General features: G+C 69.8%; 46 protein-coding genes and 1 pseudogene (1 of these 47 running past the window's edge). 20 read left to right on the forward strand and 27 right to left on the reverse strand.

Annotated elements, in window-relative coordinates:
- Positions 1 to 288 precede the first annotated feature (288 nt).
- Complete coding sequence (locus IG62_RS0100005; RefSeq protein ID WP_051797309.1) at positions 289 to 3225, forward strand: protein NO VEIN domain-containing protein; 2937 nt, start codon at positions 289 to 291, stop codon at positions 3223 to 3225.
- 834 nt (positions 3226 to 4059) lie between these two features.
- On the forward strand, positions 4060 to 5436 hold the full coding sequence (locus IG62_RS0100010; RefSeq protein ID WP_030795935.1) for an IS1380 family transposase: 1377 nt from the start codon (positions 4060 to 4062) through the stop codon (positions 5434 to 5436).
- Between the two features lie 701 nt (positions 5437 to 6137).
- Here the strand turns inward: IG62_RS0100010 and IG62_RS46930 are convergent.
- Positions 6138 to 6344, reverse strand: coding sequence for a hypothetical protein (locus IG62_RS46930; RefSeq protein ID WP_030795937.1), 207 nt, complete (start codon positions 6342 to 6344; stop codon positions 6138 to 6140).
- Here IG62_RS46930 and IG62_RS49985 point away from each other — a divergent pair.
- Complete coding sequence (locus tag IG62_RS49985; RefSeq protein WP_107052871.1) at positions 6287 to 6547, forward strand: biotin/lipoyl-binding protein; 261 nt, start codon at positions 6287 to 6289, stop codon at positions 6545 to 6547. The two genes, IG62_RS46930 and IG62_RS49985, sit on opposite strands and share 58 nt — an antisense overlap.
- A gap of 146 nt (positions 6548 to 6693) precedes the next feature.
- Here IG62_RS49985 and IG62_RS0100020 read toward each other — a convergent pair whose 3' ends face one another.
- A complete protein-coding gene (locus IG62_RS0100020) occupies positions 6694 to 6963 on the reverse strand; it encodes a hypothetical protein (RefSeq protein WP_158794931.1) in 270 nt (89 codons plus the stop codon).
- Between the two features lie 294 nt (positions 6964 to 7257).
- Between IG62_RS0100020 and IG62_RS0100025 the strand changes: the two genes are divergently transcribed.
- Positions 7258 to 7872 (forward strand): hypothetical protein, encoded by a 615-nt coding sequence (locus IG62_RS0100025; protein WP_030795941.1) that lies wholly within the window; start codon positions 7258 to 7260, stop codon positions 7870 to 7872.
- 7 nt (positions 7873 to 7879) lie between these two features.
- On the opposite strand, the gene IG62_RS0100030 is transcribed toward IG62_RS0100025, so the two are convergent.
- From IG62_RS0100030 to IG62_RS0100085, 12 genes are read right to left on the reverse strand one after another with little or no spacing between them, the layout of a single operon-like run.
- On the reverse strand, positions 7880 to 10231 hold the full coding sequence (locus tag IG62_RS0100030) for a hypothetical protein (protein WP_030795944.1): 2352 nt from the start codon (positions 10229 to 10231) through the stop codon (positions 7880 to 7882).
- 40 nt (positions 10232 to 10271) lie between these two features.
- Positions 10272 to 11693, reverse strand: coding sequence for a baseplate J/gp47 family protein (locus tag IG62_RS0100035; protein WP_030795946.1), 1422 nt, complete (start codon positions 11691 to 11693; stop codon positions 10272 to 10274).
- The gene (locus IG62_RS0100040) at positions 11686 to 12159 is read right to left on the reverse strand and encodes a hypothetical protein (RefSeq protein WP_030795948.1); all 474 of its coding nucleotides are present in this window, start codon (positions 12157 to 12159) and stop codon (positions 11686 to 11688) included. The genes IG62_RS0100035 and IG62_RS0100040 overlap by 8 nt, the downstream gene beginning before the upstream one ends.
- Positions 12159 to 14093 (reverse strand): hypothetical protein, encoded by a 1935-nt coding sequence (locus tag IG62_RS0100045; RefSeq protein WP_030795950.1) that lies wholly within the window; start codon positions 14091 to 14093, stop codon positions 12159 to 12161. Before IG62_RS0100045 ends, IG62_RS0100040 begins: the two co-directional genes overlap by 1 nt.
- Positions 14077 to 14631 (reverse strand): hypothetical protein, encoded by a 555-nt coding sequence (locus tag IG62_RS0100050; protein WP_030795952.1) that lies wholly within the window; start codon positions 14629 to 14631, stop codon positions 14077 to 14079. The genes IG62_RS0100045 and IG62_RS0100050 overlap by 17 nt, the downstream gene beginning before the upstream one ends.
- The gene (locus tag IG62_RS0100055) at positions 14628 to 15122 is read right to left on the reverse strand and encodes a hypothetical protein (protein WP_051797311.1); all 495 of its coding nucleotides are present in this window, start codon (positions 15120 to 15122) and stop codon (positions 14628 to 14630) included. Before IG62_RS0100055 ends, IG62_RS0100050 begins: the two co-directional genes overlap by 4 nt.
- Complete coding sequence (locus IG62_RS45920; protein ID WP_030795956.1) at positions 15119 to 16510, reverse strand: hypothetical protein; 1392 nt, start codon at positions 16508 to 16510, stop codon at positions 15119 to 15121. Before IG62_RS45920 ends, IG62_RS0100055 begins: the two co-directional genes overlap by 4 nt.
- A complete protein-coding gene (locus IG62_RS0100065; protein ID WP_030795958.1) occupies positions 16510 to 19758 on the reverse strand; it encodes a hypothetical protein in 3249 nt (1082 codons plus the stop codon). The genes IG62_RS45920 and IG62_RS0100065 overlap by 1 nt, the downstream gene beginning before the upstream one ends.
- A 3-nt stretch (positions 19759 to 19761) precedes the next feature.
- Entirely contained in the window at positions 19762 to 20067 is a 306-nt protein-coding gene (locus IG62_RS0100070) for a hypothetical protein (protein ID WP_030795960.1), read from the reverse strand.
- Between the two features lie 60 nt (positions 20068 to 20127).
- Positions 20128 to 20583 (reverse strand): hypothetical protein, encoded by a 456-nt coding sequence (locus IG62_RS0100075; RefSeq protein WP_051797313.1) that lies wholly within the window; start codon positions 20581 to 20583, stop codon positions 20128 to 20130.
- A gap of 20 nt (positions 20584 to 20603) precedes the next feature.
- Positions 20604 to 21809 (reverse strand): hypothetical protein, encoded by a 1206-nt coding sequence (locus IG62_RS0100080; protein ID WP_030795964.1) that lies wholly within the window; start codon positions 21807 to 21809, stop codon positions 20604 to 20606.
- 17 nt (positions 21810 to 21826) lie between these two features.
- Positions 21827 to 22780 (reverse strand): hypothetical protein, encoded by a 954-nt coding sequence (locus tag IG62_RS0100085; protein WP_030795974.1) that lies wholly within the window; start codon positions 22778 to 22780, stop codon positions 21827 to 21829.
- 177 nt (positions 22781 to 22957) lie between these two features.
- Between IG62_RS0100085 and IG62_RS42915 the strand changes: the two genes are divergently transcribed.
- The 4 genes from IG62_RS42915 (at position 22958) to IG62_RS0100110 (ending at position 31481) form a co-directional block, all read left to right on the forward strand.
- Positions 22958 to 25585 (forward strand): beta-propeller fold lactonase family protein, encoded by a 2628-nt coding sequence (locus IG62_RS42915; RefSeq protein WP_051797315.1) that lies wholly within the window; start codon positions 22958 to 22960, stop codon positions 25583 to 25585.
- 70 nt (positions 25586 to 25655) lie between these two features.
- Complete coding sequence (locus IG62_RS42920; RefSeq protein WP_051797317.1) at positions 25656 to 28268, forward strand: beta-propeller fold lactonase family protein; 2613 nt, start codon at positions 25656 to 25658, stop codon at positions 28266 to 28268.
- A gap of 37 nt (positions 28269 to 28305) precedes the next feature.
- Positions 28306 to 30960, forward strand: coding sequence for a beta-propeller fold lactonase family protein (locus IG62_RS42925; RefSeq protein ID WP_051797319.1), 2655 nt, complete (start codon positions 28306 to 28308; stop codon positions 30958 to 30960).
- Positions 30961 to 31016: 56 nt separating this feature from the next.
- Positions 31017 to 31481, forward strand: a complete 465-nt coding sequence (locus IG62_RS0100110) for a hypothetical protein (protein WP_030795977.1) — start codon at positions 31017 to 31019, stop codon at positions 31479 to 31481.
- A gap of 708 nt (positions 31482 to 32189) precedes the next feature.
- Here the strand turns inward: IG62_RS0100110 and IG62_RS42930 are convergent.
- Together IG62_RS42930 and IG62_RS43890 are read right to left on the reverse strand one after the other, a co-directional pair.
- Positions 32190 to 32639 carry a hypothetical protein gene (locus IG62_RS42930; RefSeq protein ID WP_051797321.1) on the reverse strand — a complete coding sequence of 150 codons (450 nt, stop codon included), beginning with the start codon at positions 32637 to 32639 and terminating at the stop codon, positions 32190 to 32192.
- Positions 32640 to 32651: 12 nt separating this feature from the next.
- Positions 32652 to 34247, reverse strand: coding sequence for a restriction endonuclease fold toxin-2 domain-containing protein (locus IG62_RS43890; RefSeq protein ID WP_051797323.1), 1596 nt, complete (start codon positions 34245 to 34247; stop codon positions 32652 to 32654).
- 420 nt (positions 34248 to 34667) lie between these two features.
- On the opposite strand from IG62_RS43890, the pseudogene IG62_RS41145 reads away from it, so the two are divergent.
- The 3 genes and pseudogenes from IG62_RS41145 to IG62_RS0100135 all read left to right on the forward strand — a co-directional run.
- Positions 34668 to 35086 (forward strand): annotated as a pseudogene (locus IG62_RS41145) (MBL fold metallo-hydrolase); the annotation flags it as partial.
- 350 nt (positions 35087 to 35436) lie between these two features.
- Positions 35437 to 36054, forward strand: a complete 618-nt coding sequence (locus IG62_RS0100130) for a flavin reductase family protein (protein ID WP_030795982.1) — start codon at positions 35437 to 35439, stop codon at positions 36052 to 36054.
- Between the two features lie 141 nt (positions 36055 to 36195).
- On the forward strand, positions 36196 to 37116 hold the full coding sequence (locus IG62_RS0100135) for an endonuclease/exonuclease/phosphatase family protein (RefSeq protein WP_037837613.1): 921 nt from the start codon (positions 36196 to 36198) through the stop codon (positions 37114 to 37116).
- Between the two features lie 88 nt (positions 37117 to 37204).
- Here IG62_RS0100135 and IG62_RS0100140 read toward each other — a convergent pair whose 3' ends face one another.
- From IG62_RS0100140 to IG62_RS0100155, 4 genes are all read right to left on the reverse strand, one after another.
- Positions 37205 to 37450, reverse strand: a complete 246-nt coding sequence (locus IG62_RS0100140; RefSeq protein ID WP_030795986.1) for a DUF2277 domain-containing protein — start codon at positions 37448 to 37450, stop codon at positions 37205 to 37207.
- 174 nt (positions 37451 to 37624) lie between these two features.
- Positions 37625 to 38440, reverse strand: a complete 816-nt coding sequence (locus IG62_RS0100145; protein ID WP_078871706.1) for an alpha-ketoglutarate-dependent dioxygenase AlkB family protein — start codon at positions 38438 to 38440, stop codon at positions 37625 to 37627.
- A gap of 229 nt (positions 38441 to 38669) precedes the next feature.
- Complete coding sequence (locus IG62_RS45930; RefSeq protein WP_234326107.1) at positions 38670 to 38837, reverse strand: hypothetical protein; 168 nt, start codon at positions 38835 to 38837, stop codon at positions 38670 to 38672.
- Positions 38838 to 39188: 351 nt separating this feature from the next.
- Complete coding sequence (locus IG62_RS0100155; RefSeq protein WP_030795990.1) at positions 39189 to 39566, reverse strand: VOC family protein; 378 nt, start codon at positions 39564 to 39566, stop codon at positions 39189 to 39191.
- A 449-nt stretch (positions 39567 to 40015) separates the two neighbouring features.
- Here IG62_RS0100155 and IG62_RS0100160 point away from each other — a divergent pair, with 449 nt between their 5' ends.
- Entirely contained in the window at positions 40016 to 40246 is a 231-nt protein-coding gene (locus IG62_RS0100160) for a DUF6296 family protein (protein WP_030795992.1), read from the forward strand.
- A gap of 203 nt (positions 40247 to 40449) precedes the next feature.
- Positions 40450 to 40818, forward strand: a complete 369-nt coding sequence (locus IG62_RS42940; RefSeq protein ID WP_158794932.1) for a hypothetical protein — start codon at positions 40450 to 40452, stop codon at positions 40816 to 40818.
- Positions 40819 to 41063: 245 nt separating this feature from the next.
- Here the strand turns inward: IG62_RS42940 and IG62_RS0100170 are convergent, their stop codons facing one another.
- Positions 41064 to 41765, reverse strand: coding sequence for an aspartate/glutamate racemase family protein (locus IG62_RS0100170; RefSeq protein WP_030795995.1), 702 nt, complete (start codon positions 41763 to 41765; stop codon positions 41064 to 41066).
- Positions 41766 to 42059: 294 nt separating this feature from the next.
- Between IG62_RS0100170 and IG62_RS0100175 the strand changes: the two genes are divergently transcribed.
- Positions 42060 to 42830: a chitinase gene (locus IG62_RS0100175; protein ID WP_030795997.1), complete on the forward strand. Its 771-nt coding sequence runs from the start codon at positions 42060 to 42062 to the stop codon at positions 42828 to 42830.
- Positions 42831 to 42892: 62 nt separating this feature from the next.
- Here the strand turns inward: IG62_RS0100175 and IG62_RS0100180 are convergent, their stop codons facing one another.
- On the reverse strand, positions 42893 to 44182 hold the full coding sequence (locus IG62_RS0100180; protein WP_030795999.1) for an ATP-binding protein: 1290 nt from the start codon (positions 44180 to 44182) through the stop codon (positions 42893 to 42895).
- 424 nt (positions 44183 to 44606) lie between these two features.
- Between IG62_RS0100180 and IG62_RS0100185 the strand changes: the two genes are divergently transcribed.
- From IG62_RS0100185 to proP, 4 genes are all read left to right on the forward strand, one after another.
- Positions 44607 to 45344, forward strand: coding sequence for a Mut7-C RNAse domain-containing protein (locus IG62_RS0100185; protein ID WP_107052874.1), 738 nt, complete (start codon positions 44607 to 44609; stop codon positions 45342 to 45344).
- An 809-nt stretch (positions 45345 to 46153) separates the two neighbouring features.
- The gene (locus IG62_RS46940) at positions 46154 to 46948 is read left to right on the forward strand and encodes a hypothetical protein (protein WP_158794933.1); all 795 of its coding nucleotides are present in this window, start codon (positions 46154 to 46156) and stop codon (positions 46946 to 46948) included.
- A 130-nt stretch (positions 46949 to 47078) separates the two neighbouring features.
- Positions 47079 to 47786 (forward strand): class F sortase, encoded by a 708-nt coding sequence (locus IG62_RS0100200; RefSeq protein WP_030796003.1) that lies wholly within the window; start codon positions 47079 to 47081, stop codon positions 47784 to 47786.
- A 606-nt stretch (positions 47787 to 48392) separates the two neighbouring features.
- Positions 48393 to 49904 carry a glycine betaine/L-proline transporter ProP gene (gene proP, locus IG62_RS0100205; protein WP_199812377.1) on the forward strand — a complete coding sequence of 504 codons (1512 nt, stop codon included), beginning with the start codon at positions 48393 to 48395 and terminating at the stop codon, positions 49902 to 49904.
- 120 nt (positions 49905 to 50024) lie between these two features.
- Here proP and IG62_RS41155 read toward each other — a convergent pair whose 3' ends face one another.
- Positions 50025 to 50759 (reverse strand): hypothetical protein, encoded by a 735-nt coding sequence (locus IG62_RS41155; RefSeq protein WP_199812378.1) that lies wholly within the window; start codon positions 50757 to 50759, stop codon positions 50025 to 50027.
- A gap of 332 nt (positions 50760 to 51091) precedes the next feature.
- Between IG62_RS41155 and hemC the strand changes: the two genes are divergently transcribed.
- On the forward strand, positions 51092 to 52027 hold the full coding sequence (gene hemC, locus IG62_RS0100215) for a hydroxymethylbilane synthase (protein WP_030413563.1): 936 nt from the start codon (positions 51092 to 51094) through the stop codon (positions 52025 to 52027).
- A gap of 34 nt (positions 52028 to 52061) precedes the next feature.
- On the opposite strand, the gene IG62_RS0100220 is transcribed toward hemC, so the two are convergent.
- A complete protein-coding gene (locus IG62_RS0100220; protein WP_030796010.1) occupies positions 52062 to 52448 on the reverse strand; it encodes a hypothetical protein in 387 nt (128 codons plus the stop codon).
- Between the two features lie 164 nt (positions 52449 to 52612).
- Between IG62_RS0100220 and IG62_RS0100225 the strand changes: the two genes are divergently transcribed.
- Positions 52613 to 55072, forward strand: coding sequence for an MMPL family transporter (locus tag IG62_RS0100225; protein ID WP_078871707.1), 2460 nt, complete (start codon positions 52613 to 52615; stop codon positions 55070 to 55072).
- Positions 55073 to 55123: 51 nt separating this feature from the next.
- Here the strand turns inward: IG62_RS0100225 and IG62_RS0100230 are convergent, their stop codons facing one another.
- From IG62_RS0100230 to IG62_RS0100240, 3 genes are all read right to left on the reverse strand, one after another.
- Positions 55124 to 55396, reverse strand: coding sequence for an acyl carrier protein (locus IG62_RS0100230; protein WP_234326109.1), 273 nt, complete (start codon positions 55394 to 55396; stop codon positions 55124 to 55126).
- Positions 55389 to 56648 (reverse strand): SDR family oxidoreductase, encoded by a 1260-nt coding sequence (locus tag IG62_RS0100235; RefSeq protein ID WP_051797329.1) that lies wholly within the window; start codon positions 56646 to 56648, stop codon positions 55389 to 55391. Before IG62_RS0100235 ends, IG62_RS0100230 begins: the two co-directional genes overlap by 8 nt.
- Before the next feature lie 232 nt (positions 56649 to 56880).
- Positions 56881 to 57671: the 3' portion of a beta-ketoacyl-[acyl-carrier-protein] synthase family protein gene (locus tag IG62_RS0100240; RefSeq protein ID WP_030796018.1), read on the reverse strand. It continues 436 nt past the right edge of the window; only the last 791 of its 1227 coding nucleotides appear in the window; its start codon lies off the right edge, out of view; the stop codon is at positions 56881 to 56883.

Here is a 57671-nt window from a genome sequence, read left to right on the forward strand (position 1 = left end):
GCCGGAACAGCACCCACAACTCGTCCGGCACCAACCGCTCAACCAGATCCGCCATGCGCAGCTCAACGAGCGATCACGCCATCAGAAACGGCGTCTAAGAGCCTCAAGGCGATCGCTGGACGCCTCCTTGCCGCGCCCGAGAAGTTTGCCAAGCGGGGCGAGACCGAGGAGTGGCGTGCGTTCCTGCTGGAGGCCGGGGTGGCCGACGGGCTGGTCCCGGTCAGGTCCTCCGACGCCTTGAGCTGGGTAGAGCAAGGCCGGGAGCTCAGCCCTCGGCATTTGGTCCGCATGGCGAAGGTGTCTGCCGAGGTGCAGGAGCAGTGGGAGCCGTACGTCCACTGGCCCGGTGTCTACTACCCCCGGACGCCGTACCGGGGAACCCCCGCCTGGCGGCTCCCCGGCCAGGACGTCGTCGGACGCCTTGGCCGGGAGGCCCGGCTGGCGTACGCACGGCTTGTCCTGCATGGCCTGGCCAGCTGGGAGGATGCGAGGTTCGCCAGCGTCTGGACCAGTGCCGGCAGCCACAGTTCCCCGGACAGGGAACGGGCCCCGACCCCGCTCGGCGCCTTCGTCCGGGAGCAGCCATGGCTCCCGGTGCGGGGCCGCGACCGGGCCGTCCGGTTCGTCCGGCCGGCTGACGCCTGGCACTGCCCGCCTGGGCTGGAGGAGGAGCCCTCGTACGCGCCGACCGTCGACCATCGGGTGCGCCACCTTCTGGAACGCGGGAAGGCGGGCGACCGCCGTCGGGAGATGCAACTGCCGACCTGGGACGACCCCCGGGACAGCGCCCGCCTCATCGCCGCGCTGGGACGGCTCGCGGCGGAGGGGGCACTGGGGGCAGAGGACCGGCCCGCCGCGCAGCGCGCCAACGAACGCGCATGGAAGCACCTCGTACGGCGGCCCCATCCCGCACTGCCCAAGGGCGCCAGGCTGCTCGCTGAGTCCGGGGACCGGCTGATCAGCGTACCGCTGTCCGCCCTGGACGGCAGGGAGAGCGATGGCGATGGTGATGCCGGGACCGTGCTCTACATCAGCGGTGAACGCGACAGCCTGACGGCCCTGCTGATACGGGAGATGGCGCGCCCCCTGCTCACCCTGCCCGGTGTATCGGCGAAGGCCGCCGAGCTGCTGGCGGCCGAACACCCCACCACCGTCCGACACACCGACGACCTGATGTTCACGGTGACCGTGGACGGCACACGGGTTAACCCCGGGGCCATGGGAGAACCACTGGTCCAGCAGCTGCCCTGGCTCACGCTGGCCGTAAGCGTTCTCTCCGACCACCTGGCGCGCGGCCCCCGGGCGAGCGAGGCCGAGCTTAGCGAGCTGACGTCCCTGGTCCGGAGCGTACGTCTGCACCGCTACCGCTCCTGGGACATCGAGCTCGACGGCCGGCCCGTGACGTTGCCGGGCCGCCTCGGCGGAGTCCTGCCGATACCCGATCCGAAGCATCCGCTCGTCCTCGCCCCGGCAGGCGAGCCGGCCTGGCCCGAGACCACCCGCATCGTGGTGGCGGTCGCCGAGCTGCTGGGACGGCGGGAGTTCGGCGACCGGCTGCGCCTCGCCGCCCACCAGCTCGCTTCCCGCCACGCCGACCTGCGCGACCCGGGCCAGGAGGAGCTCGCCGACGCCCTGGAAGTCACAGTCCACCAGGTCGAGGAGACACGCCTCCGGATCGACGGGGCCATCGGCGTGGTCCTGGAGCGCTGCCGGCCCTTCCTCGTCCACCTGCTCGGCACGGAGACGGCGAACTCGCTGTTCCTGCCGCCGCCGGGCGACACCCGGGAGTTCCAGACTCACCTCGAGGAGTACGCCGCCGAGCTCCCGGTCCTCGTATCCGAGTTCATCGCCAGAGCCCGCGCGGCCCGCGGTACGGACGAACTGCGGCGCGACCTGGGCATCGGATTCGCCGAGCTGAACGACACCCTGCGCACGATGAGCCCGCCCCTGGAACCGGTCAGCCACGCCGACGAGCATGAGGAGGCACTCCGCACCTACCTGGACCTGCGCAAGAAGGAGCTCGTCAACCGGCTGCGCTGGGCAGTGCTGGAGGACTTCGACGCACGCCGTCCGGTGCCCGACTGGCCCTCGGTCCGAGCCCTGGACTGGATCACCGCGCCGGAGGCATGGGAGTACACCATGGACACGGCCGACACGGGGAGCCTGGAGGCCCACGTGGAGGAGCAGCTGGCGCTGCGCATGGGCCGCCCGGTGCCGTTGCCCCGGTCAGGCGAACGCCTGCCCGCCCCCGACCAGGTACGCGGCGCCAACCTCCGTACGATCACCGGCCTGGCCGCCGAACTCGCGGTCCTGGTCAGGGCCGCCGGACACCCGTTGCCCGCGGCCCTGACCGCAGCCGAGCCCGCCGAGGAGGTCACCACGCGGCTGGAGGCCGCGGGCGCGCTCGACTTCCGACACTTGTCCCCCACCGACGTCGTCGGCTGGCTAGCGGCCCTCGGCCAGTGGCCCGACGGGATGGCGGTGGCGACGGATCCCGAACGGCACGGGCTGTCCGGGGCCGACCTGGACCGTGTGCGCAACGCGGCGGAACATGAGCGCCGCGAACGGGAGCGCAAACGGCGGTCGATCTCCGTCGGCGGCCGCGACTTCGACGTGCACTCAGGCGACTTCACCGCCCTCACCCGCGAACTCGACCGGGTCCTGCAGAGCGGCTCGGCGCCGGGCATCACCGCCGCCGGGCCGCTCCGCTTCACGGACCCCCGTCCCCAGACCGGGCGCACCCAGGCCACCGGTCGCACCCGCGGGTGGCGGTACGGGGGCGGTACGGAGAGCGGGCTGACCACGGCCCAGCGGGAGGCCATCGGGTACGTGGGTGAGTGGTACGCATACCAGTGGCTGTGTGCGCGCTACCCGGACCACATGGACGAAACATGCTGGGTGTCGGGCAACCGCCGCAAAGCCTTCCCCGGCCCGTCCGGCGACGACGGCCTCGGGTTCGATTTCCGGGTCGGCTCCGGCAGCCAGCCCTACCTGTACGAGGTGAAGGCGACCGGGGGCGAAGGCGGCCGCTTCGAGCTGGGGGAGAGCGAGGTCCGCGCGGCCCGCCAGCACGCGGGCAACGACCGCTGGCGCCTCCTGGTGGTCACACACGCCCTCACCCCTCACAAGATGGCCATCCAGATGCTCCCCAACCCCTACGGAAAGCGCGGCCGGGGCCGCTACCGGGAGGAGGGCGGGGCACTGCGGTTCTCGTACCTGCTGTGACCCTGACGTTCAACTCCAGCGCGAGTTGAGTCGGGGTTGCACGTCAAGGTCAGAACTGGCCGAGAGGAATCTGGTAGCAGTCGCTGGACGAGGGCGCCGGCCTGGTCGCAGAAGGTACAGACGCCTTCGTGGGTCGATCCGCAGTCGAAGCAGGTTCAGGAGTCCTCTTCCGGTGAGTTGGCTATCGGGGTGCTGATCACGGAGTAGGAGCCGCAGCTGCCGCAGCCGGTTAGGGCACCACCTCCTTGCGTGACGCCTGCCCGTCAATACGCCAAGGACTCCGCAGTCAAGGCCGACACTCAGGCGATCAACGAGCTCAAGGCCGTCCTGGTCATAGCCGACCCCGCCCTGTGGGAACGGCTGTCGACCCTCGGCAACGTCGAGCTGTTCCGTACCTGCGCGCATCTGAGCCCGCCCGACGGTGGGGGAGACGAGGACGCGGTGGCCCATGCCGCTCACATGACGTTGCGCATGCTCGCCGAGCGCATCGAACAGCTCACCCGTGCAGATCGACGAGCTAAACCAATGCCTGGCCCGGCTCGTCGAACGCCATGCTCCAGAGCTACTGGCACCGGTGGGCATCGGCCCGGACAGGGCAGTCACGCTGCTGATTACCGTGGGAGACGAACCCGAGCGGCTGGGCACGGAGACGTCGTTCGCTGCGCTGTGGAGAAGCGACTGCTCCGCCTCGCCACATAGGACACCGTCTTAGCCTCGCGCTTTCATGAAGCGGGCTATCCGACAGGTGGTCAGGTAAGAGAAAAGTGCCTCTGACCAGCAAGAATGAGGATTATCTAGGTCCTTGTTCCCGCTGAGTCGAGAGGCACTTTCCAGGTGAAGAATCCTACAGGGTCCTACCCCCGTGTCCTTGTCCAGAGTGACGGCCGAGCCGTGCTCTCGCAGGCAGGTTCGGTCCTGCTGGTCGAAACTGTCCGCAAGACTGGTCTTGACCAGGCCATATCCGCAGCGCTCGCCCCCTGGCGGAAGCCGCGGGCGGTCCACGACCCGGGCAAGATCGTCCTGGACGCCGCGCTGGCGGTCGCGCTCGGCGGGGACTGCCTCGCCGACATCGCGATGCTGCGGGCCGAGTCGGCCGTGTTCGGACCGGTCGCCTCCGACCCGACGGCCTCCCGCCTGATCGATACCCTCGCCACTGCGGGCGAGAAGGCACTGACCGCCATCCGCACCGCGCGATCCGAAGTGCGTCAACACGCCTGGACGTTGGCCGGCAAGCGAGCACCGGACACCAGTGGGCAGGTGATCGTGGACCTGGACGGAGTCCTGGTCGTCTCCCACTCCGACAAGCAGGATGCCACCCCGACCTGGAAGAAGACCTACGGACACCACCCACTGATGGGGTTCGTCGACCACGGGCCCGGCGGGACCGGCGAACCCGTCGCCGCTCTGCTCCGTCCCGGGAACGCGGGCTCGAACACTGCCGCCGACCACATCACAACCGCCCGTCTCGCCCTCGCTCAACTGCCCAAGAACTACCGGCGCGGACGGCAGACCTTGATCCGCTGCGACTCCGCAGGCGGCACCCACGAGTTCGTCTCCTGGCTTTCCCAGCGCGGGCGCTGGCTGTCCTACTCCGTTGGCATGGTGATCAACGAAACCATCCACCAGCACGTCCTCAAGATCCCGGCATCGGTATGGACCCCGGCCGTCGAGTCGGACGGCGAGGCCCGCGACGGGGCCTGGGTCGCCGAACTCACCGGCGACGTGCTCGAGGGCTGGCCGAAGGGGATGCGGTTGATCGTTCACAAGGAACGTCCGCATCCCGGAGCCCAGTTGAGGATCACCGACGCCGACGGCATGCGGATCACCTGTTTCGCCACCAACACCGCCGGCCGTCCCATCGCCGAACTCGAGCTCCGTCACCGGCTGCGGGCCCGGGCCGAAGACCGGATCCGGGCTGCCCGCGCGACCGGTCTGCGCAACCTGCCCCTGCACGACACCGCCCAGAACAAGGTGTGGCTGGAGATCGTCCAGCTCGCGCTCGACCTGCTGGCCTGGATGCCCATGCTCGCTCTGACCGGGAAAGCTCGGCTCTGGGAACCCCGCCGGCTTCGGCTCCGCCTCCTCTCCGCAGCCGCCCAGCTCGTCACGACCGGCCGGCGTCGCATCCTCCGCCTCGCCCGACACTGGCCGTGGACCGGCGAGATCACCACAGCTCTCGCACGTCTCGCTCTCCTACCAAAGCCCGGCTGACCAGCGACTCTTAGCCCCTACGAGGAGCACCGCCACGACCGGAACAGTGGAACCCGGCGCCCACCCGACGCGACACTCGGGCTGTCGGCCTGCCCGCCCTCAGCCACCGAAAGCGAAATGGTCCGCCGACTCCGTCAGCGGACCATCACGAAAGATCGAGGCTAACGGTGATACCAGGAGCTGCCGGTAGTCGTTGAACCCGGCGGTAGCAAGCGTCAAGTCCTGCTACCGACGGGTTCAACCTCAGCAGCACCGTACTCTGGATTCCTCTGACTTACCTGATGAGTCATCAGTTAAGTCAGCATCCAATCAGCATTGCACCGGGATAGTTTTCCGTACCTGCTCCTGGTCGACGGCTTCGCGGCAGCTTGTTTCGCGCAGATCGCGCAGGTGAGAAGCCTGCTCGCCACGGCGCACGATGTTGTGGAGGGTCTTCGAGTCGAAGGCATGCCGATGTACAGTGAACGACGCCCCTGACCTGCAGAAAGCTGGCGGGGAGTCGTCTTTTAGGAGCTAAAAATGCTGCGAACTTTGATCAAGTCCAAGATCTAGCGTTTGGGTGTTTCTACAGGTCAGAGCCCTGATCGCCGCCTCCAGGTCAGCAAACGGTCAGCATCGTGCCGGACCGCCTTCCGGCTTGCGCCGGGCGGATTGCCGCCCACTGGCGCGCAGCAGGGCATTGCTTTGCTCCCAGCTTGCTTTCAGGTTCCTCGCAGCCGTGGCTGAGGTGGTGCGCCCAGGTTGAGATGCATGAGATCGCGCAAGCCCAGGACGTTCTTGATGAACGGGAGCCGCGCGGTCGTACTGCTGGCGGGGGGCGGCTTGTCGTACGCCTTCGTGGGGGACAGCGATGCGGCGGGCAGCACGGCGCGTACGGTCGCGGTGGCGCGGAGCAGTGTGGAGCGCATGGTGCCGGCGTCAGACCGATGAGCTGAGTTTCGGCGCGTCGGGCAAGGTGACGAAGATCAGCGTCAAGGTCGGTGACACGGTGAAGGCCGGTCAGGTCCCGCGACGATCGACGCGACGACGAGCCTGTCCCAGCTCACTGCGGCCAAGGCGCAGGCGAGCGCGGCGGAGAGTGTGCTGTCGGCGGCCACGTCGAACCTCATAGCCGCGCAGGAGCGTCTCGCACAGGCGCAGAGCTCTTCCCGCGCCCGAAGCGGAGGAGCAGGGCTCGGGCCCTTCTCAGGGAGGCGCTGGTTCGGTCGCTTCGGCTCAGGCGGATGTGGAGTCCGCGCAGGCGCAGGTCGCGACGGCTCAGGCGCAGCGGTCCTCGGCGAAGGCCGCGGTGACGGCTGCTGAGGAGGCGGTGGGTAACACGGAGCTGAAGGCTCCGCGGGCGGGCACGGTGGTGCAGGTCAACGGTGCGGTCGGCCAGTCGGTGGGGCAGGGCTCGACCGCCCCGACTACATCGTCGGCGTCGGCGTCGGGCGGCAAGGGCTCGACCGGAGGCACGGGTGCGGGATTGGACACGGCGGCGTCGGGTGCGGCGGAAGGCGCGACGATCGCCGACGGGTTCATCGTCATCAGCAACCTGGGAACCTTCCAGCTGGCCGCGCAGGTCAACGAGGCGGATGCGGCCCTGGTCGAGGTCGGGCATGAACGGTCAGCCGGGCATTGCGGTAAGACACGAAGACATCTGTGCGGTGCAGTCCTGGACCACGCTCCATCTCCCGCTCGCGGGTGCGCTTGTTGCCGCTTGGAAGGTTCGTCGACTCCGTTGGACAGGCGTAGTGGGCAGGGGCACGATGGTGATCAGGTTGGCACGGTGTATGGACCGGTCGGCCTTGCGGTCGTGCCTGGCGGCAGAGGAGGCACCTTATGGCCTTTGGTATCTCGTTCGAGCCGACGTTCAAGCACACGCCCTGGGTCGACGCCGTGGACCGGGTCGCCGCCGGCGGTGACAACGGGTTCAACATCCGCTTCCAGCGCCTGGAAGCGGACCTGGGCATGGTCGGCAGGCGCTTCACCGATGTCAGCGCCGCGCTGGACGCGCTCGCCGCGACCGCGGAAGTAGTGCGCAGCGTCAATATCGCGCCCGTGCTGAGCGCGGTCGGGCCGGCGGGGTGGGATATCTCGACCGCGGGCGAGGCGAGCAAGCCGCCCGAGTCCGACGAGGCCCAGGGCGCTGTGCCCGTCACGCTGCCGGCCAGTGGTGCGATCACAGGTTTCCGGGCGTTCGGCAGGTGCAGCGGGACGGGCAAGCTGAAGGTCGACCTGGTGCGGCGCAAGCTGACCGGGGGCGCTGAGACGAAGATCGTGCAGATCGTCGCACAGCCCGACCAGGCGTTCCCGCCCGAAAAGGCTCCCGCCCCGGCCGACGCGGTGATCGATGCCGGCGCGTCCTACTTCATCGTCGCCCACACCGACGGCGCCGCGAAGGAGGACACCATGGTGCTCACCGGCTTCCAGGTGACGTACAAGGAAACACGCTGAGCCCCCGTCAGGGGCTCGGCGGTTTCGTCACCGGGCCCTGGTCCGTGTCCACGGTGCGCCGCCGCCGGTAGCGGTGGTACGTACGCGAGGCGTCCCGCGCCAGGAAGGGCTGGGCCACCCCGTCGTCGCCGAACTGCACGTGGTTGCGGCGCAGTTCCGTCGTGTTGATCTCGATGCCCAGGGGGCAGAGGCTTTCGAGCACGTTCATCACGTATCCGAACTGGTCCCCGTCCAGGACGGCACCCTCGGGCAGCTCCACCCGGACCTCGTACGGGTCCGCCAGACCCCTGCGGGCCTGGCCCAGGCAGACCATGAGGGCCAGGCCGTCCCGGGCCGCGTTGACGTTGATCCGGCCGCCGGTTGAGTTGACGAGCGTCAGCGGAAGGGAGTTCGGTGCGGACGGTTCGGGCACCTCCGTGGTGAACCACCGGAACTCCGCGGGGGGCCGCTCACCGGGCTTGGGTGGCCTGCCGGGCAGCAGACTGACTGATGCCAGCACGAGCAGCCGGTTGCCAGTCGTGTCCCAGATGCCCTGCACGCTGTAGAAGCCGCTGTTCAGCAGCGCCTCGACGCGCGCTGCCACGGCGTTCTTCAGCGTTTCCCCGCTGCCGAGCGCGGTGAGCTGCGCGGCGGTGAAGGGGTAGGCCACGAGCTGATCGATCACGACGACGGCGCGCACGTCCTTGGTGAAACCTGCTCCGTCTTTGGCCAGCAGGTCCCCGTCGACGAGGGGCTTGACCTGGGCCGGTGGTGGGGTGGGCTGCCGTCCGGCCACGTCCTGCAGCAGGGTGTCCAGAGCGTCGCCGGTCAGGGGCGCGGGGGCGGCTCCCAGTCCCTCCTCGGCGAATCGGCCCTTCGCCAGGCGGACCGCCTCGGCGGCCAGGACGTGCAGTCCTCCCGTGGAGGTGTCCGAGTTGTGGCGGGCCTGGACGACGGCGGTCTCGCCCCGTGCCATGGTCGGCGGGCCGTCGATCGTCAGCCCGGACATCGGCAGGCAGGAGACGAAGAACGTGCTGGAGGAGAGCGGGTGAACGGTGCGCAGGCCGCACGGCTGTACCAGCCATGTGCCCACCGGGTCCTCGGCGAAGGGACGGGGGACCAGCGTGCGCGCCAGGTCCGCCATGTCCCCGGTACCGGCCTGCAGGTGCGGGACGGCCTCGGCCATCGCGGTGAGCCGCTGCTTGCCGAACTGGTCGAGGGTCGCTCCGAGGCCGAGTTCGTGCAGCGGGTCGGGTTCCTCGACATGGGCCCGGCGCAGCGTGACGGTGCCGGTGTCCCCAAGTGCCCGCATCAGGCGGACTAGGCGGGCGAGGGCGATGGCGAGTGAGGGAGCAAGGTGGCGAACCGTCGGCGGGCCCGCGGGCCTGCTCACCTGGGAGGTGAGCACCTGCCGGACGTCTTCGAGCTGCTGGTGGCGCTCGGCCGGCATCAGCGGGGGAACGGCTTGGTCGAGGTCGAGCAGGTACAGGGTGCGCAGGACGGAGTGGAACCTGGCGCGTCGGGCGGCTCCTTCGGTTCCGACGTCCACCAGCCGGGTGGCCAGGGCCAGTGGATTTTGTCGCTCCTGGAGCCGGAATCTCGCGGAGACGCCGAAGCGGGAGGGCAGACCGGCGTTCGGGGCGCCGTCCGCGCCGGGTCCGTTCAGCGCCTCGTCCAGACCCGCCGGAGTGGGAAGGCGCCATGAAGTGAACATCATCAGCCGGGCGCGGTAGCGGGCGTCGTCCTCGTCGGGCAGTCGGCGGACGCCGAGATCCCGGCCGAGCGAGTCCAGGGCCGAGGAGAAGGCGAGTTCGACGTGCCGGCAGGCCGAGATCTCCCGCACCTGACGGATGATGCGCTGCTTCTCCATCGTGGCGAGGTAGGCGAGGCGGGCGAGGAGACCTTCGAGCAGTACGCCCTCCACGAGCGCCCCGGCCTCGTCCTCCGCCAGCGCGGGGCCCAGTACCTGTTCCGGCAGGACCGGGGCGTGACAGTCGGGAGCGGGGACGACATGCACCCGCGCCGTGATCCTCAGCGAGTTGCCGGACCCCTCCGCGGGGCCCTCGCCGGCGGTCGGGGGCGGCGGGAGGAAGGCCGGGAGGAGCGTGCCCGCACCGGAGAAGGGCGCGTAGACCACGGGTGGCAGTTCCCGCTCCCCGTCGCCTGCGCATCGTACGACCACGGCCTGGTCGGCCAGTGGCCGGCGCAGCCTGACCAGCAGGACCGGTTCGTGGAACGGCCCGTTGACGGTGAACGCGCCCTGGGACAGGGGCACGGTACGTCGCCGGGCCGCGGCCGCGTACACGGGGGGCAGCGCGGCGAGCGCGGTCTCCAGACCGGATGTGCTCAACGGGCGGCTGTCCGGGGCGAGCGCGGTCATCGCAGCTCCCGAGCCGGTGTCGATGCCTTCAAGGCCAACCTCACACGATGACGATGTTTTGCAGGGAGTCGACGAGCATGGCGATCTCCGTGGGGCTGATCTGGACGTCCTGGAGTGGTTCCAGCACCTGAGCGCTCTGGGGTACCTCGCCCGGCCCTTCGAGCGGCACGGACGGCAGCTGCGGGGGAAACCGGCTCAGCATCAGGTCGCGGGCGTCGACCACGCCGGGCTCCTCCATGACCGCCCAGAGCACTTCGCTGTAGCGGACGGGCTCGCCGATCCCCAGCGCCTGCACGCGGCGCCGTACCCGGTCCAGGATGCGGCTCTTGAGGGCGATGGCCTCGGGGGAGACCTTGACGGCCTCGGGCAGACCGACCGGAACGGGCAGGCCGTCCACCGAGATTTTGCAGGTCAGGCCTACGCTGACCTGCTGTGCCTGCTCGATCTTCGGCGCGATGCCGACGGGCCGCACCTGATCGAGGGCTGCCGCGACCCGGTCGCGCAACTGGCCGGGTCCGTCCCAGATCGCGCCCTCGTCCGGTGCGACGAGCACGGTGAAGAAGTACGGGTTGCCCAGGCTGCGTTCCTGCGAGAACAGGCGCTCGAGGAAGGAGAAGCTGCCGAAGATCGGCTGATTGATGTCGAGACCGCCGAACAGGTCCTTCACCAGCACCTGGCGTACACCGGGGACCAGCGCGGCGGTGATCCGCATGGTCTCGGGCGACCAGACGTTGCGCGGATAGGCGAGCAGGAGATCCCGGTAGCGGGAGTCGCTCCAGTACATCTCGCCGCCGCCCGTCGCCGTGGTGTGCTCGATGGTCACGACCTCCGGACCGAGCCGGCGCACCGCGTCCGTGCGGGGATCGGCCGGGTTGAAGCGGCTGATCCTGCCCGGGGTGGTGCCGTTCGCGTCCACGGCGTGCGGGTCGGCGTTGGACTCCGGGCCCGGAGCGAAGGCCTTCACAGCGACGGTGACCTGACGGGCGCTGCTGGTGAGGGTGGCGGATTCGTCGATGAAGTAGTCCTGGCCGCCCGAGGTCAGCAGCCGGGTGCCGCGCGCGAACGCCACCTCGGGGACGTCAGGAGGCAGTTCGCCCATGAGCTTGAGGGTGACCTTCCCGGTGGCGCGGTGATGGGGGCGGGGCAAGCCCAGCTCGGCACCGAGGCGGGAGAGGGCGTCGCCGACCGCCGTGCTCACCCGGGTGTCCTCGTAGGACAGTCCCAGATGGACCCAGGCACGGGCCTCCTCCAGCGCGATGATCTCCAGGACCTTGCGCAGGGTGCTGCCGGCCGTCAGGTCCACGTCCGGGCCGAACAGCACCTGCGCTGCGGCCTTCTTCTCGTCCAGCAGCCTGGCCAGCGGTTTGGGGACGAAGCCCTCGGGGGTGATGCCGAAGGGCTTGCCGGAGCCGCTGACGCGCGCCAGTTCCTCCAGGTCTGTTGCCTGATTGTCCTCAGCCATCGGCCGCGACCTCTCCGATCGTGCTCTGAAGAACGTCGCCGAGCACCGTGCGCAGGACGACGTTCACCTGCCAACGCCGGCTGCCGGGGACGGTCTCGGTGAGGGTGAGGTCGAGCACCTCTGCCACCCGCGAGTCCACGGAGACGGTACGAAGCACCGACAGCCGCAGCATCTCCAGGATCAGGGGCGGGGTGAGCGCCTGCGTGAGCACTTGGAGCCCGTCGAAGCCGAACCGCAGGTGGAAGGGGTCGGTGCCGAGAGCGGTGAGCAGGGCGACGGCCAGGTCCTGGGCCAGGTTCTCGCCGCCCTCGACGCGCGCGAGGTCCCGGCCGCCGGGGCCGTCGGTGAAGGCGAGATCGTGGCCGATGCCGTCGGGGCTGGTCGGGGTGAGGGCGATGCCGTGTCCGAGCCAGCGGCGCTCGACGTCGGCACCCCCGTCGCCGGTGGGCACGGGGCCGGGCGGCATCAGACCACCTCCACGGTGCTCTTCGTACGGAGCGTGATCTTGTTGGCGGCCAGGGTGAGATCGGCGTCGGTGCTGATCTCGATGTTGCCGGAGGAGTCGATGGCGATCCTGGCCTTCGCGGCGGCGTGTTCGATGACCACCTGGTCGGAGGCGGCGTCGGCGGGGCGCTTGCCGACCTTCGTCATCAGCGCCTTGCCGACGCTGATCCGCAGGCCACGCACCTCGATCACGCGGTTGCCCTGTCCGCTGACGAGGTCGTGACTGGCCTCGTCGCGGGGCTGTGGTGCGGTGGCCGGATCGCCGGCCGAGCCGCTTTCGATGCCGGTGCCGGTCAGATTCGTCGGCAGGCTCAGCCACCAGTCGCCCAGTTGGGATTTGGGAGCCTTTCCGTTCTCCCACAGTGCTCCGGCGGCGACGGCGTTCTGCGCTTCCTCGCGGTAGTGGAGGCTGACCACGCGCATGCCGGGGTAGTGCGGCACCACCAGGCCCGTCCCGCCGAAGGCGTACGGGGTGAGATACGGCTTGCCGACCAGCTGGGTGGGCGTCTTCGCCGGATCGGCCTTGCCGGGCACATTCGGTGACGGCGTGTCGGCCAGCCCCTCGTCGATGGAAAGCGTCTGGGCAGCCACGTCGTGCCCGTCGCGAAACGTCTGGGCGACGTCCTGCCTGCGGACGAGCCCCACCTCGTGCGTGCGGCGGTCCAGGGCGGTACGGCGGCGCTGCTCGGCCAGGCTCGCCGCGAACTTGGCGGCCTCGTCGCAACTGCCCGACCTCGGACCCACGGCCTGCCGCTCGTCGCCGGTGCGGCGTTCCACGGTGAGCCTGGTGACAAAGCCCTCGGCGGCGCTGAGCAGGTGGTGGACGCCGACGACGCCGTACTCCTCGGCGTTTTGGAAGGGCCCGGCGCCGCGCAGCCCGCGGGCGGCACCGCTGACGGCGTCGCCGAGCGGACCGATGGCCGAGTGGGCGAGCGTACCGGTCATGCTCGCCGGGGACGGGACGGGCAGGTCCGCTTTCACCATGTCGCCGACGCCGATGTCCGGGCGGCCGAGCAGGGTGAGATCGAACCGGCGCACCTCCGGCGCGTCGAACGGGGACCCGAGCGATACGGCGTCCGGGTCGCGCTCCACCACCGGTCTGCTCTCCACGAGGCCTGTGGCGGGGGTCAGTTCCCAGGTGTCCCCGCCGCCCACCGGCTTCGTCCAGCGCCCCACGTGAAGCCGCCCCGCGCGCAGGAACATCGGCACCTCGGCCCGGGCGTCGCCGTCGTGGGCGAGACGCGCGAGGTCTTTGAGCGCCTGTACGACGGAGCCGTCGGCGCAGACGTCCAGGGGGCCGTCGACCGGGATGTCCGGCGCCTCGCCCAGGACCGGCACGCCCACCTTGGCGTCCCGCTGGCACAGCTCGCGTGCGTAGTCGACGACGGTCGTGTGCGGCACCTTCGTGTCGAGCTGCGGGTGACGGCACTGCATGCGGAAGTACGCCGCGTCGATGCCCTCGAACCGGGCACGATAGGTGAACTCCGCACGGGAGCGCTCGACGGCGAGCACACGGCCTTCCAGTACCTGGCTGAAGCCGTCGTCCTCCCCGGTGCCTCCCGGCAGCGGGGCCCCGATGGCGGCGAGGGCCGAGGTGACGAACCCGCGCTTGAGATCCCACCAGCCGAGCCGGATCTCCAGGTGTACATACAGGCCGGCCGCGATGGTGTCGTAGTCGTCGTCGCGCATCCCGTCCACGGTGACGGCGAAGGTCGCGCCGCGCAGATTGTTGTCCGCGTCGACCCTGATCTCCGCCGGATAGTCGGTGTGCGTCAGGCGCAGCGGCTCGGACTTCGTGTCGGGGAAGCCCTTGCCGTCGTCCTTGCGGAACACCAGCGCCCAGCCAGCCTGGAATCCGACCACCGCTTCGGTCGTGGGATCAGACAAGGAGGTCATGGACATTCCCTTCCAGCGGCACGGCGGAGCGCAGCGGCGGGCCGCCCGCCCCGGCTTCCCTGAAGCCCGCGACGATGCGGCTGCCGACGTCCCCCGGCTCCACCAACGCGCCCGCCGCGAGGCAGAGTTCGGTGACCAGGACCTCCACCACGAGACCGGTGGCCTGCGAAGTCCCGAACGCCATGGGCAGGCCGACGACCACGGGGGCCGATCCGATCACCCGGCCTCCGTCCACCACGACTAGGTACGGGCGCACCGCGGCGGAACTGAGGGCGTCCGGTGGCTGTGCGGTCAGGCCGACGCGGACACCGTCCTGTTCTGGGTCCTTGCCGGAGGCGCCGCGCGGAGCCTGTTCCTCCATGCCGTCCACCACCGGCCGGGTGCGGTCCAGCGCCAGTGTCCCGACGATGTCGCCGGTCATCGCGACGAGGGTGACGGCGAGCAGGCGGCCGTTCGCCGACACCCGAACCTGCTGCGGCAGACCGCGGGCGGGGTTGAACGGCAGCGGGCTGTAGCCGGCCGGCAGGACGCTCGTCACAGGAACTCCGTCGCGGTGGAGGCGACCAGCATGCCTGCGTCGACGAGCAGGTCGACGGGTCCGGGAGGCGCCACATGCTGGAGCCCGATGGTGACCTGAATGGTGTCGATGCGCTGGGTGGACGCCATGAACTGCAGCTCCGTCACATGCATGTTCATGCGGACGGACATCCGTGTGGCGAGGATCAGCCCGGAGACCTTGCCACCGGTGAAGCGGCCGATCGCGCCGCCGCGTTTGGCGAAGTCGGCCATCAGCTCCAGCCCCTGCTTCCACGCGTGGCGCTGCGGGCCGATCAGCAGGGCTGACAGGTTGGCGCTCTCGTCCGCGCTGCCGACCGCGGCCCGGAAGGAGGGGGTGCCGATGGGGGGCATCGTGTAGCGCTCGGTGTACGTGAGCTGCTGCACGGCGAACAGTGGGACGACCAGCAGACCGTCGGTGAGGATCGCCGAGGGCAGCCGCTGGAACTCGTCGAGCTTGGACGCGGACGTCACCGTTCGCTCACCACCTTGAACTGCAGCTCCACGCCGGGCTTGCGCAGCTTGGGGCCCAGGATCTCCTCGAAGGCGGCCGCCAGTTCGGGGGAGTTGGTCACCCAGTGGACCCCGCGGAGCCCGTTCTCGTGGGCAAAGGCCAGTTGGCGTTCCAGCTCGGTTTCGACGGTAATGCCTGTCTTCTCCTCGTACACGGCGATCTGTTCCCGGGCTGAGACCGGGGGAGAGGGCTTCATCTGCGTGGCGACATCAGGTGTCTCGTCGACCTCCCACGGGCGGTCGCGGCGGGGGAGGCCGCGCTGGATCTCGTCGGATACCTTGCCCTTCTTCGGTGGAATCACGCGGCCCTTGATGTGGCCGGACTCGGCCAGCGGCGCCTCCGAGTACTTGGCGTCGAGCACCCAGCCCTCCACGATGCCGTCGATCCCGATCGTGGTGAAGCCGCGGATGGGCTGCCGCAGCCGGCCTGTCCACTCGAAGGAGGACCCGGTCCACCTCTGCTGGAAGGCACCGGCCTTGACCTGCGGGCCGCCCTTGGGGACGGCCTTGCCCGGAACGATGCGTTTGTGTGCGACCAGCACGGCGATGACCATCCGGTTGCGTTCGGCGAGGTCGCCCGACCCGCCGATGATGGCCTTGACGGCCTCGGTGACGGCGTTACCGCCTCTGCCCCGGAACAGGGCCACCAGGGTCCTCGCCGCGTCATTCACCCGCTTGGACTGGGCTCCTGCGTACTGCCTGGCGCTGTAGGACTCGTAGGGCCCCTTGCGCCCCTTGGGCACCGGCCGTACCGGGCGCGGCGGGTGGTTCTCCATGGCCTGCAGCAGGGAGCGTGCGGCGCCTTCGATCGCGGGATGTGTTCCGGGGGCCAGTCGCGGAGGGCTGACCAGGGGGAGCAGCCGCGCGATCTCCGCCGCTTTCGGGGGGAGCACGGGTGTATAGGAACGCGTCAGCCCCAGCTGCGTCTCCATATGGTTGCGCAGCGCGGTGTGCCAGTCGTGCTCGCCGCCGCCGATCGCTTCCCGCACGGTCTGCTGGAACGTCCTGAGGTTCTCGAATTCCTCGACCAGGGCGCGCATGTCGGCCGCCTGCGCGGCCGGGCTGCGCGCGGCACGGGTGGCCGTGCCCTTGGTGCGCAGTACGTCGCGGTCTTCGAGGAGGCGGACCAGCAGTTCCTGGAGTCGGTCGCGGGACGCGTGCAGCCGGTTCTCGTGAACGCCGAGCGCTCGTAGCAGCAGCCACTCGACGAGTGCGTCGGCGGCCTTGGCCCCCTTCACGTCTCCGTAGACCTGCTTGAGGACCTTTGTGATCGCGCTTACGGAGCGGTCCTTGCGGCTCCATGCACGCAGACCCTGGAGGGCTGCCGCGCGGTCTGCTGTGACGGCCATCAGTCCTTGCCCTCCTTGTGCGGGGGTGGCGGTGGCGGTGGCGGGGCCGTAGTGTTGGCGGGGGCTGGGGTGGGTCCGGCTGCGGGCTGGGAAGCGGGGCCGCCGGCCGGAGCCGGTTCCTCGGCCGTGTCCAAGGTGCCGTGCAGCAGGCCCTGTTCCCGGCTCCATTCCATGATCACGGGTCCGAGCACCTTGGCCGTGATCGTGTCCATCACCTCCGTGATCACGATCTGGGTGACGGCCTGCGCCAGGGCGTGCTTCAGAAGTTCCTCGGTGGTGTTCGCCACGATGTTGTGCCACACCTGCTTGGCCACGGTGCGCTCTGCGGCGTGGGCCGCCTGACGGGCCGCCTTCACCGTCTGTGCCGCCCGGCCGACGATCTTGGCGCTCATCGCCGTGTGCCCAAGGTCGAAGACCGCGAAAGCGAGCCCGATGGCGGCCATGAGCTGAGCCGTCTCGACCTCCTGCCACCGCAGGAGCGCTTCGGGGTCTTCCAAGGAGCGGTACAGCTGTTTTTGTTCTTCCGCCTCTTGGTAGTCGCGGTAGGCCAGCGCCACACTGGCCGCGCCGGAGATCAACCCCGCCACCGTCGCGCCCAGCGGAGCGCACAGCAGGGCGAGCACGACGATCCCCACGGTGCCCGCCACTTTGAGGACGGTGTCGAGGTGCGCCTTCCTGCCGATCGCCAGATTCACCCCGAGGGCGTACTCGGGAAGGCCTCCCACATACGGCCTGAGCTCCTCGTCGGCCATCCCGTGGATGCCCTTGAGGGTGTACTGGATCCCGCGGTGGTCCTTGCCCCCCTCCTTCGCGATCCAGTGCGAGGTCTCCAGTGCGAAGAACGCCCCTCCTTCCTCCTCCCGCGTCTTGCGGGTCATCTCCTCGTTGGCCGTGGCCATCCGACCGAGCAGAGCCGTGAGATAGGTCCACACGTGCGAGGGGTCGGCGTGGGCCGACCGGAGCAGTTCCTCGATGTCCTCGACCTGGAAGAAGATCGGGTCGACCTGGTTGACCAGGGCGCGGCGGGCGTTGATGCCCTCCTCCAGCTGGCCGACCGTCCACGACCGTCCGCCGTGCACGGCCACGTAGGCGGTCGCCTCGCGCTCGATGCGGGAGCCTTCGAGCTGGCTCAGGGTCTGCGCGTCCACGGCCGCGATGGGTGCGGGGGCCTCGTAGTGGGACTCGTGATAGCCCGCGCGGTACTTGGTCTCGCGTGCGGACAGCACCTGGCGCACGGTCCCCGTCACGCCGGTGCGTTCGGCATGACGTACGGCCCTGCGCAGCACGAGCAGCTTGACGACGCTGCCGCCGAGCACGTCCAGGGCCTGAGTGAAGTGCTGGAGCGTCTCCTCCTTGTGGCCCCCGCGACGCTCCTCGATCGCCGCACGCGAGGACCGCAGTTGCTGGAGCAGAAGGACCCGGCACGTCTCGGCGTACATGTACATGCAGCCGGTCGTCAGGTGCTCACGGACGTCCTTGAGGAACTGGAGCCCCCAGGAAGCCGCCTGTGCTCCGGCCTGGCCGGCGTACGGTCTGACCAGGGCGGCGTTGGCCGGATGCTCGTACATCGCCGCCACGTCGTTGGCGAGCTCACGGACCAGACCGGCGACCTCACCGAGCATGCGCATGAACTGCAGCTCGGGGGCCTGGCCGGGGCGCAGGTCGAGGAAGCCGTTGTTGCCCTTTCCGTCGCCGCGCACGGTCACCTCGCTGGTGACGTCGCTCTTGAGCGTGGCCAGGCCGACGCCGTGGGCGCGCGTGGCGATCAGACGGGCGCAGTTCACGGTGAACATCCCCGCGTAGGTGCAGTTGTCGGGGACGTCGAGCAGGCGCGCGATGCGGAGCATGCCCTCCTTCAGGCGGGCTACGCCGTAGGGGAGCCTGAGCAGGGAGGGCTCGCCGGCGTAGGGGGAACACGTGAGTTCCTCGCCCTTGATGCCGGTCAAAGGCCAGATGTTTCCCCGCCCCTTGCCCTGGGGGCGCCCGGGCGTGCCGCGCACGGACTCGTCGTCCCCTGCACCGGGGCGGGACGCGGCGTCCGTTCCGGCCGCGGTGCCCTTGGCGCCGGGGGGCTTTTTCGGGGCCTTGGGCGGGGCGGGTTTCGATCCGGGTTTCACTCCGGGCCTGGGGGCGGGCTTCGCAGGACGCTTCGCGGGCGGTGCGGCTTGGCCAGGTCCGGTTTTGGCCTTGGGCTCGGGCGGGCCCGGCGGCAGAGCGGTCACGAAGCGGATGGGCGACTGGATGTTGCTCCTCATCGTCGCGAACAGCTGCTGATCGCCCGTCACCCGGCAGATGACACGGGGCCCCTGCGCGCCGGAGAGCAGCCGTTCGGCATAGCGGCGCCTGGCGACCGGGTCACGCAACGGATGGGAGGCCGGTTCGTGGCGCTCGTCCAGCAGCTCCTCCGTCATCTTCTCCAGTTCGTCGACGGTGGCGGGCCGGTCGGTGCGCACCAGCTCCTGGTAGGCACCCAGATCACCGGTGAGCGTGTCGCGGTGGAATTCGGCGCGGCCGCCGGTCTTCTGCCACTTCAGCAGTTCGAACGGGTGGTACTGCGGATCGTATTCGCCTTCGAGGATCCGCCCGTCCGGCTGGATCCTGTCGACCTGGCTGATCCACACCAAAGTGGCCTCGGCCGGCCCGCCCTTGACGGACACGAGCCCCGCGTACCCGGGATAGCCACAGCTGGCGGGGTCCCACTTCGCGCCGTTCCGGGCGACATGCGCATCCCACGCCACGGTCAGTGCCCTGGCCAACGTCAGCGACTGGCCGGCGGCGGGCCGCCAGTACGAGGCCGGTTTGCCCGCCCTGCGGTCGTCCAGGAGCGGGACCGCCGCCTCCTCGCCCCCGTGGTCGTAGGACGGGATCCGGTACGTGCTGCCGCCCTCGTGCTCGCGCACCCGTGAGGCGTCGAGGCTCTCGTCCGACCGGTGCTCGGTGCGCACCTGCGGCATGCCCTTGCGCTGGAGTAGGCCCGAGGAGGAGATGGCCCGCGTCAGCCCGCGTGTCACGGCCGCCGCGGCTGCCTCCCGTACGCCCTCGGCCGGGATGGAGCCGGTGAACACCGGGTCCGGACGGTCGACCACGATACGGCGCCCGTCCCCGCGCACGTCGACGACCTCGTGGCGCACGGTGAGCAGGGCGGTACGGCAGGCATCACCGACCGCCTGCTCCAGCAGCGCGAGTTCACGCGCCGTGATCGGCTCCACCAGGCGCACCTGGAGGGGGAGGTGCACATGCAGGGGCATGCCTCACCCCCCCTCAGAATGGGCGTCCATGGCCTGACGCACCCGCCGCAGGGCCTGGTCGACCGCCTCGCGCACCACATGGGCGGCAGGCGCCCCGACGATCTCTACGACGACCGGCAGATGGACGTGGATGTCGTGTCGCGCGTCCTGTTCGGCGAGCGCGAGTTCGGCTTCGCTCCCTTCGAAGGGCACCACCATCTCGCCCCGGCGTACCAGGGCGATTCCGGTCCTGCGCACGCGTCCGCCGCGGGGGCGCGCGTCGCCGCTGCCCGGCCAGGGGCCCTCCGGGCGGCCCGTGGCGTCCGTCATGAAGACTCCTTCGTGCCGTGTCTGCCGTATCTGCCGCGGCTATGGGCGAGTCAGGTCTGGCTAGGCCACCACGGGCGGCAGCTTGCGCTCCTTGCCGTCGTCGACGACCGCCTCCCGCGCCACACCGCCGAAGACCGCCGAGGGTGCGCCGGTGACCACGGCGTTGGACGGGTTGGCCGAGGTGATGAGGCACTTGTTGAACAGCAGCTTCTTGAAGTCCCACTCCTCGGTGCTGCTGCCCTTGGCCTGATAAAGCCCGATGGAGAACTCCGTGCCCTCCATGGCCAGCTGGGTGAGCTGGGCCGCCGCACCGCCGATGGCCTTGACGGTCAGGGTGAAGGTGAAGCTGGCCGGGTTGGAGATGTATCCGACGTGGGTGGCTTCCAGGGAGTGCACCACCTCCGTGTTTAGGGTGAACGTGGGTGTGAAGGAATCCACAGGAGTCAGCGGCGCGTCAACCTTGTTGTCCACGACGACGGCCAGACGTGTGTCGGCCCAGGTGCTGGGAGTGGTCACGGCATCCTCCGGTAACCGGCTCAGGACTTGAGCGCGAGATTGATGTTGAGAAAGTGGACCGAGCCGGCGTAGGTGACGGTCAGGAGCACCTCGACGATGCGTTCCGTGCGCGCTGCGGTGAGCGTCGCGGCCTGGCCGGGGGAGCGGCTGGCCTCGGCGGCCTCCAGGATGGGCAGCAGCGGAATGTCGATCGTGTAGTCGGTGATGATGCCGGAGCCGACCAGGGGGCTGAGGATCCCGTCGATCCGCGAGCGCAGCCCCTGCATGCCCAGCCGGTCGATGCGCGTGTCGCCGATCGTGCCGATCAGACCGGCCTTGAGCAGGAACTCGATGTGGTCGAGTACGCGCACCACGTCGACGTAGAGCCGTTGGACGTCGGTGGTGTAGCAGCGCCCCGAACCGAAGTACAGGCCCTCACCCGGGATCAGGTCCGGGTCGATCACGGGAATGACGAAGGCTTCGGCCAGATCCTTGATCTCCGTGCCGTTGAACTGGTTGGCCAGCGGGATCTGCACCTCGCGGATCGGCTTCATCAGCACGCTCGCGTGGGGCGGGAATCCGGCGATGGCGCCGGTCGCCGCGGCTGCGACGTCGAAGGCCGGTCTGCCGTTCTTCACCTCCACGCGCGCGGCGACCAGGATCATGCGGCTGGAGCCACTCTTGATCTTCCGGTACGCGTTGTCGGCGGCCGCCGCGAAAGTGGCGTCGCCCAACTCCAGTTCAGGGTTGACCATGGCCACGCCCATCCTGGCGGAGCCGGCCTTGCTGACGTCGTCCACATGGTCCTTGAGCTTTTCCAGGTGGGCCGGATCGACCTCGCAGGCCAGGCAGACGAACTGGACGGGCAGTGCGGCTGCGGCAATCAGCGCGTTCGTGTAGTCGGGTCCTGACTCCGGGGCCTCTCCGCCAGGCCCGGGTGTCCCGTCGGAGGTGGCGGTGGGGACGGCGTAGACCCGAGAGGGTGCCGGGTCCTGGAGCAGGGTCGTCCGCACGGCCTGGTAGAGCGGACCGGAGTCCATGCCGCCCTCGGTGGCTGTCGTGAAGTGCTTGCGCGCATCCGCCTCGTCGCCGATCTGCAGCGGGACGTTGGGTTTCGCGTCTCCGAATCCGCCCGTCGAGCCGACGACGGCGATGTTGCCCACCGCGCGTCTGGCCAGTGGCTGAAGGCCACGCGTGTCGATGGTGACCTTGATGAACGGGAACTCGGCGGTCACGGTCTCGGCCATGCTGTTACTCCTGGCGGTCAGGGCACCGCGACGGGCACGATGCCGATGTGCCGCAGCCGGGTGGTGAGTTCGGTGAGGCGAGCGGCACGCAGGTGCGCGGTGTCGGAGGGGTCGATCCCGGTGGAGTCCGCGGGCAGGTCCCCGTCGTCCAGGGCGGTGTCGGGGAACAGGAGCAGGGCGGGGGTCGCCGTGCGCACGGCGATTCCGGGCGGTGGCTGCGGCAGATCGACGCTCGCCGCCACCCGCGCCATCCCGAGCTGGATCTCGGCGAGCCGCGACGCCAGATCGTCGAGCGGTCCGTCGAGGACGAAGGCGACGCAGAGCACCTTGAAGGCGGTCTCCGTCGCGGGCTTCGTGGCGTCCTCGACCAGTTTGAGGCGAAGCCGCAGCGGATTGTGCGGCGTGCTCAGGCCGGCCCGAAGCTCCTCGAAGGTCAGCGCGCGCCTGCGCAGCAGGTCGCCCAGGGGCGCTTCCCCGGTGGTCTCGAACCGGTCCTCCAGGATGTCGACGAGCGAGGTCAGCCGCCGTTCCCCCAGTGCCTGTGCCTCGGTCGGCAGGGACCCGTCCTCGGCGACGATGCGGGCGTCCACGGTGTCGAGGGCGGCGATGTCGCCCAGGTCGTCCACGCTCACCTCGGTGACCGAGGTCTGCACACCCGCGCGGCTCGCGAGCAGCGTGAGGTCGAGCCGGGCGTCGGCGTCCACCGTCGGGCCCGTCAGCGGCAGTTGGGCGGCCAGTCTCCACTGATGGGTCGACTGGATGTCGTACAAGTGTGCTTCGAGCGGCTGCGGCGTCCGGGAGGTGGGCATGAGGCTCACCTGACGGGTCACGACAGCGGTGACCGGACCGACCGTCGCCTCCTGCGGCAGGAACGCCGTCTGCAGCAGGCGGTCGCCCACCTCGGTGGTGAGCAGTGCGGCGCGCTCGTCCGTGTCGAGCAGGCGCAGCAGCGCGCGGTCGCGGAACCGCATGCGGCTCTCCTCTCGGCGGATCGAATCCGGCACGGCACAAAGGAGGTACCAGCCGCACTGGCGATCGATGCGTGGGGTGCGAACGGTTCACACGTCCTGGGGATCGTGACGGGCCGGGTGGTCGCATCCGATCCGCCTGCGATTGCGGTCCCCCTGACCCCACCTCACCGTGAGGGAATGATCAGCACCAGCGTCGCCCCCATCCCGCTCGATGTCAGGCCGCGCGGCATCGCGCTGTCCAAGGACGGGGGACGGCTATACGTCAGCAGCTCCGACGGCACCGGCTTCGTCTTCGTGCTGGACACCGCCGGCCACACGGTGACGAGCACGATCAGCTGTCCGGGCGCGAGCACGATGGTGATGACTCCCGACGGCGGCCGCCTGTATCTCGCCACCAATGAGGCGGCCAGGCTGTCGGTCATCGACACGGCGACGAACACGCTGACGCGCACCATCGCCATCCCCGCTCCTGCCTTCGGGCTGGCGGTGACGCCGGATGGCTCACGCGTCTACGTCACGCTCGCCTCAAACGAGGTCGCGGTGATCGACACGGCCTCCGACCAGGTGATCCGCACCATCGCCGTGGGCAGCAGTCCCCTGGGCGTGGCCATCACGCCCGACGCCAAGCGCGTCCTGGTGACGAACTTGTCCGACGGGACCGTCCACGTGATCAATGCCAGTACGGACACGGTCACGGGCACTCCCATCACTGTGGGTGTGTTCCCCCGCGCGGTGGCGCTGACCCGGGACGGCCGCCGGGCCTTCGTGGTCAACGGCCAGGACGCCACCGTGTCGGTGCTCGATGTCGCCACCGGCGCGGTGACCGACGTCATCGAGGTCGGTGAGTTCCCCAAAGAGGTGGTGATCTCCCCGGACGGCGGCCGTGCCTACGTCAGCAACGCCGAGGACGACACCATTTCCGTGATCGACACCCGCAGCCTGCGGGTGATCCGGACGAGCCGCATCGCGGGCCCGCCGGCAGACATGGTCCTCACCGCCGACGGGCAGCGCCTCTACGCCGCCGCCTTCCGGGAGAGGTTCGTCCTGCCCTTGGACACCAGAACCCTCACCGTGCCCGTCGGCAAGCGCCCGGAAGGCGTGGCGCTCTCCCCTGACGGCCAACGGATCTACCTCACCGAGGCCGGGGCGGACAGCCTCGCCGTCGTCGAGACGCGTGAGACACAGCTGACCGCCGGTCAGCTGCCGACGGCGGTGGCTCTGGCCCCGGACGGCCTGCGGGCGTACGTCGCCAACAGCGGATCCAACGACGTCTCGGTGATCGACACCGCCACGCGCCAGGTGACCGACACCGTCCCCGTCACCGCCGCGAGCACGCTGACCGTGTCCCGGGACGGCCGGCACGTGTATGTCGTCGGGCCGGGCGAGCTCTCCGTGATCGACACCGCGACCCGCAAGGTTGTCGGCACCCTGCCGCTGTCCGACCTGTCGGCAGTGACGGCCAGTCACGACGGCGCCCGCGTCTACGTCAGCGACGCCAGGGCGGGCACTGTCACCGTGATCGGCACGAGCCCTCTCGAAGTGGTCGGTGAGCCGATCCCGGTAGGGCAGGAACCCAGGAGCCTGGAGGTCACCCCCGACGGCAGGCTCGTCCTCGTCGCCAACGCAAGTTCCCTCAGTGTGTCGGTGATCGACGCCGTGAGCCGTGCGGTTACGGACACGATCGTGGTCGGCGGGCAGCCGGTGTTCGTCACCGTGAGCCCCGACGGGCGTCAGGCCTACGTCACCTGTATCGGCGGGGACGTCGGGGAGGGTCTGAGCGGGGTGGCGGTCATCGACACCGCGAGCCGGACCGTGAGCGGGGACCCGATCGTGGTCCGGCCCTTCCCCCAGGGCTCAGCGGTGAGCCCCGACGGCAGCCGCCTGTACGTGACCTCCTCGTCCACCGTCGTCGTGATCGACACCGGAACCCGTGCAGTCCTGGAGGCCATCCCGGCCGGGGTTCTGGCGACGACCGTGACCCTCGGGGCGGACGGTCGGCACGCCTATGTCACCGCGGTCGACGCCGACGTCGTCACGGTGATCGACACCCATACGACCCGGCTCCGGACTGGGAGCCAGCCCCTGGGCGTGGCCGTGGCCCCGGACGGCAAACACGCCTACGTGGCGAACTCCGGCAGCGGCACCGTGTCCAGGATCGACACGGCCACGCTCACCGTGTCCGGCCCCCAGATCTCCGTGGGCGGACGGCCCCGAGCCGTGGCTCTCACCCCTGACGCGGGTCGCCTCTACGTCACCGACACCGACTCTCATACCGTCATCGCGATCGACACCGGCACCGGCGCCGTGACAGGAGCGCCCATCCCCGTCGGAGACTCCCCGACAGGGCTGGCTATCGCCCCCGACGGCTCGCGCCTCTACGTGACCTGCTCCGGTGCGGGCACGGTCTCCGTGATCGACACCGGCGTGAACACGGTGACCGGCACCATCGCGGCAGGAGTCGCCCCGCTTGACGTCGTCCTCAGCTCTGACGGTGCCAGGCTCTTCGTGACCGACTCCGGCTCCGAGGTCGTACTGGTGCTTGACACCGGCAGCCTTGCGGTGACCTCCTCCGTCCCCTTGCCCGGTGCCCCGCACGCAGCGGCGCTCTCCCGCGACGGGCGGCTCCTGCTCGTCACCGTCCCTGCCGCACGCAGCCTCGCCGTGGTCGACACCACCACTCTGACCTTGGCGGGCCCGCCCATCGGCGTGGGCGGGGCCCCGCACGGCGTTGCCGTCGCACCCGACGGACGCCACGCATTCGTCGCCAACGCCGCCTCGAACACGCTGACGACCGTGGAACTCTGACGGTGCGACACCACACTCGGACGACCGCTCCCACAGTGCGGGCGGCATCGTGTCATCTCATGCTGAGTTCATGATCAACCCCAGCACCGCACCGATCCCTCTCGATGTGAGCCCGGACGGCGTGGCCGTCTCCCCGGACGGCCGACGGCTGTACGTCTCCAGCCCCGTGGACGGCGGAACCGTGCTCGTACTGGACACCGGCACCCACACGGTCACGCACCGGACGGAGTGCTCCGGAGCGAAGGACATGGCGCTCACGCCCGACGGCGGACGCCTGTATGTCATCGACCGCGAAACGGACGCGGTGTCCGTCGTCGACACGGGCTCGATGACGGTGACCGGGAGCATCCCGACCGGCTTCGCCCCGGCGAAGCCGGCGATGACGCCGGACGGGGCACGCCTCTACGTGACGATCCAGCCGGGCGGGGTGGCCGTCATCGACACGGCGTCGAACCAGCTGATCCGCACGATCCAGGTGGGTGAGGAACCCTCCGGGATCGCGGTGGCGGCGGACGGCAAGCACGTGTATGTGACGGATCACGTGTTCGAGGGCCTCGTGCATGTGATCGCGACCGAGACGGACACGGTCGTGGGGACGCCGATCGCGGTGGGCCAGTTCCCCCTCACGGCGGCGGTGACCCCGGACGGCCGCCGGGTCTTCGCCGTCAACCACGAGGACAACACCATCTCGGTGATCGACACCGCCGCCGGCGCCGTGACCGCCACCCTCGAAGCCCCCTCCTTCCCCCGGCACGCCGTGGTCTCCCGGGACGGCGGGCGCCTTTACGTCGGCAACACGAAGGGCAGCGTGTCAGTCCTCGACACCCGGACCCTGACGCTCCTGCGCACCCTCGCGCTCGAGGGCATTCCGGGCACGATGGCCCTCACCCCCGACGGACACCGCATCTACGCCGCCGACGACGGAGGCCGCTTCGTCCTGCCCTTCGACACTGCGACGGTCACCTTCCCCGTCGGCAAGCGCCCGGAGGAGGCGGCGATCACCCCGGACGGACAGCGGATCTTCGTCACCGACGCAGCGGAGGGCACCGTCGCGGCCATCCAGACCAGGCCGCGGCAGATGACCGCGGGCCGGACCCCGAGCGCCGTGGCGGTGACCCCAGACGGCTTGCAGGCCTTCGTCATCGACGACGGCGTCGGCGTCCAGGTACTCGACACCACCACCGACAAGGTGACCGCCACCATCGCCGTCGGCGGTGCGCACGTGATGGCCCTGTCCCGCGACGGCCGGCGGCTCTACGTCGGCGCGGGGCAGCAGCTCTCGGCGATCGACACCGTCACACGCCAGGTCACCGGCATCGTGCCGGTGCAGGACCCGGGCGGCGTGGCGGTGTCCCCGGACGGCACCCGTGTCTACGTCACCGACATCGCCACGGAAATCGTCCTCATCATCGACTCGGGCCCCCTCGGTGTCATCGGCGAACCGGTCGCCGTGGGCCAGAGCCCGCAGGCCCTGACCGTCACCCCCGACGGCCGGCACCTCTACGTCGGTAACGTCCTGAGTCACGACGTCTCGGTCCTCGACACGGTCGACCGCGCGGTGAAGGCGACCATTCAGATCGGCAGCCGACCCGAGTTCTTCTCCGCCAGCCCCGACGGACGGCGCGTCTACGTCGGTTCGGGCGATGCCGGCACCCTGACCGTCATCGACACCAACACCTCCTCCGTGAGTGGAGACCCGATCCCGGTCCTGCAGGTCCCGCAGGGAATGGCTTGCGGCGCCGATGGGAGCCGGCTGTACGTCGCCGCCCTCCATTCCCAGGCCGTCCACGTCTTCGACACCGTCACCCGCACCCGCGTCGAGACGATCCCGGCCGGCACTGCCGCGACGGCCCTCGCGCTGAGTCCCGACGGTCGCCGCGCCTACGTCACCGGACCCGCCGCCGGCATCCTCTCGGTGATCGACACGAATACGACCCGGATTCGCGTCGGGGGCCAACCCCTGGGCGTGGCGGTGGACCCGGAGGGCCGGCGCGCCTACGTGGCCGACGCGGCGACCGGCTCCGTGCACGTGATCGACACCGCGACCCTTGAGGCGCGCGGCACCCCGATCCCGGTCGGCGGCTCTCCGCGATGCGTCGCCGTGAGCCCCGACGGCGGGCTGCTGTACGTCACCGATTCCGCCGGTTCCGTGGCCGTCGTCGACACGGCCACCGGCACGGCGGCCCGAGCCCCCATTCCCGTCGGCAGCTCCCCGGCGGGGCTGGCCATCACCTCGGACGGCACACGGCTGTACGTAGCCAACTCCGGCGACGGCACCCTGACGGTCATCGACACCGGCTCGGGCACTGTGACCGGCACTCCCGTGGCCGCGGGTGTGGCCCCGCTGAACTTGGCCCTCGCCCCGGACGGCTCCCGCCTCTTCGTGACGGACACGGGAGCGGACGCCGTCCTGGTGATCGACACCGGCACCCTTGCGGCAACCGGTTCCCTCGCAGTGCCCGGTGCGCCGCACGGCGTGGCCGTCAGCCGGGACGGCCGCAGCCTCCTCGTGACCGTCCCCGCCGCGAAGGTCCTGGTCGTGGCCGACACCGCCACGCTCACGATCTCCGGCTCCCCGGTCCCCGTCGGTGGCGCCCCGCACGGCCTCGCCCTCGCTCCCGAGGACCGCCGCGCCTTCGTGGCCAACGCCGCCTCGAACACCGTATCGGTGGTGGACTGGTGAATTTGCGGGTCGTCGGTACCAGACTCATCCTGGATTCGTGGTCGACTTCAGCACCACCCCGATTCCGTTGAGCCACACCCCGTTCGCACTGGCGCTCGCGCCCGACGGGCGGAAGCTCTGCGTCACCGGCTCGGACGACACCGTCTTCGTGATCGACACTCTCACCCACAAGGTGACGAGCACTATCGCCTGCCCGGGCCCCGGCGATCTCGTGTTCCATCCCGACGGCGGCCAGCTCTTCGTCACCCACGCGGACGCCGGGGCGGTCTCCGTGGTCGACATCACCACCCAGAGCGTCACCCGCACCATCGAAGTCGCCGCGGGGGAAGGCTTCCTGACCATGACGCCCGACGGGCGCCGCGTCTATGTGTCCAACCAGGACAAGGGAAAGGTGTCAGTGATCGACACCGGTCTGGCGAAGTCGATCCGCGACATCGCCACGGGCACGGAGCCAGCCAGGGTGGTGGTCTCGCCCGACGGCCTGCGCGTCTACGTGACCGACACGGGGGCCAACACCGTCATCGTCATCGATACCGGCACCGACACAGTGATCGGCTCACCGATCCCGGTCGGATGGATTCCCTTCGGCATGGCTGTGACGCCCGACAGCCGCCGTGTCTTCGTCGCGTCCCTCCTTGGGAACCAGGTCGCCGTGATCGACGCGACAACCCGCAGCGTGACCGCCAACATCGCCGTCGAAGGCTTTCCGCAGGACCTGCAGATCTCCCCTGATGGCAGGCGCCTCTTCCTCACCCACAGGGACATGGACCGCATCACCGTCGTCGGCACAGCGGACCTCCGGGTGCTGCGGACACTGCCTACAGCCGGTGCCCCCCGGATGATGGCGTTGACCGCCGACGGGCATTGCGGCTACGCCTCCGACTTCGAGGGGAGCGCCGTGCTGCCCTTCCTCACCGAGTCCCTCTCCGCCTCCGCCGGAGTGCGCCCGGAAAGCGTGTCTGCGCCTGACAGCCGGCGTGTCTACGTGGCCAACTCCGGGTCCGACGCCGTCTCCGTCATCGGCCCCGACGATTGGCGAGTTCCTGCCGGGCAGGAGCCAAACGCGGTGGCTGTGACACCCGACGGCCGCCTCGCCTTCGTCGCCAACGGCAAGTCCAACGCACTGACGGTGTTCGACGCCGATACGGACGAAGTGCTCGACGACATCACCCTGGCCAATCCGGCCGTCACACTGTCCATGAGCCGGGACGGCCGGTTCCTTTTCGCCGCCGGACAGAACCGGCTGACTGGAATCGACGTCTCCTCCCAGGAGAAGTTCATGGAGACCAACGCCTGGGAGGGCTCCATCCTGAGCATCGCCGCGGCACCCGACGGAAGACACGTGTACGTCGCCGACGAGGACGCCGACACCGTGTTCCTGTTCGCTCTCGCCGACCCGGTGAACCCCGGCACTCCGGTGCCCGTGGGAAGCCAGCCGAACGCCGTGGCCGTGACTCCCGACGGCGACGTGTACGTGGCCAACCGCGCGTCGGACGATGTGACCGTCATCGACGGATCCACCCTCACGGTCGTGGCCACCCTCCCCGTGGGAGTCTCGCCCGCAGCCCTGACTGTCAGCGCCGACGGACGGCGCGTCTACGTCGCCAACCAGAACGACACGGCGCCGGCGCTTGACGGCCAGCGCGGGCACGGGGGCTGTGGCACAGTGTCCGTCATCGACACCGCCACCCGAAGCGTCAGCGGTGACCCGATCCCGGCTGGCCGCCAGCCGATCGGTCTGGCGCCAGCCGCCCAGGGGGACCGCCTCTACGTCGCCGCGTTCCTGTCCGCCGCAATGCTCGTGATCGACACGGCGACCCGAACGGTGATCGACAGGACCCCTGTCGGACTCTATCCGACGGCCGTGGCGCTAACTCCGGACGGCCGACGTGCCTTCGTCACCAACTCCGGCGACGGAGACGTCTCGGACGTCGACACCCACACCACACGCATCCCCGTCGGCAAACGCCCCACGGGCATGGCAGCGGCCGACGGACTGCTGTATGTGGCGAACTCCGGCGCGGGCACGGTCTCGGTGATCGACATCGAGACCAACGCCCCGACAGACAATGCCATTTCCGTCGGCGGCCAGCCACGCACGCTCGCCATCGCCCCCGACGGCAGCCGTCTCTACGTCACGGATTCCGGCACCGGAAGCGTGCATGTCGTGGACACTGCCACCCGGGCCGTCCTTGGCACACCCGTCCTGACCGGCAGCACACCGTTGGGGGCAGCCGTATCACCCGACGGCACACGGCTGTACGTGACCGACTCCGACGCCGCTACCATCACAGTCATCGACACCGGCACGCGCACGGTGATCGGAACCCCCGCAGGCGTCGGGGTCGCACCGCTCGAGGTGGTCGTCGCCCCGGGCGGTAGCCGGCTGTTCGTGGCCGACACCGGCGCAGACAAACTGCTCGTCGTCGACACCGCCACGCTCGTGGTGACTACCGCCGTCGAACTGCCCGGTGCTCCCCACGGCCTGGCGCTGAGCGCCGAGGGGCGCACGCTGGTCGTGACCATCCCCGCCGCGCAGAGCCTAGCCGTCATCGACACCGCCACCCTCAAGACGGTCGGGGCGCCTCTGCCCGTCGGCAACGCCCCGCACGGCGTCACCTTCGCCCCGGGCGGACTTCGGGTGTACGTCGCCAACACCGCCTCGAACACGGTGTCGCTGGTGGACCTCTGAGTCACATGTGCGGCGCGGCCCCCCACCCGTAGTCGACCCGTGAGGATACCTGGCGCATGGGCGAGTTCGTCATTGTCACCGGCGACGAGGTATTGGTCACGCCGCCCAAGGACCCCGACGCGAAATACACCCTCATCCCGCCCACTCCCCTCCCGGTATCCGGATCAAGCCCGCATGTGCAGGTTCACGGCCTGCCCGCCTGTCTGCCGGACGACATCGAGAAGAAGCTCAAAGCGGCATTCGTCTATGTCGCCGGAACGTTCACAGTCCCTGGGGCGGGAGTCATCTCCTTCGAGCTCAAGGATGCCGACAAGTCAGGGAGATCCGGGGACACGAGCACGTCGGGCTCCAGGGAACCGCTCGTCATCAGCGGCGGGGAATTCATCGCGAAGTTCACCTTCACGAAGCCCGCCCAGGATCCCAACGCGGCCCCCGACCCCGACAGAAAGCCGAACTCGTCGAAGGACGGAACGGCTTCCTTCAAAACTCCCACCAAGAACACGATCCTGCGTGTCCAGTAGCCGCCTCCAGACCGCCGGCGCCCCGGGTGTGCCGACCCGTTGGGGAGACGGTGATCACCGCGTCGCCCGGTGAGCGGTCGGTTCCCCGAGGTGAAACCACGCGGGGAGGTGCGTCAGCGAGACGGGCACGCGCAGGGTTCCTCGTTCTGCCCCGGCAGCAGCCGCAGGGCGAAGACGGAGCCGTCGGCGTGGACGGAGACGGGGCCGGCCCAGTTCCTGTTGAAGGTGAGGCGGGGGCGGACGCCGCGGCTCGCGTGGACGAGGGGCCGGACCTACGCCTACGGTCGGCAAACATCGGCCGGGCTGCGGGGGAAGCGGACCGGAAAGGGGGCCGCGACTGATCGTCTCGCGCTGCTGCTGGCGGTCCTGGAAGCGCGACCGGCCGGCGTGGTGCGGCTGTGCGGTGGTGCGGTCGACTGTCATGGATGGGGGCGGCAACGCTGGCACGGTTGCTGGGCTGCTCGTCGGCGGCCGGTGCGCAGGCCCTGGGTCGGTTGTGGCGGGCGGGGGCCGGCCGAACGAGGACGGCTGGCACCTGGCCGCGCGCCCCGACCGGAACGACGAGCCGGGCGAGGAACCTGCCGCGGCGGGCGCCTCTTGAACCCTCAGCGTGAACTCGATGACGTCGACGAGAAGCAGGAGCCGTCGGCGGAGGAGCACCGCACGCTTAGCGAAGCGGTTGCCCACCGGCCGCCGATGGCTGAGGGCTCACATCTCCCCGCGCCCCTGCGCTGCAAGGACGTCCTCGATGTACGCCAGTAGGGCCTGCTTCACTGTCGCTGCATCCCCCCGGGGCAGGAGGCGGTTGGGCAGGTCGATCTCTGCGGCTGGTCGGATATTAAACTCGATTTCTGCCGTCTCAGGGACGATGTACTGGCGTAGCCAGAGGGCGAATTCGGCGGCTTCTTCGGCTGTGCAGTCCCGCAGTGCCGTCCCGTCAGGATTAGACTGGGCAAAGCCTTCGAGGTCTTCTCCGAAGCCAAAGGTCAGCTCGTCGCCAGTGATTTCGCTGCTGTCCCGGCTCAGAAAAACGTCGGGATCTTGGCTTCGCAGGGTGTCGGCGAGCGTGTCGAGTGACAGGTCCCAACTTCGCGGGTTGGCGTTAGGGGCGCCGAACATGAACAGCGTCCGGTAATCGTGCGCGGCTGTGTCTGGCACAGGATCTCCTTATCAGGGTGCGTAGCGGGCGTAGCCCTTAACACCTTGGGCGGCCATCATTGCGTCCCAGTACGGCATGGTCGATTGGTCGTTGGTGACGATTTCCAGGCCGCGGATCTGTCCCTTATTCGGCCCGTACTCCATCGCTGACTTGTACTTCTTTAGCTCGTCTGTGTCGTCACGGAACAATACCCTCTTCTGGAAGTCGTCCGCTTTGGCCAGTTTGTCGAGGCTTCGGAAGGTCCTGGAACATCCAGGATCTCGGACGTGCTTGGCATCCACCGCCATGCCATCAGAAGCACGCAAGCCATCAGCGATCTGCGTGCCGTGCTTCGAGATGCCTGGTTTGATCGGCAGTTCCTTCTCCGGGTAGCCACAAATACGGTGCTGGTAGGCGTTGTCTGGATCGGTGATGTCCCGTCCGTTGGAGAATCCGCCGTCGCGCATTCCACTTGCCCAGTGCGTGAAGGCGGCACGCTCCTGGGCGCTGAGCGGTGGGAACCGCGGGTCCGGCGGATTGGGCGGGGGGATGGGCTGCCCGCGTGGTACGGACGGGTCTGGCGGGAAATACGCCGCGGGCACGAGGATCGGGGCGGGGATGCGGATGAAGGGTGGGATGCCTGGCATTGGTGCGTCGATGTCCGGTTTCGGGCCGGGCACTGGGACACGGGCCTGGGAGGCGTCCAGGTTGTGTGCGAGGCTCGCCAGCTGGGTAATTCGACCGTCGCTCACGACGGCGTTCATCAGGCCCCCGTCGTATCCGTTACCTCCGAACGCTGGTTTCTCCCAGGGCATTTGCCAGCTCGATTCCCCAAAGGGATCGGATGCGTCATCAAGTGCCGCTTTGTGTGCGGTCTCGATGTGGTCGGCGTACCGGTCGCACGCATTGGCGATCTGCTGGCAGGCGGCAGGCAGGTTGGCCATCAGTGTGCACGAGCTGTCCGTCTGGGACGGCGCCGTCTCCCATCCGACAAACTTGGTGAAGAACCTGTCGATGGCCTCGGCGGTTTTGCCCTCATGATTGCGCTTGGCCTGGAGCCAGCAATCCTGCGCCTCGGTGTGCACCCGTTCGGTGATGGTTCGGACTTTGCGCCAAGTGGCGGCGACGCTACGCAGCTTGTCGGGGTCACCGCGGAATCGGTCACCCAGCAACCATTTGGTGGCGGTGCTCGTCTCGCCAACCACCTCCTCCAGTTCCTCACCCCGCCTCCGCGGAGCTGGAGTGCAGTTGCCGGATCGCCCCGTCGGAGGGCCGGCTGCTCCGCTCTTCCCCATCGCCTTCAGCATCGCCTTGGCCGCAGCGCTCTCGGCCGCCATGTAGTTGTTGGCGGTCTGCAGGACTGCGTCACTGCCACGCCCCATGACATGGGCGGCTTCCCCGATCTGGTTCACAGTTTGTTTGGCTGCGCTCTTGTACACGTTGGCGAAAACCTCGCCCGCCTCGTCGTCGCCCACCATGCCCGCTTGCTCACTCAGCTCCCGCACCAGCGCGAGAACCGTCTCCACGAGTTCGTCGTTCAGCGTGTGCATCCCCCACGACGAATCGATCAGATCCACCGCATGCACGCGATAGAACACCGCGTCACCGCCCCCTCCCAGGTCACGCATCCACCTTGCCACGTGTACATGCCAGTCGGCCAAGGCCGTCGGGGCACGGCGGGGTTGCGGTGGGTCTTCGGTTCGGCTGTGGGTGGCCTGGTTGCTCTCCAATCGGGGCCCGCCCTGCGACCGGGGCGGGCGGGCCAGACCGCCAGGTCGAGATGGCCGATCTCGACGTCACACGCCGACGCACCCGCTCCGACTGGGCCCGGTGGCACGCGCCCGCGGGGAGCACCAGCCGGACGCCGTCGGGACCCCCTCGTGCCGCTCGGCCTTGGCGACCAGCTGCTGACAGGCGTGAGGCATGCGCCAACGATCTCGAAGCCGAGCGCAGTCCGATCGCGGTCAACCGCAGCTCGAACTGCTCCAAGGGCGACAAAGACTCGGTAATGCAGCGGTGATGGCTCAGGCTTTCTGGAGACTCTCCGAATGACGCGCGATCCTCTCCATCTCACCGTCTTGGGTCCGCGACGCCCTACGCAAGCGTGGATAACCCGTGCGCGGGATCCCTGGTGTCCGGCGGAGGGACCCGCGTCCGGGTGGATGCGGGCAGTGGCACGCTTGCCCAACTGCAGTGCTACGTCCGGCTCGACGATGTGGACGCCATCTGGATCTCGTACCCGCACGCGGATCACAGCGCAGACCTGCTCACCGCCTAGTACGCGGCGCTCTTCGCCGACCTCCAACTCACCACGCCCGTCCCGCTGTACGGGCCGCTGGGCACCGCCGACCGACTGGCGCACCACCTGACCAACGGCCCGACGCGCAGCCCGGTCGAGTCCGCCTTCGCCGTCCACGAGCTGTTCGACCGGCATCGGGCGCGCGGCGGCGCCCTCATGTTGACCAGCTGCGTGTCCTACTCAGTGGCCTTCGCGTAAGAGATCACAGCATTGGCGCCGCTGGTAGCTAGTGCCGCATCAGGCAACGTTCGCCGCGTGGCGATGGAACTCGCTCTGTCTTGCGGCAGGAGTGCGGTTGGGGGCTTGTCAGGACTCGGAGTATGAGGGCCGTGCTGCGAGGACCAGATACTCCAGGGCCGTCGTCATGTTGGATCACGCGCTGGCGGTTGCTGTGGTCATGGTGTGGGCTCCTGGCGCTCGGTGGCTCCGGTGCTGGGCGCTTTCTGGCGGATTCAGGGGTTGGGTGGTGTGGTAGATCCGCTGTAGGGCGCTCGGTGGTGCACCTGGATACTGATCGCATGCGTACTGACTTTGATCCCGCTGTCATGTCCCGCAACGACTTCTACCGGCTGCTGACCGCCACCGTGGTTCCGCGGCCGATCGCCTGGGTGTCAACCACCTCGGCGGACGGGGTACACAACATCGCCCCGCACTCCTTCTTCAACATTGCCAGCGTCGCGCCGCCGGTTGTGCAGTTCAGTTCGGTCGGGCGCAAGGACACTCTCCTCAACATCGAGGCGACCGGGCAATTCGTGGTGAATTTTGCGTCCGAGGGGCTTTTTGAGCAGATCAATGACACCGCGACCGATTTTCCGCACGGTGTGAGTGAATTCGAGGCGGCTGGAATTGAGTCCGAGCCGAGTCTGCGGGTCAAGCCGCTGCGGGTGGCGGCCTCGCCGGTGGCGCTGGAGTGCGAGGTGCATTCCACCGTGGGGATCGGGGACTCCGTCATCGTTTTCGGGCGGGTGGTGCATGCGGCCGTATCGCAGGACGTGCTGGTTGACGGTCATCCTGAGATCTCCCGGCTGAAGCCGTTGGCGCGGCTGGGGCGGGACGAGTGGGGGACGGTCGGTGAGGTGCGGGAGCTGTCGCGTATTCGGCACGCGGACTGGCGGGGGCCGGCCAGCGACCGTTGAGGCTGATTCCGGGCACGTTCCCCGGAGGGTCACTTCCCGCTCACTGCATTCTTCGAGAGCCTGTCTCGGATGACTGATGTGACGGACGTAGCTGAGTCGACGGACGTAGCTGAGTTGAGTGACCTAAGGGATGGGGCTGGTGTGACTGCCGGCGGGGCGGGTGAGCCGGGGTTTCGGCGGCGGGCCGTGGTGCGGGCGGTGGCGGCTGCGGCGGTCACCGGGCCGGTGGTGACGACGACGGCGTACGGGTCGGAGAGCGCGTACGCCGCCGACGGCGGGCCGGCGCTGCACGTGATGACGTTCAACCTGCGCTATGCCTCGGACACCCGGCCGCATTCCTGGGCCGAGCGCCGCCCCGTGATGCGGGCCCTCCTTCGCCGGGAGGGTCCGCATCTACTCGGTACCCAGGAGGGGCTCTACGGTCAGCTGCGCGATATCGCGGAGGACCTGGGGCCGCACTACGCCTGGCTGGGCACCGGGCGGGGTGGTGGTAGCAAGGACGAATTCGCGGCGATTTTCTACCGGGTGGGGCGGCTCGCTCCGCTTGAGTACGACCATTTCTGGCTGTCCGATACCCCCTATGTGATCGGGTCGGCGACCTGGGGAAATACCGTTATCCGGATGGTGACCTGGGTGCGTTTCCGGGATCTGCGTACGGGGAGCGAGTTCTACGCACTCAATACGCATCTGGATCATGCACATCAGTACTCGCGGGAGCGGTCCGCGGCACTGATCACCGAGAGGCTGGACGGGCTTGATCCCGCACTGACCCGGATTGTCACCGGCGACTTCAATGTGGCGGCGCACGGGAATCCCGTGTACGACGCGATGCTGCACGGCGGGGCGCTTGTTGACAGCTGGGACACGGCTGAGGAGCGGAGCGCGCAGTACGGCACTTTCCACGGATACCGGCCGCTGGTGCCGGACGGGGACCGTATCGACTGGATCCTCACGTCGCCGGGCGTACGGACGCGGCGTGCGCTGATCAACACCTATTCCGCACACGGTCAGTTCCCGAGCGATCACCTACCGGTGCAGGCGGTGGTCGGCTGGGGAGGGTGAGAGTGAGGGTGTGGGGAGGGTGAGGCAGCAGGGCAGCAAGAAGGGGGGCAGTGGGGCGGGTGGGTTTGTGGGGTGGCGTTGGGTGGGACTACTGGCGGGTGGGCTGGCTGCTGGGCCGGCGGGTGGCGGAGCCTCGGATCTGTAGGCCGTCGAGAAGGTCCTGGGTCGCTGCCGCCACCGCGTTCACCGCGTGGTCGAACACCTCGCTGTTGTGGGCGGCCGGGGCGCGGAAGCCGGAGATCTTGCGGACGTACTGCAGGGCCGCGGCCCGGACGTCCTCGTCGGTGACCTCGGGGGTGATGGGCGGGCGGAGCGTCTTGATGCTGCGGCACATGAGTTCAGTGTGCGGCCTTCGGGGGGCGGAGTCACCTGCCCTGGGGGACTACCTGGTGGGCGTGAGCTGGTGGGGCTGGCCTGGCCTGACCTGGCGGGTCTCGGGAGCACGACGGCTTGGACCCTTGCTCTTCATCCTCGTCCCTTGAGATCTGTTGAGTTCCGTCCCCTGGTTCTAGCCCTTGAGGCCCGTCATGCGCAGGGTGATGTTGAGGCGGCCGCCGGCCAGGCCGGTGGCGGGGGAGCCGGTGCCCGGTCGTACCTTGGGCACGCCGTGGTACGCGAAGCGGGAGGGCCCGCCGAAGACGAAAAGGTCGCCGGAGGCCAGCTCGACGTCGGTGTACGGCTTGGTGCGCGTCTCGGTATTGCCGAAGCGGAAGACGCAGCGGTCGCCGATGCTGAGGGACACCACGGGCGCGTCCGAGCGCTCGTCCTTGTCCTGGTGCATGCCCATTTTCGCCTGGTCGTCGTAGAAGTTGATCAGTGCGGTGTCGGGTGTGTAGGTGATGGGTGTGTAGGTGTGGGAGGGGTACGTGGCTGCTGCCGTGGGATCCCCGTCCCGGTATGCCGCGGCTACCGCCTTGCGGCCCAACTCGACCAGCCAGGAGGGGAGTTCGGCGACCTGTGCGCCGTTCACGTCGTCGGCGGTACGGGTGTAGGCGTACGGCTGCCAGTGCCAGCCGAGGCACACGGTCTGGACGGACATCACGCCGCCGTTCGGAAGCTTGGTGTGCCGGATCGGCACGGGGCCGCGCGCCCAGTTCCGGCAGGCGACGACCAGCGCCTGCTGCTGCGCCAGGGACAGCCAGCCGGGGACGTGTACGGCGCCGGGGGCGATCTCCCGGCGGGCGCTCGTCGTCCGGCTGCCGGCCTGCTCGCCGGGGGCCTGCTCGTCTGGGGCCGGCGCGCCTGGGAGCTGCTCGCTCCCCGCAGATGTCGGCTCTGCTGCCGCGGTGCCGAAGCTCTCGAAACCGGGGAGTGGCGTACTCATGTGTGCCTGCCTGGGGTCCTGCCCGTCCGCTGTCCTGCGCGTCCGGTTTCCTGTTCCTGTCCGGGTTCCTCTTCTTGTCGGGTCCTGTCGGGTCCTGTCGGGTTCTCGCCCGGGTCCTGTCCGCCTGTCTCGCTTATTGGCTGATTCTCTGCGGTCCCGGGGTGGCCCCGGCATGGGCCGATGCTGTTCTGACCTTGTTCTGATCTTGGTCTGGTGCGCGTGTGGGAACTTACGCCGCTTCCACCATGACGTCCGCGCCCTCTGACCGTACCGCCAGCGTCCAGACCTCCAGCAGTGCCGCGTACTCCGCCATGTCCTGCGCCGTCCACGTCAGACCGCGCCGAGCGCGCACGAACCGCCGAATCGATTCGTTCGCCTCGGACGCAGGGACAGGCACACCCATATGGGTAGAAGGAGTTGGGGACATATGAGCAATGCTAGGGGCAGACACTGACAACGCCTCCCCGCCTGCGGCGCGCTGTGGCTCACATGGCGTGATCCGGCCCCCGCCCCTGTCGCCCCCTCAACTCCCTGACCAGCCAGGACCGATGGTCCGGTGGATGCAATTCGCTGGCTATATGTGTCCATTCCCACACGCTCTGCGTCCGGGCGGCAGTGAGCTCAGGGGAGCTCCAGCCGAGCTGTGGGGAGGGAAGGGTGGGGGAGAGGAGGGGAGACGAGAAGGGAGGAGAGGGGAGGGGGAGAGGGGAGGGGGAGAGGGGGCGGAGAGGGGCGTTGAGGCGGTCGGTCAGTCGCGGAAGAGGCAGAAGGGGTGTCCCGCCGGGTCGTACAGCACGCGCACATCGTCCTGGGGCTGGTACTCGGCTCGTACCGCGCCGAGTGTGACCGCGTACTGCTCGGCCTCGTCGAGGTCGTCGACCCGGAAGTCGAGATGCAGCATCTTCTGTTGTTCCTCCGGGCGTTCGGGCCACACCGGCGGTCGGTAGCCCGGTTCGGACTGGAACGAGAGACCTGTGCCGCCATCAGGGCATCGGAGTAGCACCCAGTCCGGTTCGCTGGCGGTGACGTTCCAGCCCAGCAGCCGTCCGTAGAAGCCGGCCAGCTGGTGCGCGTCCGGGCAGTCCAGGGCGATCGTCGCGATCGCGAAATGGGGTTCCTTCGTCACCTTCCGCTACCTCATTCTTCTGGGCTCGGTCAGCTTTCGCGGCTGGTCCCGGCTCGGCCGGCGCATTCGTCTGTAGTCAGCTGCGACCGTCTGTTCTATCAGGGCCTTGGGTTGACCGGAGGGTACTCCCCTGATCGGGTGAGGCCCCGCTGCCGCGGCAGGGCAATTTTCGGGTGGCCAGTCGCTGTCGGGTGTTCGTGCGGGCGGCACCTCGTGCTCTCTCCCGGACCGCGTTGTCAGTGGTGGCCCGTACGGTGGGACCCGTAACTATCCGAGCTGCTGGCGCTTCTCGGACCCGCCCCGCTCCTGTGACAGCGCACGGGAGCGGGGCTCAAACGCTCCGTGATCGCACCCCTCCGGTCTTCCGTCTCGGCATAGCGCCGTTTCCTGAGGCGCGCTCGGCGGGCCTGAGCGACGATGGAAGGGCCAAGCCGTATCGGGAGGCCGCCATGGATTACCCGGAGCGCTATGAGCTGGTATTTCAAGCCCCCGCCGTAGAGGACGACGTGGTGATCGTCCGCCGCACCGAGCGGGCCGGAGCGGGTGGGTATCCCGTTTACGAGGACGAATCGGGGATCGTACGCGCGGAGATCAGCGACCGGGGCGAGGTGCGCATGCTGGCCAGCGGCGGACACCAGGCACCCCGTACACCGCTCCTCGCGCGCCGGCTCGGCGCTTGAGGGGTGGCGGAGCGGGCGGTGACTGGTCCGGTGGCGGCACCGGGCCGGTGGCCGCGCTTCTGCTTGCGTCCATGCCGGGCCGGTGGCCGTGCCTCTACTTGTGCCCGGAAGTAACGGAAATGCCCCCTACCGGTAGTGCTTCGCGGCCCCCTACCGGTAGTGCTCCGCGCCGGGCGGTGACTAGGTGCGCTGCAGTGGATTCGGTGAGTGACGCGAGGTTCGGGGCAGACGAGCCGCTCATTCAGTCAGAGGCCGCGCAGGTGGGGCCGCCGCTGAGGTGGGGCCTCGCCGACGTCCGGAGGATCGGCAGGCTCTGCATCGCCATCGCCGTGGCCCTCGCCGTCGCCGTCCGTGGCGGGGTCTGGATCAGGGACGAGAGCGGGAGCGGCGGCAAGGGTGGGGGCGAAGCCTGGCTCTGGGGAATCGGGCTCGACATCCGGAAGGGTGCGGTCCGACTCAGGGGCGTGGCCGACCTCGGGGTCCGGTTCGGCGGCCTGTCCTTGGAGTACGGCCATGGCGCGTTCGAGCGTTTCCCCGGTGACCTGCATCCGGATTCTGGCCAGTCGTTCTAACTCGGTACGCGACACCACGTCAGAGTACCTGTCGCCACTTCAAACCTCGGGGTCGCCCAAGAATTCGTGGAGAAAGGGTAGTTGAAGGGGTGGTCGTACGTGTCGGCGGTTGGTGTGGGGACCGAGTGACCTGCCCGACGGGTTCGCTCGCCCGTCATGCCGTGACCTGACGCCGTGACCTCGTGGACCTCACGCCATGACCTCGTGCCATGGCCGTACTGCAAGGGCGTTCAGCGTCGGGCCGGCTACCTGGCCACGGGGGCGAGCGCGTGGTGGACGGCTGCTTCGGCGTGCAGGCGGGTGGTGGGGAAGACGGGGACCGGGCTGTGTTCGGGGCCGATGAGCAACTCGATCTCGGTGCAGCCCAGGACGATGCCCTCGGCGCCGGCCGCGACGAGATCGTCGATGACTGCCTGGAAGGACGCCCGGGATCCCTCGCTGACGATGCCGAGGCAGAGTTCGTCGTAGATCACCTTGTGGACGGTGCTGCGGCCGGCGGTGTCCGGGACGAGGACGTCGAGTCCGTGGCGTGCGAGGCGGCCGCGGTAGAAGTCCTGCTCCATGGTGAAGGCGGTGCCCAGCAGTCCGATGCGGCGTAGCCCGTGCGCGCGGACGGCCTCGGCCGTGGTGTCGGCGAGGTGCAGGAGCGGGACGGAGGTCGCGGCGGCCACCTGATCGGCGACCTTGTGCATGGTGTTGGTGCAGATCAGCAGCAGGTCCGCGCCGGCCGCCTCCAGGGCTTTGGCCGCCTCGGCGAGTATCTCGGCCGCCTCGTCCCAGCGGCCTTCGACCTGCAGTCGTTCGATCTCGGCGAAGTTCACGGAGTAGAGCACGCACTTGGACGAGTGCAGGCCGCCCAGACGCTCGCGGGTGAGCTCGTTGAGCAGCCGGTAGTACTCCGCGGTGGACTCCCAGCTCATCCCGCCGAGCAGTCCGATCGTTCGCATTTCCATGGGATCACTGTTGCACAGGTGTGCGGGGTGGGGCGGAGTGGCGGGGCGAGGTGATCCTTGCATTGGTCTGGACATGGCCAAGTGGGGCTGGCTAGCCTGCAGTTGGGTTCCATTTGGTCTAGACCTTGGCTCGTTCCTCTCTGCATGTCCGTGCGCGCGAATCCCGTCGCGATTCCGGTCGCGATTCCTGCCTCCCCCCCACCCCTGCGGCCGGCCCGCCCCGCCACGCCCCGCTTGGCCCTGCTCCTGGGCTCGCGGCGCCCGTCGGCCGCGTGAAGGAGTTTCGCAATGAGAACACGTATGGCCGCGGTACTGAGTGCCGCGACTCTGGCCGTTGGTGTCGCCCTCGTCCTACCGACGGGACCGGTGGCGGCGGCCGCGGTGGGCTGTTCCTCCTGTACCGCTGCTCCGGACGGGGCCCGGGCCGATGCGCGGGCTGAGGAATTCGTCGTCAGTGAGGCGCAGTTCCACCAGATGTTCCCGAACCGGAATCCGTTCTACACGTACAGCGGACTGACCGCGGCGCTCAGTGCCTACCCGGAGTTCGCGAACACCGGGAGCGACACCGTACGGCGGCAGGAGGCCGCGGCGTTCCTCGCGAACGTCGGCCATGAGACCGGCGGGCTCGTCTACGTGGTGGAGCAGAACACCGCCAACTATCCCCACTACTGCGACGCCGGCCAGCCGTACGGGTGCCCGGCCGGGCAGGCCGCCTACTACGGCCGCGGGCCGCTCCAGCTCAGCTGGAACTTCAACTACAAGGCGGCGGGCGACGCGTTGGGCATCGATCTGCTGCACAACCCCTACCTGGTGGAGCAGGATCCCGCCGTCGCCTGGAAGACCGCGCTCTGGTACTGGAACACCCAGAAGGGCCCGGGCACCATGACGCCACATCAGGCGATGGTGAGCGGCGCCGGTTTCGGGGAGACCATCCGCAGCATCAACGGGTCCCTCGAATGCAACGGGGGCAACCCCGGTCAGGTGCAGAGCCGGATCGACAACTACAAGAGCTTCGTGCAGATCCTGGGCACCACACCTGGCGACAATCTGAGCTGCTGAGGCGGCGGAGCCGGGCGTACGCGCACGGGTACGGGGCGGCCCGCCCCGGCTCAGCCCGCCCGTCAGCAGCGGGCGTGGGCCGTGATGTCCGCGCCGAACTCGTCGATCATGGCGGGGGTCACGGACGGCCGGCACTGGGCGATGGCGGCGAGGTAGTCCTCGGTGCTCGCACCGAACCGGCCGTGCGTGCCCGCCCCCGCGCCGACCGACTCCAGGTCCCGCTCGAACGACGCCTGCGCGGCCACCCGTGCGGCGTGTTCGATGTCGGCCGGGGTGAACAGCTCACTGGCCGCCACGAGCGCCGCGACGTCCACATCGGTCCGCCCGTCGGTGTACCGGGACCAGATCGCCGAGCGGGCCGCGGTGTCCGGCGTGCCGATCGGGATCAGGTAGTCGAACCGGCCGGGACGCAGGAACGCCGGGTCGAGCGAGCGGATCGAGTTGGTCGCACACACCAACAGCCGTTCGTCCCGCTCCCGGAAGCCCGGTATCAGCTTGAGCAGTTCATTGGTCACGCCGTGCAGCCCACCCGGCTGGGCGGGCTCATGGCGTACCGGAGCGATCTCTTCGACCTCGTCGATGAAGACGAGCACCCGTTCCAGATCCGCGATCCGGGCGAACGCGCTGCGCAGCGCCGCCGCGAGATTGCCCTCGTCGGCCAGCCGGGACGGCAGCAGCTCGACGAACGGCCAGCCGAGTCGGGCGGCGATGGCCCGGGCGAAGGTGGTCTTGCCGGTCCCCGGCGGGCCGAACAGCGCGATCGCCCGCGGCGGCCTGACCCCGTGCCGGGCGGCCCGCTCCGGCTCCGCGAGCGGCAGTACGACCCGCCGTTCGATCAGGTCCTTCTCCGCCTCCATCCCGGCCACCTTGGCCCAGAGGTCGGCGGGCAGGAACCGCCCGCCGAGGTCCTCCAGGAGGCTGGCCGCCGGACCGTGGTGCGGTTCGACCTTCTCGAAGTAGGCCACCGCGGGCTGACGCGTGTAGCCGGCGTTCAGCAACCCCTCACCGAGCAGGTCCTCCTCCGGCAGGACGTACGCGATGCGGCTCACCCGGGCCGCGATCAGCCGCCGTTCCAGTTCCACCAGCAGTGCGCTCGCCAGGCCCCGGCCGCGCCAGGCCGACGAGATCGCGATCCGCATCACCCAGCCCCGCTCACCCGCCACGCAGGCCAGCGCGGCGCCGATGGGCGCTCCCTGGTGGACGGCCACCACGGCGGGCTGCCGCGAGGTCAGCGCGCTGATGCACTCGGCGAGTGAGAAGACGGACTCCTGCCCGAGGTCGGCCGTGGAGTCGATCAGGTGGACCACTTCGGCGAGATCGTTCTCGCGGTAGTCATGGATGAGCCAGTTCACCGGTACCGCCCCTCGTTGGTCGTGCTCGTGATGTGGGTGCCTTTGGGCGACGTCGCCGTCTTCTGACGTCGACGTTTTCTGACGTCAACCTCTTCCGACCTCAACGTCTTCTGATCTCGACGCCCCGCGATGTTGTTGTCGCGGTGACGTTGGTGTCGTGGTGATGTTCGTGGGGTGGCAGTGAGGCTAGGGCTGAGGGGGGAGCGCGGGCCTGCTCCACCGTGCACAACCGAGGGCGCGCACCACTACGGTCCGTACGTAGCCAGATCCCGTCCCAGCTTGAGCGGCTCGCGGTTGCCGCTGCCCGGCCGGTTCCCGCTGCCCCGGCCGATTGCCGCGCCCCCCTCCCCACCGGCCGCGACCGCTTCCGCGGAGGCCGCCCGCCGAGGCGGAATTTGCTGGCCGGTCGGTCCCGTCCGATGACATGCTGTGCGACGTGAACGCACCGGTAGTCCACTTCAGCTTCGCCCCTGAGCTGCACGTTTTCGTCGCGGCAGAGCACAGCGCCGCGGATGTCCCCGTGGTGACCGACGGGACGTCGACGCTCGGCCATGTCGTCGAGTCGTTGGGCGTCCCGCTCACCGAGGTCGGCGGTCTGGTGGTGGACGGGACCGAGGCGACGCCGGCCCATGTGCCGAGCGCGGGCGAACGCATCGAGGTGCGGGCCGTCGAACGCCCGCAACATGTCCCCGGTGCCCCGCTGCGCTTCCTGCTCGACGTCCACCTAGGCACCCTCGCCCGCCGGCTGCGGCTGCTGGGCGTCGATGCGGCGTACACGAACCAGGACCCGGGCGACGCCGCACTGGCGGCGCTCTCGGCGAAGGAGCAGCGGGTGCTGCTCTCCCGGGACCGGGGGCTGCTGCGCCGACGGGAGATCTGGGCGGGCGCGTTCGTCTACAGCGACCGGCCCGACGACCAACTCCGTGACGTCCTGAGGCGCTTTGCGCCCGCGCTGGCCCCTTGGACGCGCTGCACGGCGTGCAACGGCGAGCTGGCGGACGCCGACAAGGACTCGGTGCGCGAGCAACTCCAGCACGGCACGCAGCGTACGTACGACGTCTTCGCGCAGTGCAACGCCTGCGGCCGCGTCTACTGGCGCGGCGCCCACCACGCCCGACTGGAGGCCATCGTCCAGGAGGCGCTTCGGGAGAACGCCGGCTGATACGGCGAGCGGTTGTCCGTTGGTCATCGCCCGCTGCCGCCGGAACATGCGGTGCGGGCGGCGCCTCCCGGGGCGGCCTCTTGGCCGTACGAATTCCTCAGGGCGGGTGACGGGCGGGAGGGCAATCGGGGGCGGAGGGCACGTGGCGGCGTGCGGGCACTCTGCGCTTTGCGGCCCAGCAGTACCTGCTCCAGCAGTACTTGCTGTGGTCGAAGTGACGCTTCGTCAGTGCGGGTCGACTGGCGCAGTAAATGCTCAACTGCAGCCCGCTGGAAGGACGTTCAGCGCCGGGCCGAGCGGTGGCCAGGCCGATATCTCGGTGCTGGGTTCTCTGCCGCCCGGCCGGAGTTGATCGCCGGCGTGGCAGTTTGCCGGGCCACCGCACTTGTCGTCGCAGTCGTTGAGTCGTGAACCATCCCGGTGGGGGCGTGAACCGTGGCGGTGGAGCTCGTGAACCATCCGGTGGTGAGTGTGAGCCATCCCGGTGGCGAGTGTGCTGCCGCGCCCCCTAGCCCACTCGTTGCGCGACACGCCGACGACGCGCGCCGTCCAATGGGTGAATCCGCTGCTTTCGGCCACCCGAAGAGCCCAGCGGGTACCTCGAATGCGACGTTCTCCGGTGGTGCGCGGCCGCAATCCGGCTGACGGTGATCACGTCGCTACTGCGATCCGATGTGCCGACAAAGAGTCAGCCTTCGCAGTCGCGCCGAAAGGAACATGTCCCCATGCGCACTGCCCGCACCCTGTTCGCTTCGGCCGCTATCACAGCGGCCCTCGCAATCTCCGCGCCCGCCGCACACGCAATGATCATGGAGGATATTGCCTCGGGCAGCGGGTCGTCTGCCAGCAACAACGATCACGACAGGAATGGCGACCGTGACCGGGACCACGGCCGCGACAACCGTTGCGACTACGGCCGTGACAATGGCCGCGACCACGGCCGGGACAACGGTCGCGACAACGGCCGGGACCGCGACCGTGACAACGGCCGGGACAACGGCCGCGACAACGGCCGGGACCGCGACCGTGACAACGGCCGGGACAACGGCCGGGATCGCGACCGGGACAACGGTCGTGACTACGGCCGGGGCCACGGTCGTGACTACGGCCGGGGCCACGACTGCGACCACGGCAGGCAGCGGCCGAGCGGTGGTGTGCACACCGGTGGCGGCGCGCTGGCCCGGACCGTGGTCGCCGACTGGGACCAGAGCAGCGGCTACGGTGACGACGACCACGGCCGTGGCGGTGGCCGGGACGGTGGCCGGGACCACGGTCGGGACGGCGGCGGCCGGGACCACGGTCGGGACGGCGGCGGCCGGGACGGTGGCCGGGACCACGGCCGGGACGGTGGCGGCCGGGACCACGGTGGCTACGGCGACCGGGACCACGGTGGCTACGGCGACCGGGACCACGGTGGCTACGGCGACCGCGACCACGGCGGATACGGCGACCACCGCCGGCCGCACGGCGGCATCCACACCGGTGGCGGTGGCCTCGCGTCCGGCAGCAGCATGGCCGCCGGCTCCGTGCTGATGCTCGGTGGTCTGGGTGCCGGTGCCTACATGCTGCGTCGTCGTTCCGCCTCGGGCTCTGCGACGGCCTGACAAGGCTGCCCCGTACGGAGGCCGCTGCGCCGTCGCGGCCACCGTTCCTCGTGGACGGTGGCCGCGGCGATTGCGTTTCCCACCGCCTCCCCACGACTCGCCGCCGCCCGTTCACGAAAGGCATCCGCACATGACCGCCCAGCAGTCGCCCCAGCCGAAGAAGAACCCGCCCCGGACCCCCGCCTCCCGCCCCGTCGGGCGCGGCCTGTTGTGGTCCGCGGCAGCCTTTCTGCTGGGTTCGCTCCTCGTGTACAACTCCGTCGACACCTCGGCGGACCCCAAGCCGCAGTCCCCCCACGCCGTGGCCGCCTCCGCAACCCCCCGGGCGAACGGCTCCTCATCCGCTCCGACCGTCGCTCCGGGACTGGCCCTGCCCCGCTCCGCGCCGAAGCGGCTGTCGATCCCGGCGATCGCGGTGGATGCGCCCTTCACCCCGCTCGGCATCACGCCGACCGGCCAACTCGAAGCTCCTCCCGCAGGCGACAACAACCTCGTCGGCTGGTTCAAGGACGGGGCCACGCCGGGCGAACGCGGTTCGTCGATCATCGCCGGGCACGTCGACACCAAGACCGGACCCGCGGTGTTCATGCAACTCGAATCCCTCAAACCCGGCAGTACGGTCAACATCACCCGTGAGGACGGGGTGATCGCCACGTTCAAGGTCGACTCCGTGGAGACCTTCAGCAAGGCGAACTTCCCCAACGACCGGGTCTACGGCGACGTGCCGGACGCGTCGCTGCGGATCATCACCTGCGGAGGCGCCTACGACCGGAAGGTCAGGGACTACGTCGACAACGTCGTGGTCTTCGCCCACCTCTCCTCGTACAGGCGTGCCTGATCTGCTCTCGTACCTCCTCCCTCCTCCCCTCCCTCCCCGACTCCGCCCCCTTCCCGTCCTCGCGTCTCGTCCCGCTGCAACCGGACGATGCCCGGGCCGGCCGCCGCGCCGGTCCGGGCACCGTGCTGTCTTCAGCCTGCCGGCGAGCGACACGCGGAACCGTGGATGCTTCCCCGGCCGGGAAGGGGCGAGGGAATAATGAACGCGCTCGGCCCTCGCCGCTCAGTATCCGCCCAACGCTGAGAACGACCTCGCGACGCCTCTCGGCGTCCCGCGTTCCCCGTCCCGCGTTCCCCGTCCCGCGTTCTGCTTTCAGCTCCCCGCTTTCTGCTTTCCGCTTTCCGACTCCGAGATGTACTCACCAGTCGTTCCGGTCGTGAGCCGTTTTGCCTGGCGATCACTGGGCACACGCGAGACGACGTGAGTACCGCAGCCCCTGAGAAGCGAAGCTGCGTACCGCGGACATGAGTGCGCCTGACTCACTCTGCTCGTGATGCCGAAACCTCGCCCTGATGACGGGATGAAATGAACCCCGGACGTCAACAACCGCCAACCCCGCGGCGGGGCCGGAAGCCGGCCCGCGGGGGTTCGCCCGCGACCGACCGCATGCTGCGCATTCTGCTGCGCCGCCGCAAACAGCCACTGAGCGCCCAGGACGTCACCGTCACGGACCGGCCCGCGGTCCGCAAGGCGGTCTCGGCGGCCGCGCTGGGCAACACCATGGAGTGGTTCGACTTCGGCGTCTACGCCTATCTGGCGGGCACGCTGGGGAAGGTGTTCTTCCCGGCGAGTTCGCCCGGGGCGCAGGTCGTCTCGACGTTCGCAACATTTGCCGCGGCGTTTCTCGTCCGGCCGCTCGGTGGCCTCGTATTCGGTCCGCTCGGCGACCGCATCGGCCGTAAGCGCGTACTCGCCGCGACCATGATCATGATGGCGATCAGTACCTTCGCGGTCGGCTTTCTGCCCAGTTACCACACCATCGGCTTCGCCGCCCCGATTCTGCTGCTGATCTGCCGTCTCGTGCAGGGCTTCTCCACCGGTGGCGAATACGCCGGAGCCACCACCTATATCGCCGAATACGCCCCCGATACCCGGCGCGGATTCCTCGGCAGTTGGCTCGACTTCGGCACCTTCGTCGGCTACTCGCTCGGTTCCGGACTGGTCACGCTGCTCACCGGGGTCCTCGGTACGGACGGTCTGGTGAACTGGGGCTGGCGGCTGCCGTTCCTCGTAGCCGGGCCGCTGGGGCTGATCGGCCTGTACATGCGGCTGCGGCTGGAGGAGACGCCGGCCTTCCAGCGCGAGGCCGAACAGGCCCACCACGACGCGGAGGCGGTCCGTGCCGCGGGTGGCGAGGACCCCGTCGAGGAGGCCCGCCAGTCCGGACACGGACGGCTGAAGGAGATCTTCACCCGGCACTGGCAGGCGGTGCTGATCTGCATGGGCCTGGTACTGCTCTACAACGTCACCAACTACATGGTGACCTCCTACCTGCCGACGTACATGACCGAGACCCTCGGCGAGGACCCCCTCACCGCGCAGCTGCTGGTGCTCGGCACCATGGTCGTCGTGGTGCTCACCATCACCACCGTCGGCCGCACCTCGGACAAATGGGGCCGGCGGCCCGTCTTCATGGCGGGCAGCGCCGCCCTGATCGCGCTCGCCGCGCCCGCGGTGCTGCTCATCCGGGCCGGCGGCATCCTGCTGCCCGCCTTCGGATGTCTGATCCTCGGCCTGCTGTTGGTGTGCTTCGCGGGGACGTCGGCCTCGACGCTGCCGGCCCTCTTCCCGACCCGGCTGCGCTACGGAGCGCTGTCGATCTCCTTCAACATCTCCGTCTCGCTCTTCGGCGGTACGACACCGTTGTTCGCCTCCGCACTGGTGCAGGCGACCGGCAGCGCCATGGTCCCGGCGTACTACCTGATGGCGGCCGGTGTCATCGGGCTGATCGCCACCTTCTTCCTGCACGAAACCGCAGGCAAACCACTGCGCGGCTCCGGCCCGATGGTGGAGACCGAGGAGCAGGCCCAGGCACTCGTGGCCAAGAGCCGCACCGAGGCCGGCCGGCGGGCCAGGGACATCTGGATCCGGCTACGGCACCCCTGGGCACGGCACTGAGCGCGGGTACCGTGCCGCGCCCTTGCCCTCATCCTGACGAAGCCCGACGACGACGTTCCCGGGCGGGATCGACGACGGGCCCCCGTCGTCGTCACCCCATCGGCGCAGTCACCCCGGACTTCATCGGCGCACGCTGCTGTCCCAGCGCCAACTGGTGAGACGAGGACGCCCCGGTAGCGCACCGCGTCCGGTGGCCCACAACAGGACGGCCCACGGGCCGGGGGCCACTGGGGCCTCCGCGTCAGCTGGAGCCCCCGGGTCACCCGCGGCCCCCGGGTCACCCGCGGCCCCCGGGTCACCCGCGACCCCCGGGTCACCCGCGGCCCCCGGGTCACCCGCGGCCCCCGGGTCACCCGCGACCCCCGGGTCACCCGGGGCCTCCGGGAACAGCCGGGCGAGCACCCGTGCGCACAGGTCGGCGGGCGGTTCCCAGGTCAGCCCCAGCCCCTCGGCCAGATCGTGGGTGTGGACCAGGGTCTCCACCGCCCCCATCGCCGCGAAGCCCGCCGGGTCCGACAGCCCGAACACATGGTGGGCCCGGACCTCCGGAGACGCCGTGCGCACCATGGCGACCAGCAGTGCGCCGCACGCCTCCAGCACCTGCAACAGCCCCGCCGGTCCCGCCGCGCGGTCGGCATGCACGGCGTTCGCGGGCCCGCCCGGCCGCCGGCTCTCCCACACGAAGGGCACCTCACCGTCCAACGGCGGCTTCCGCGGCCCGAGTTGGACGGCGTAGGCGAAGAGGTCGTCACTGAGGTGCTCGACCGTCTCCCAGCAGTCCCACTCCAGCGAACCGGCTCTTTGCTGCCACGCTTCCGCGGGCGCCCGGCGCAGTACGGCCACCGCGAGCTGCACGCAACGGTCGAGGTCGTCCGCGGTGACGGTCAGGGAGGACGGGGCCGGGGGCAGGGGCCCGGACGCGGACGTAGGAGGCTCGGAAGCGGCGCCGCAACGGGAACGCGAAGCGGAACTGGCGCTGTGGCTCACACTGGAACTGGCGCTGGGGCTCGCACTGGGACTGGCGCTGGAGCTGGCGCTGGAGCTGGCGCTGGAACTGGGTGTTGACCGGGACATGAAGGGACCGTATCTCGCGAGCACGTGGACGAAGGGAAAGGAGGCCGAGGAAACGCCCCTGCAGGGGGCCTCCTGCGGGCTGCCGTCCATAACTGACGGACTATCGTGGGTGCATGTCCGCCCCAGAACTGATCCGTATCGTCTCCCGCGACTCGCCGATGGCCCTGGCCCAGGTGGAGCGGGTACGCACCGAACTCGCCGCGCTCCACCCCGGCATCGCCACCGAGGTCATCCCGGTCAAGACCACCGGCGACCGCTGGATGGGCGCGCTCTCGCAGGTCGAGGGCAAGGGCGCGTTCACCAAGGAGGTCGACGCCGCCCTGCTCGCCGGTGAGGCGGATCTGGCGGTGCACTGCGTCAAGGACATCCCGGGCGACCGCCCGCTGCCGGCCGGTACGACCTTCGCCGCGTTCCTGGAGCGCGACGACGTCCGCGATGCGCTGATCGACCCGGGCGGCCGCACCCTCGACGAGCTGCCGGCCGGCACCCGGATCGGCACCTCCTCGGTCCGGCGGATCGCCCAGCTCGCCGCCTCGCACCCGCACCTCCAGTGCGTGCCGATGCGCGGCAACGCCAACCGCCGCATGGAGAAGCTCGCGGCCGGCGAGGCGGATGCACTGCTGCTGGCCGTCTCGGGCCTTGAGCGCATCGGCCGGACGGACGTGATCACCCAGGTCCTTTCCGTCGAGGAGATGTGCCCGCCGATCGGCGCGGGCGTGCTGGCGCTCCAGTGCCGCGAGGACGACACCGAGACCATCGACGCGGTGAGCGGTCTGGGCCACCCCCGGACGTACCAGGAGACCACCGCCGAGCGGATGCTGCTGCACGTCCTGCAGGGGCACTGCAACAGCCCGATCGCGGGGTACGCCACCACGGACCGCCGCGGCGAACTCTCCCTGCGCGCCTGCGTCTTCACCCCGGACGGCAAGACGGTCCTCAACGCCCACGAATGGGCCGGCCCGCTCACCCCGGAGACGCTCGGCACCTCCGTGGCCGTGACCCTGCTGCGCCAGGGCGCCCGCGAACTCATCGACGGCATCCCGCACTGAGCCCGCGACGCCCCGAAGGCAACCCGGGCTCTCCTCAGCCCCGGGGTACGACCACGACCTGGTCGTCGTCCTCGTAGATGATGCGACCCGGGTCGGCGGACTCCAGTCGTTCGTACGGGACGCCGTGCGCGGCCAGCAGGTGCAGATAGCCGTCCACGCGCTCTATGAGGTGCGTTGCGGTGGCCTTGAACCAGGCCACCGCGCACGGGTTGCGTTGCCGGTCGTAGACGAGTGGGTCGGTGTCGGACGGATTGGCGTAGTGGGCGTCGTACCAGTCGTTTCCGGCGCGCCAGAAGCGGTACTGCTCCTCGCTCAGCCTGCCGTCCCGGGCGAGCCCGTTGGCGAGGGCGAAGATGCCGGGGAAGTGGCCGTGCGGACTGCGTGTCGTGCCTTGGAACCGTATGTAGCGGGCCTGGGTCACGGTGTTGACCTCCGGGGGCGAAGGGGAGCGGGGTGATCGCGGCGGGCATGGGCTCGGTTTGCGGACTTGTGCGCGGCCTTCATGGTGCGCCATCCGTTCCATGTCTGTCGTGAGTGACGGCGCGTCAGCTGAGCCTGTCCGCAGGCCGGCTGGACCATGGCGCGATGGGCAAGGGATGCGGCGGGACCGGCCGGTGGGGGTTCGCGGAGTGGGGGGTGCGGTTTCCGCGGCGGGTGCTGGTGGTGACGGGGGTGTTGTGCGTCCTCTTCGGGTGCGCTGCCGCGGGGCTGGCCGATCGGCTGTCCGTGGGCGGTCTGGCCGCGTCGGGGACACCTTCGGCGCGGGCCGAGGCGTGGGCGGCGCGCTACGGTGCCGGCAGTCCGGAACTCGTCCTGGTCGTCCGGCCGGTCTCACCTCGGAATGCGCTGGACGGTCCGGCGGTGCGCGTCGCGGGTCGACGCCTGACGGAGCGGCTGGCAGCTGAGGAAGGGGTGGCCGGGGTCCGCTCGTACTGGGCGGCGGACGTGGACGATGCGCACGGTCCGCGTGGCAGTGATCAGATCCGTGTTCTCGCTCGTGATCCGGCTCGTGGTCGTGATCGTGGGCGTGCGGCGGGGTTGCGGTCGAGGGATGGGCGGGCCGCGCTCGTGCTGGTCGATCTGGAGGGGAGCGAGACCGAGACGGCGCGTACCGCGGAGCGGGTCGTACCGCGCTACACCCGGGAGGTCGGCCCGCTCGCGATCCGGGCCACCGGGCCCGCGTGGAGCCTGGCGCAGTCGACCGTGCAGGCACGTACGGACCTGCTGCGGGCGGAGCTGATCGCCGCACCGCTGACCTTCGTGATCCTGGCCCTGGCGTTCCGTTCGCTGGTGGCGGCGCTTCTGCCGGTGCTGGTCGGCGGGGTGGCGGCGGTGGGGGCGCTCGCGGTGCTGTGGGTGCTCACCGCCGTCACGGACGTCTCCGTCTTCGCCGTCAACCTCATCGGCGCGCTCGGGTTCGGACTGGCGGTGGACTACGCCCTGTTCATCGTCGCCCGGTTCCGTGAGGAGCAGGCCCGCGGGCGTACCGCACAGGAGGCGGCGCGGGCCGGCGTGGCGACGGCCGGCCGTACGGTCGCGGTGTCGGCCGGTACGGTGACCGCGGCCCTGGCGGCGCTGTTGGTGTTCCCCTTCTCGTTCCTGCGCTCGATGGCGTACGCGGGCATGGTGGTGGTCGTCCTCGCCGCCCTCACCGCCGTGTTCGTGCTGCCCGCGGTACTGGTCCGCTGGGGGAGCCGGGTCACGGCGCTGGACCCCCTGGGACGGTTCCGGTGGGCGCCGGCGCCGACGATCGGCGGGGACAGCCCGCTGTGGGGCACGGTCGCACGGGCGGTCACCCGGCGGCCGGTGGGCTGGGGAGCGGCCTGCATGGTGGTGCTCGCCGCGCTGGTGCTGCCGTTCGCGCACGGCCGCCCCGGGCTCGCCGATGAACGGATCCTGCCGGCCGGCGCCGAATCGCATGCGACCGCCGATCTCGTACGGAGGGAGTGGGGGACGTCCGCGGAGGGCACCCTGGTGGCGGTCCTCCCGCGCGTCGATCCGGAGGCCGACCGGGCGGCGCTCGATGCATACGGGCGCAGGCTGTCCGCGCTGGCCGGGGTGCGGGGGGAGGCGACGGTGACCGTTCCGGCGACGGGACGGTATGAGGGTGGGCGGCGTGTGGGAGGCGAGGGAGCGTACCGCCCTGAGACGCGCCGGCGAACGCACACCCCTGAGGTGGGCGGAGGAGCGTACACGCCGAGGCTGGGCGGGGCAGCCACCGGGCCCGTGGTGCGGGGCAGTGTGGTGACGTTGACGCTGCGGTCCGATCCGCAGTCGGAGCGTGCCGCCGCACTCGTGCACGCGGTCCGTCGGCTTCCGGCCCCCGGCGGCACCCTGCATCTCGCCGGTTGGGCCGCTCAAGTCGTCGATGCCCGCGCCGCGTTGGCGGATCGGCTTCCGCTGGCACTGGGGCTGATCGCTGCCGGGACCATGACCGTGGTGTTCCTGTTCACCCGCAGTGTGCTGATTCCGCTGAAGGTGCTCGCGGTGGCGGCGCTGAGCCTCTCCGCCGCCCTCGGCGGTCTCGTCTTCGTCTTCCAGGACGGTCATCTACGGTCGCTGCTCGGCGACTTCACCGTCACCGGCACGATCGACATGACGATTCCGCTGCTGCTGTTCAGCGTGGCATTCGGCCTGTCCGTGGACTACGAGCTGTTTCTGCTCTCCCGTATCCAGGAGCACTACCGGGCGACGGGCGACAATACGGCGGCGATCGTCCACGGCATCTCCCGGACCGGACGGCTGTTCACCGCGGCGGCGCTCGCCGTGGCCGTGGCCATGGGCGCGCTGGCCTCCTCGGGCGTGCTGCTGCTCAAGGAACTGGGAATCGGTCTGGCACTGGCCGTCGTGGTCGATGCCACGGTGGTACGCGGGGTGCTGGTCCCGTCGGTCATGCGGCTGGCCGGGAGGGCCAACTGGTGGGCGCCGGGGCGCGGCCGCCGTGATCCTCGTCCCCGCCATGGCCACCGGAACCATGACGGTTCGTCAGTCACGTCCGGTCACGCCGATGTGACTGACCTGACCTCGCCCTCAAGCCGAGCCTGAGTTCCGACCACGATCGTCCGTGCGGCGGAACGGGTGAGATGCGGGCGCCGATCACGACCGCACGGGTGACGCGTCGACGAGCGCCGTCGCCTCCGCGAGCGTCATGCCCGGACGCAGCTCGGTCTCCCCGGTCACTCCGAGGCGTTCGCCCATGACGAGGGCGAACTCCAGGAGTGCGAGGGAATCGACGTCGAGTTCCTCGAACGTCGCGTCAGGACGCAGCTCGGCCGTGTCGATGCCGAAGGTCTCGCTCAGGGCCGCGCAGATGACGGCGTAGGTGGGGGAGGGGGCAGGGGGAGTGTGCGTCGGGCAGGAATCAGACACGAGCCGTCACGGCTCCCTTCTGTGACGAGGAGGAAGAGGGGGACGAGGAGGCGGGAGAGGGAGGAGGGGCGGAGAAGCCCCGCGACGAGGGCATGCTCATACCCGAGCGGACGTACTCCCCGGAGAGTGCCGGCGGTGGTGCCAGGCCGGCCGCCGCGGTCTCCAGGCGGGTCCGGTCGTAGTGGCGGCGGGACCACCAGTGCGGAGTCAGCCCGGCGGCCAGGCGGATGAGGAACCGCTCCAGCGGTCGCATGCCTTCGGCCGTCACGTCCGGGTCAAGCGTGACATCAAGCCAGTCACATCCGCTCAAGGCGATCCGCACCAGCTCCTGCACCGAGCAGTCCTGGGGGTGTGTCACGTGATAGGTCTCGACGGGTGACTCCAGCTCGGCCATCGTCTGCGCGGGTCGGGCGGCGGCGCAGCGCAGCATGGCCCTCACCGCCCAGTCCACCTGCAGCAGGTTGACGACGGCGTCCGGCCGTCCCGGCACGCGCGCCGTATAGGGGAAGCTGATGTCGTCGCCGTCCAGACCGGCGGCGCGCAGGACGAAGGCCGGATCCTGTCGCTCCAGCATGCTGATCCGGGCCGCCTGGACCGCCAGCCAGTGGCGCGGCTCACCCGCCTGGGACGGCCGGTCGGTCACCAGCAGACTCGGGCGGAAGACCACCGCCGGCCGGCCCTCGGCCCGTGCCCATGCGCGCACCAGGCTCTCGGCGCGGAACTTCGACTCCTCGTACAGGGTGGCAAATCCGTACTGCTCATCCAGCGTGTCCTCGTACACCACGCCCGTTCGGCGCCGGCCCGCGACGAACGCGGTGCTCATGTGGAACAGCCGCCCGGTACGCCCGCCGGCGCTCAGCAGCTCCAGGACGCGGCGGGTGCCTGCCACGTTGGTGCGGTGCAGTGCCGCCGCCTGGCCCAGCGGGCTGGTGTCGGCGGCGCAGTGCCACAGCTCCTGCGTGCGCCGCGCCAGCGCCGCGTGTTCCGCCTCGGACAGTCCCAGCCGCGGGGCGGACAGCTCGATCCGCACCGGGGTGACCCGCCGGTGGAACTCGTCGGCGTCCCACGCGGCCCGCGATCCGGCCTCGGCCCCGGGCCCGGCGGCTGTGCTGCGTACGGCCCGTAGCAGTCGTTCGCGTGCGGAGACCGGATCACCCCGTACGAGGGCACAGACAGGACGGTCGTCCCTGCGCAGCAGCGCGGCGAGGAGCTGTGCGCCGAGAAAGCCGGTGGCACCGGTGATCGTGATCAACGACTCACTCCTTCGACCGCGCGGCCGGCCGCGGCCGGCAGCGTCCGCACCGCGGGCCCGGACTGTGGCATGGGGCACTGACGTTATTCCTATTTATTAGGAATGTGTTGCAGTATGTCGAAGTGTCAGGGATCAGAAGCCCCGGCGCACCGGCGCACCGTTGCAATACGAGCATTCGCGTGATCTCCGCCCGCGTCCGTGCGCCCCCACCGGCACCACGGCTGAAGAAGCTCTACGACGCCGCGCGGAAGACCAGTACGGCGTTCTGGCCACCGAACCCGAACGCATTGCTCACCGCCGCGGCCATCGGCAACGGCCGTGGCACCTTCGCGACCACGTCGAGCTCGATCTCGGGATCCTGCCGTCGCAGATTCGCCGTCGGCGGGATCACCTGCTCCGCCAGTGTCAGGACCGTGCACGCCGCCTCGATCGCCCCGGCGCCACCGGCCGAGTGCCCCAGGGCCCCCTTCACCGCGGTCACCGGCGGCGGCCGCCGGAAGACCTGCCGCAGTGCCAGCGCCTCCGCCCGGTCGTTGAGGACCGTCGACGTGCCGTGCGCGTTGACGTGGTCGACATCGCCCGGCTCGATCCCCGCGTCGCCCAGCGCGGCCGACAACGCCTCGGCCGCCCCGCGTCCTTCCGGGTGCGGCGCCGTGAAGTGGTACGCATCGCACGACGCCCCGTAGCCGGACAGGTAGGCGTGCGGGCGGGCGCCGCGGGACCGGGCATGGTCCAGCCGCTCCAGTACGAGCACCCCGGCCCCCTCCGCCAGGACGAACCCGTCACGGTCCGCGTCGAAGGGGCGGGAGGCGCCCGCGGGATCGTCCGCCCGCCGGGACAGCGCGCCCATCTGGTGGAAGCAGGCGGCCGGAACCCGGCTGCACAGCGATTCGCTGCCGCCCGCCACCACCACGTCGCAGGCGTCCGTGAGCAGCAGCTGGCGGGCGGTGCCCAAGGCCGTCGCCCCGGACGCGCACGCCGTACTGACCGTCAGGTTCGGGCCCCGCACCTGGAGGTCCATCC

Origin of the sequence: Streptomyces sp. NRRL S-337, from assembly GCF_000720175.1 — a bacterium.
Taxonomy (GTDB): Bacteria; Actinomycetota; Actinomycetes; order Streptomycetales; family Streptomycetaceae; genus Streptomyces; species Streptomyces siderophoricus.

What these genes read in the sequence shown, in the direction of transcription:
- IG62_RS0100035 (WP_030795946.1), bottom strand. Translation starts at nt 11,693, where the DNA reads ATGGCTGAGGACAATCAGGCAACAGACCTGGAGGAACTGGCGCGCGTC.
- proP (WP_199812377.1), top strand. Translation starts at nt 48,393, where the DNA reads ATGCTGCGCATTCTGCTGCGCCGCCGCAAACAGCCACTGAGCGCCCAG.
- IG62_RS0100225 (WP_078871707.1), top strand. Translation starts at nt 52,613, where the DNA reads ATGGGCAAGGGATGCGGCGGGACCGGCCGGTGGGGGTTCGCGGAGTGG.
- IG62_RS0100085 (WP_030795974.1), bottom strand. Translation starts at nt 22,780, where the DNA reads ATGCGGTTCCGCGACCGCGCGCTGCTGCGCCTGCTCGACACGGACGAG.
- IG62_RS0100110 (WP_030795977.1), top strand. Translation starts at nt 31,017, where the DNA reads ATGGGCGAGTTCGTCATTGTCACCGGCGACGAGGTATTGGTCACGCCG.
- IG62_RS0100170 (WP_030795995.1), bottom strand. Translation starts at nt 41,765, where the DNA reads ATGCGAACGATCGGACTGCTCGGCGGGATGAGCTGGGAGTCCACCGCG.
- IG62_RS42915 (WP_051797315.1), top strand. Translation starts at nt 22,958, where the DNA reads ATGATCAGCACCAGCGTCGCCCCCATCCCGCTCGATGTCAGGCCGCGC.
- IG62_RS0100175 (WP_030795997.1), top strand. Translation starts at nt 42,060, where the DNA reads ATGAGAACACGTATGGCCGCGGTACTGAGTGCCGCGACTCTGGCCGTT.
- IG62_RS0100130 (WP_030795982.1), top strand. Translation starts at nt 35,437, where the DNA reads ATGCGTACTGACTTTGATCCCGCTGTCATGTCCCGCAACGACTTCTAC.
- IG62_RS0100005 (WP_051797309.1), top strand. Translation starts at nt 289, where the DNA reads ATGGCGAAGGTGTCTGCCGAGGTGCAGGAGCAGTGGGAGCCGTACGTC.
- IG62_RS0100020 (WP_158794931.1), bottom strand. Translation starts at nt 6,963, where the DNA reads ATGACGATGAACCCGTCGGCGATCGTCGCGCCTTCCGCCGCACCCGAC.
- hemC (WP_030413563.1), top strand. Translation starts at nt 51,092, where the DNA reads ATGTCCGCCCCAGAACTGATCCGTATCGTCTCCCGCGACTCGCCGATG.
- IG62_RS0100070 (WP_030795960.1), bottom strand. Translation starts at nt 20,067, where the DNA reads ATGACGGACGCCACGGGCCGCCCGGAGGGCCCCTGGCCGGGCAGCGGC.
- IG62_RS0100030 (WP_030795944.1), bottom strand. Translation starts at nt 10,231, where the DNA reads ATGACCGCGCTCGCCCCGGACAGCCGCCCGTTGAGCACATCCGGTCTG.
- IG62_RS0100200 (WP_030796003.1), top strand. Translation starts at nt 47,079, where the DNA reads ATGACCGCCCAGCAGTCGCCCCAGCCGAAGAAGAACCCGCCCCGGACC.
- IG62_RS0100025 (WP_030795941.1), top strand. Translation starts at nt 7,258, where the DNA reads ATGGCCTTTGGTATCTCGTTCGAGCCGACGTTCAAGCACACGCCCTGG.
- IG62_RS0100065 (WP_030795958.1), bottom strand. Translation starts at nt 19,758, where the DNA reads ATGCCCCTGCATGTGCACCTCCCCCTCCAGGTGCGCCTGGTGGAGCCG.
- IG62_RS0100185 (WP_107052874.1), top strand. Translation starts at nt 44,607, where the DNA reads ATGCTGTGCGACGTGAACGCACCGGTAGTCCACTTCAGCTTCGCCCCT.
- IG62_RS46930 (WP_030795937.1), bottom strand. Translation starts at nt 6,344, where the DNA reads ATGCGCTCCACACTGCTCCGCGCCACCGCGACCGTACGCGCCGTGCTG.
- IG62_RS0100040 (WP_030795948.1), bottom strand. Translation starts at nt 12,159, where the DNA reads ATGCCGCCCGGCCCCGTGCCCACCGGCGACGGGGGTGCCGACGTCGAG.
- IG62_RS0100080 (WP_030795964.1), bottom strand. Translation starts at nt 21,809, where the DNA reads ATGGCCGAGACCGTGACCGCCGAGTTCCCGTTCATCAAGGTCACCATC.
- IG62_RS45920 (WP_030795956.1), bottom strand. Translation starts at nt 16,510, where the DNA reads ATGGCCGTCACAGCAGACCGCGCGGCAGCCCTCCAGGGTCTGCGTGCA.
- IG62_RS0100140 (WP_030795986.1), bottom strand. Translation starts at nt 37,450, where the DNA reads ATGTGCCGCAGCATCAAGACGCTCCGCCCGCCCATCACCCCCGAGGTC.
- IG62_RS0100045 (WP_030795950.1), bottom strand. Translation starts at nt 14,093, where the DNA reads ATGACCTCCTTGTCTGATCCCACGACCGAAGCGGTGGTCGGATTCCAG.
- IG62_RS0100145 (WP_078871706.1), bottom strand. Translation starts at nt 38,440, where the DNA reads ATGAGTACGCCACTCCCCGGTTTCGAGAGCTTCGGCACCGCGGCAGCA.
- IG62_RS42920 (WP_051797317.1), top strand. Translation starts at nt 25,656, where the DNA reads ATGATCAACCCCAGCACCGCACCGATCCCTCTCGATGTGAGCCCGGAC.
- IG62_RS46940 (WP_158794933.1), top strand. Translation starts at nt 46,154, where the DNA reads ATGGAGGATATTGCCTCGGGCAGCGGGTCGTCTGCCAGCAACAACGAT.
- IG62_RS43890 (WP_051797323.1), bottom strand. Translation starts at nt 34,247, where the DNA reads ATGCGTGACCTGGGAGGGGGCGGTGACGCGGTGTTCTATCGCGTGCAT.
- IG62_RS0100160 (WP_030795992.1), top strand. Translation starts at nt 40,016, where the DNA reads ATGGATTACCCGGAGCGCTATGAGCTGGTATTTCAAGCCCCCGCCGTA.
- IG62_RS49985 (WP_107052871.1), top strand. Translation starts at nt 6,287, where the DNA reads ATGCGGCGGGCAGCACGGCGCGTACGGTCGCGGTGGCGCGGAGCAGTG.